Source organism: Pseudomonas sp. M5A4_2d (assembly GCF_053345295.1).
Window position 1 is genome coordinate 568,326 of sequence record NZ_JBKEZW010000002.1, and the last position, 56,190, is coordinate 624,515.

54 protein-coding genes (2 of these 54 running past the window's edge) are annotated in these 56,190 nt (G+C 61.0%); 31 read left to right on the forward strand and 23 right to left on the reverse strand.

What is annotated here, in order from left to right:
- From ACLBW8_RS09615 to ACLBW8_RS09630, 4 genes are all read left to right on the forward strand, one after another.
- Positions 1–42, forward strand: the final stretch of a protein-coding gene (locus ACLBW8_RS09615) for an asparaginase (RefSeq protein WP_447805239.1). It extends 936 nt beyond the left edge of the window; only the last 42 of its 978 coding nucleotides appear in the window; the start codon falls outside the window, past its left edge; it ends in the stop codon at positions 40–42.
- 50 nt (positions 43–92) lie between these two features.
- On the forward strand, positions 93–1,085 hold the full coding sequence (locus tag ACLBW8_RS09620; RefSeq protein ID WP_447805240.1) for an AraC family transcriptional regulator: 993 nt from the start codon (positions 93–95) through the stop codon (positions 1,083–1,085).
- 153 nt (positions 1,086–1,238) lie between these two features.
- Positions 1,239–2,273: a histone deacetylase family protein gene (locus ACLBW8_RS09625; protein WP_447805241.1), complete on the forward strand. Its 1,035-nt coding sequence runs from the start codon at positions 1,239–1,241 to the stop codon at positions 2,271–2,273.
- Positions 2,270–3,361 (forward strand): polyamine ABC transporter substrate-binding protein, encoded by a 1,092-nt coding sequence (locus tag ACLBW8_RS09630; RefSeq protein ID WP_064454775.1) that lies wholly within the window; start codon positions 2,270–2,272, stop codon positions 3,359–3,361. Before ACLBW8_RS09625 ends, ACLBW8_RS09630 begins: the two co-directional genes overlap by 4 nt.
- Before the next feature lie 14 nt (positions 3,362–3,375).
- Here the strand turns inward: ACLBW8_RS09630 and pdxR are convergent, their stop codons facing one another.
- The gene (gene pdxR / locus ACLBW8_RS09635) at positions 3,376–4,923 is read right to left on the reverse strand and encodes a MocR-like pyridoxine biosynthesis transcription factor PdxR (protein ID WP_447805242.1); all 1,548 of its coding nucleotides are present in this window, start codon (positions 4,921–4,923) and stop codon (positions 3,376–3,378) included.
- Between the two features lie 86 nt (positions 4,924–5,009).
- Between pdxR and ACLBW8_RS09640 the strand changes: the two genes are divergently transcribed.
- The 4 genes from ACLBW8_RS09640 (at position 5,010) to ACLBW8_RS09655 (ending at position 8,332) form a co-directional block, all read left to right on the forward strand.
- On the forward strand, positions 5,010–5,648 hold the full coding sequence (locus ACLBW8_RS09640) for an FMN-binding negative transcriptional regulator (RefSeq protein ID WP_447805243.1): 639 nt from the start codon (positions 5,010–5,012) through the stop codon (positions 5,646–5,648).
- Entirely contained in the window at positions 5,645–6,091 is a 447-nt protein-coding gene (locus ACLBW8_RS09645; RefSeq protein ID WP_064454778.1) for a GNAT family N-acetyltransferase, read from the forward strand. Before ACLBW8_RS09640 ends, ACLBW8_RS09645 begins: the two co-directional genes overlap by 4 nt.
- A gap of 10 nt (positions 6,092–6,101) precedes the next feature.
- Positions 6,102–6,773, forward strand: a complete 672-nt coding sequence (locus ACLBW8_RS09650; protein WP_447805244.1) for a GNAT family N-acetyltransferase — start codon at positions 6,102–6,104, stop codon at positions 6,771–6,773.
- Between the two features lie 266 nt (positions 6,774–7,039).
- Positions 7,040–8,332, forward strand: coding sequence for an autotransporter outer membrane beta-barrel domain-containing protein (locus tag ACLBW8_RS09655; protein WP_447805245.1), 1,293 nt, complete (start codon positions 7,040–7,042; stop codon positions 8,330–8,332).
- A gap of 82 nt (positions 8,333–8,414) precedes the next feature.
- On the opposite strand, the gene oadA is transcribed toward ACLBW8_RS09655, so the two are convergent.
- Together oadA and ACLBW8_RS09665 are read right to left on the reverse strand one after the other, a co-directional pair.
- On the reverse strand, positions 8,415–10,223 hold the full coding sequence (gene oadA, locus ACLBW8_RS09660) for a sodium-extruding oxaloacetate decarboxylase subunit alpha (protein ID WP_447805246.1): 1,809 nt from the start codon (positions 10,221–10,223) through the stop codon (positions 8,415–8,417).
- A 101-nt stretch (positions 10,224–10,324) separates the two neighbouring features.
- Positions 10,325–11,740, reverse strand: a complete 1,416-nt coding sequence (locus tag ACLBW8_RS09665) for an acetyl-CoA carboxylase biotin carboxylase subunit (RefSeq protein WP_003213442.1) — start codon at positions 11,738–11,740, stop codon at positions 10,325–10,327.
- 196 nt (positions 11,741–11,936) lie between these two features.
- On the opposite strand from ACLBW8_RS09665, the gene ACLBW8_RS09670 reads away from it, so the two are divergent.
- Positions 11,937–12,911 (forward strand): LysR family transcriptional regulator, encoded by a 975-nt coding sequence (locus ACLBW8_RS09670; protein WP_432751353.1) that lies wholly within the window; start codon positions 11,937–11,939, stop codon positions 12,909–12,911.
- On the opposite strand, the gene ACLBW8_RS09675 is transcribed toward ACLBW8_RS09670, so the two are convergent.
- The 3 genes from ACLBW8_RS09675 to ACLBW8_RS09685 form a co-directional block, all read right to left on the reverse strand.
- The gene (locus ACLBW8_RS09675) at positions 12,841–13,035 is read right to left on the reverse strand and encodes a PA3496 family putative envelope integrity protein (protein ID WP_082895969.1); all 195 of its coding nucleotides are present in this window, start codon (positions 13,033–13,035) and stop codon (positions 12,841–12,843) included. The genes ACLBW8_RS09670 and ACLBW8_RS09675 overlap by 71 nt on opposite strands.
- Positions 13,036–13,254: 219 nt before the next feature.
- Positions 13,255–14,121, reverse strand: coding sequence for a transcriptional regulator HexR (gene hexR / locus ACLBW8_RS09680; RefSeq protein WP_010168370.1), 867 nt, complete (start codon positions 14,119–14,121; stop codon positions 13,255–13,257).
- A 162-nt stretch (positions 14,122–14,283) separates the two neighbouring features.
- A complete protein-coding gene (locus ACLBW8_RS09685) occupies positions 14,284–17,157 on the reverse strand; it encodes an EAL domain-containing protein (protein WP_447805247.1) in 2,874 nt (957 codons plus the stop codon).
- Between the two features lie 279 nt (positions 17,158–17,436).
- On the opposite strand from ACLBW8_RS09685, the gene uvrD reads away from it, so the two are divergent.
- From uvrD to ACLBW8_RS09700, 3 genes are all read left to right on the forward strand, one after another.
- Positions 17,437–19,620 (forward strand): DNA helicase II, encoded by a 2,184-nt coding sequence (uvrD, locus tag ACLBW8_RS09690; RefSeq protein WP_447805248.1) that lies wholly within the window; start codon positions 17,437–17,439, stop codon positions 19,618–19,620.
- A 190-nt stretch (positions 19,621–19,810) separates the two neighbouring features.
- Positions 19,811–20,680 (forward strand): Tim44 domain-containing protein, encoded by an 870-nt coding sequence (locus ACLBW8_RS09695; RefSeq protein WP_447805249.1) that lies wholly within the window; start codon positions 19,811–19,813, stop codon positions 20,678–20,680.
- Between the two features lie 136 nt (positions 20,681–20,816).
- Positions 20,817–21,224 carry an SMI1/KNR4 family protein gene (locus ACLBW8_RS09700; protein WP_017739032.1) on the forward strand — a complete coding sequence of 136 codons (408 nt, stop codon included), beginning with the start codon at positions 20,817–20,819 and terminating at the stop codon, positions 21,222–21,224.
- Positions 21,225–21,242: 18 nt separating this feature from the next.
- Here ACLBW8_RS09700 and ACLBW8_RS09705 read toward each other — a convergent pair whose 3' ends face one another.
- A complete protein-coding gene (locus ACLBW8_RS09705; protein WP_221295927.1) occupies positions 21,243–23,006 on the reverse strand; it encodes a cation:proton antiporter in 1,764 nt (587 codons plus the stop codon).
- Between the two features lie 294 nt (positions 23,007–23,300).
- Between ACLBW8_RS09705 and ACLBW8_RS09710 the strand changes: the two genes are divergently transcribed.
- Positions 23,301–23,786 (forward strand): acyl-CoA thioesterase, encoded by a 486-nt coding sequence (locus ACLBW8_RS09710; RefSeq protein WP_053258732.1) that lies wholly within the window; start codon positions 23,301–23,303, stop codon positions 23,784–23,786.
- Positions 23,787–23,916: 130 nt separating this feature from the next.
- On the opposite strand, the gene pdxY is transcribed toward ACLBW8_RS09710, so the two are convergent.
- Entirely contained in the window at positions 23,917–24,789 is an 873-nt protein-coding gene (gene pdxY, locus ACLBW8_RS09715) for a pyridoxal kinase PdxY (protein WP_447805250.1), read from the reverse strand.
- Positions 24,790–24,906: 117 nt separating this feature from the next.
- On the opposite strand from pdxY, the gene ACLBW8_RS09720 reads away from it, so the two are divergent.
- Complete coding sequence (locus ACLBW8_RS09720; RefSeq protein ID WP_064454788.1) at positions 24,907–25,302, forward strand: DUF3301 domain-containing protein; 396 nt, start codon at positions 24,907–24,909, stop codon at positions 25,300–25,302.
- Here ACLBW8_RS09720 and ACLBW8_RS09725 read toward each other — a convergent pair.
- The 4 genes from ACLBW8_RS09725 to dksA are packed head-to-tail and all read right to left on the reverse strand — an operon-like array spanning position 25,296 to position 28,584.
- Positions 25,296–26,258, reverse strand: a complete 963-nt coding sequence (locus ACLBW8_RS09725; protein WP_447805251.1) for a CobW family GTP-binding protein — start codon at positions 26,256–26,258, stop codon at positions 25,296–25,298. The genes ACLBW8_RS09720 and ACLBW8_RS09725 overlap by 7 nt on opposite strands.
- Positions 26,259–26,302: 44 nt before the next feature.
- Positions 26,303–26,947: a DUF1826 domain-containing protein gene (locus ACLBW8_RS09730; RefSeq protein WP_447805252.1), complete on the reverse strand. Its 645-nt coding sequence runs from the start codon at positions 26,945–26,947 to the stop codon at positions 26,303–26,305.
- Entirely contained in the window at positions 26,947–28,152 is a 1,206-nt protein-coding gene (zigA, locus tag ACLBW8_RS09735; protein WP_064454791.1) for a zinc metallochaperone GTPase ZigA, read from the reverse strand. Before zigA ends, ACLBW8_RS09730 begins: the two co-directional genes overlap by 1 nt.
- 27 nt (positions 28,153–28,179) lie before the next feature.
- Positions 28,180–28,584 carry an RNA polymerase-binding protein DksA gene (gene dksA / locus ACLBW8_RS09740; protein WP_128591072.1) on the reverse strand — a complete coding sequence of 135 codons (405 nt, stop codon included), beginning with the start codon at positions 28,582–28,584 and terminating at the stop codon, positions 28,180–28,182.
- 128 nt (positions 28,585–28,712) lie between these two features.
- Here dksA and ACLBW8_RS09745 point away from each other — a divergent pair, with 128 nt between their 5' ends.
- Entirely contained in the window at positions 28,713–29,081 is a 369-nt protein-coding gene (locus ACLBW8_RS09745) for a glutamine synthetase (RefSeq protein ID WP_447805253.1), read from the forward strand.
- Here the strand turns inward: ACLBW8_RS09745 and ACLBW8_RS09750 are convergent.
- Entirely contained in the window at positions 29,078–30,289 is a 1,212-nt protein-coding gene (locus tag ACLBW8_RS09750; RefSeq protein ID WP_447805254.1) for an N-acetylmuramoyl-L-alanine amidase, read from the reverse strand. The genes ACLBW8_RS09745 and ACLBW8_RS09750 overlap by 4 nt on opposite strands.
- 128 nt (positions 30,290–30,417) lie before the next feature.
- Here ACLBW8_RS09750 and folE2 point away from each other — a divergent pair, with 128 nt between their 5' ends.
- The 7 genes from folE2 to ACLBW8_RS09785 are packed head-to-tail and all read left to right on the forward strand — an operon-like array spanning position 30,418 to position 36,043.
- Positions 30,418–31,314 (forward strand): GTP cyclohydrolase FolE2, encoded by an 897-nt coding sequence (gene folE2 / locus ACLBW8_RS09755; protein WP_447805255.1) that lies wholly within the window; start codon positions 30,418–30,420, stop codon positions 31,312–31,314.
- Complete coding sequence (locus ACLBW8_RS09760) at positions 31,311–31,979, forward strand: metal ABC transporter ATP-binding protein (protein WP_262666605.1); 669 nt, start codon at positions 31,311–31,313, stop codon at positions 31,977–31,979. The genes folE2 and ACLBW8_RS09760 overlap by 4 nt, the downstream gene beginning before the upstream one ends.
- Positions 31,979–32,845 carry a metal ABC transporter permease gene (locus ACLBW8_RS09765; protein ID WP_447805256.1) on the forward strand — a complete coding sequence of 289 codons (867 nt, stop codon included), beginning with the start codon at positions 31,979–31,981 and terminating at the stop codon, positions 32,843–32,845. Before ACLBW8_RS09760 ends, ACLBW8_RS09765 begins: the two co-directional genes overlap by 1 nt.
- 11 nt (positions 32,846–32,856) lie before the next feature.
- Positions 32,857–33,735, forward strand: a complete 879-nt coding sequence (locus tag ACLBW8_RS09770; RefSeq protein WP_064454797.1) for a metal ABC transporter substrate-binding protein — start codon at positions 32,857–32,859, stop codon at positions 33,733–33,735.
- A complete protein-coding gene (gene hisI / locus ACLBW8_RS09775; RefSeq protein WP_447805257.1) occupies positions 33,732–34,145 on the forward strand; it encodes a phosphoribosyl-AMP cyclohydrolase in 414 nt (137 codons plus the stop codon). Before ACLBW8_RS09770 ends, hisI begins: the two co-directional genes overlap by 4 nt.
- Positions 34,142–34,702, forward strand: coding sequence for a gamma carbonic anhydrase family protein (locus ACLBW8_RS09780; protein ID WP_048721911.1), 561 nt, complete (start codon positions 34,142–34,144; stop codon positions 34,700–34,702). Before hisI ends, ACLBW8_RS09780 begins: the two co-directional genes overlap by 4 nt.
- A gap of 3 nt (positions 34,703–34,705) precedes the next feature.
- Positions 34,706–36,043, forward strand: a complete 1,338-nt coding sequence (locus tag ACLBW8_RS09785) for a dihydroorotase (RefSeq protein ID WP_447805258.1) — start codon at positions 34,706–34,708, stop codon at positions 36,041–36,043.
- Here the strand turns inward: ACLBW8_RS09785 and ACLBW8_RS09790 are convergent.
- The gene (locus ACLBW8_RS09790; protein WP_053258748.1) at positions 36,040–36,561 is read right to left on the reverse strand and encodes a DUF3617 domain-containing protein; all 522 of its coding nucleotides are present in this window, start codon (positions 36,559–36,561) and stop codon (positions 36,040–36,042) included. The genes ACLBW8_RS09785 and ACLBW8_RS09790 overlap by 4 nt on opposite strands.
- A gap of 130 nt (positions 36,562–36,691) precedes the next feature.
- Here ACLBW8_RS09790 and cls point away from each other — a divergent pair, with 130 nt between their 5' ends.
- Positions 36,692–38,131, forward strand: a complete 1,440-nt coding sequence (gene cls / locus ACLBW8_RS09795; protein WP_064454800.1) for a cardiolipin synthase — start codon at positions 36,692–36,694, stop codon at positions 38,129–38,131.
- A gap of 138 nt (positions 38,132–38,269) precedes the next feature.
- Here the strand turns inward: cls and cfaB are convergent, their stop codons facing one another.
- The 8 genes from cfaB to hflK (ACLBW8_RS09835) form a co-directional block, all read right to left on the reverse strand.
- Positions 38,270–39,454 (reverse strand): C17 cyclopropane fatty acid synthase CfaB, encoded by a 1,185-nt coding sequence (gene cfaB / locus ACLBW8_RS09800; protein ID WP_262666607.1) that lies wholly within the window; start codon positions 39,452–39,454, stop codon positions 38,270–38,272.
- Positions 39,455–39,541: 87 nt separating this feature from the next.
- Positions 39,542–40,330, reverse strand: a complete 789-nt coding sequence (locus ACLBW8_RS09805; RefSeq protein WP_447805259.1) for an HvfC/BufC family peptide modification chaperone — start codon at positions 40,328–40,330, stop codon at positions 39,542–39,544.
- Entirely contained in the window at positions 40,321–41,166 is an 846-nt protein-coding gene (gene bufB, locus ACLBW8_RS09810) for an MNIO family bufferin maturase (RefSeq protein ID WP_447805260.1), read from the reverse strand. Before bufB ends, ACLBW8_RS09805 begins: the two co-directional genes overlap by 10 nt.
- 67 nt (positions 41,167–41,233) lie before the next feature.
- Positions 41,234–41,485 (reverse strand): BufA2 family periplasmic bufferin-type metallophore, encoded by a 252-nt coding sequence (gene bufA2, locus ACLBW8_RS09815; protein ID WP_064454804.1) that lies wholly within the window; start codon positions 41,483–41,485, stop codon positions 41,234–41,236.
- 117 nt (positions 41,486–41,602) lie between these two features.
- The gene (locus ACLBW8_RS09820) at positions 41,603–43,489 is read right to left on the reverse strand and encodes a cation-translocating P-type ATPase (protein ID WP_447805261.1); all 1,887 of its coding nucleotides are present in this window, start codon (positions 43,487–43,489) and stop codon (positions 41,603–41,605) included.
- Positions 43,486–44,520, reverse strand: a complete 1,035-nt coding sequence (gene hflK / locus ACLBW8_RS09825) for a protease modulator HflK (protein WP_447805262.1) — start codon at positions 44,518–44,520, stop codon at positions 43,486–43,488. Before hflK (ACLBW8_RS09825) ends, ACLBW8_RS09820 begins: the two co-directional genes overlap by 4 nt.
- Positions 44,517–45,506 (reverse strand): protease modulator HflC, encoded by a 990-nt coding sequence (hflC, locus tag ACLBW8_RS09830; RefSeq protein ID WP_064454807.1) that lies wholly within the window; start codon positions 45,504–45,506, stop codon positions 44,517–44,519. Before hflC ends, hflK (ACLBW8_RS09825) begins: the two co-directional genes overlap by 4 nt.
- Positions 45,507–45,518: 12 nt before the next feature.
- Entirely contained in the window at positions 45,519–47,444 is a 1,926-nt protein-coding gene (gene hflK, locus ACLBW8_RS09835) for a protease modulator HflK (protein ID WP_447805263.1), read from the reverse strand.
- 319 nt (positions 47,445–47,763) lie between these two features.
- On the opposite strand from hflK (ACLBW8_RS09835), the gene ACLBW8_RS09840 reads away from it, so the two are divergent.
- Genes ACLBW8_RS09840 through ACLBW8_RS09865 form a run of 6 tightly spaced genes read left to right on the forward strand, consistent with a single transcriptional unit; the run spans position 47,764 to position 53,444 of the window.
- On the forward strand, positions 47,764–48,381 hold the full coding sequence (locus ACLBW8_RS09840) for a CDP-alcohol phosphatidyltransferase family protein (RefSeq protein ID WP_447805264.1): 618 nt from the start codon (positions 47,764–47,766) through the stop codon (positions 48,379–48,381).
- Between the two features lie 10 nt (positions 48,382–48,391).
- Positions 48,392–50,146: a bifunctional alpha/beta hydrolase/class I SAM-dependent methyltransferase gene (locus ACLBW8_RS09845; RefSeq protein ID WP_447805265.1), complete on the forward strand. Its 1,755-nt coding sequence runs from the start codon at positions 48,392–48,394 to the stop codon at positions 50,144–50,146.
- A 2-nt stretch (positions 50,147–50,148) separates the two neighbouring features.
- The gene (locus ACLBW8_RS09850) at positions 50,149–51,447 is read left to right on the forward strand and encodes a phosphatase PAP2/dual specificity phosphatase family protein (protein WP_447805266.1); all 1,299 of its coding nucleotides are present in this window, start codon (positions 50,149–50,151) and stop codon (positions 51,445–51,447) included.
- A complete protein-coding gene (locus ACLBW8_RS09855) occupies positions 51,437–51,880 on the forward strand; it encodes a hypothetical protein (protein WP_447805267.1) in 444 nt (147 codons plus the stop codon). Before ACLBW8_RS09850 ends, ACLBW8_RS09855 begins: the two co-directional genes overlap by 11 nt.
- A 9-nt stretch (positions 51,881–51,889) precedes the next feature.
- The gene (locus ACLBW8_RS09860) at positions 51,890–52,510 is read left to right on the forward strand and encodes a lysophospholipid acyltransferase family protein (protein ID WP_064454813.1); all 621 of its coding nucleotides are present in this window, start codon (positions 51,890–51,892) and stop codon (positions 52,508–52,510) included.
- Between the two features lies 1 nt (position 52,511).
- Complete coding sequence (locus ACLBW8_RS09865) at positions 52,512–53,444, forward strand: phosphatidate cytidylyltransferase (RefSeq protein ID WP_064454814.1); 933 nt, start codon at positions 52,512–52,514, stop codon at positions 53,442–53,444.
- 85 nt (positions 53,445–53,529) lie between these two features.
- Here the strand turns inward: ACLBW8_RS09865 and ACLBW8_RS09870 are convergent, their stop codons facing one another.
- A complete protein-coding gene (locus ACLBW8_RS09870; protein ID WP_447805320.1) occupies positions 53,530–54,003 on the reverse strand; it encodes an Lrp/AsnC family transcriptional regulator in 474 nt (157 codons plus the stop codon).
- 137 nt (positions 54,004–54,140) lie between these two features.
- On the opposite strand from ACLBW8_RS09870, the gene ACLBW8_RS09875 reads away from it, so the two are divergent.
- Positions 54,141–54,770 carry a LysE family translocator gene (locus tag ACLBW8_RS09875; protein WP_064454815.1) on the forward strand — a complete coding sequence of 210 codons (630 nt, stop codon included), beginning with the start codon at positions 54,141–54,143 and terminating at the stop codon, positions 54,768–54,770.
- A gap of 78 nt (positions 54,771–54,848) precedes the next feature.
- Positions 54,849–56,190, forward strand: partial view of an alpha-2-macroglobulin gene (locus ACLBW8_RS09880; protein ID WP_447805268.1) — the 5' portion only. 4,466 nt of this gene lie beyond the right edge of the window; the window shows 1,342 of its 5,808 coding nt (coding positions 1–1,342); its start codon is at positions 54,849–54,851; its stop codon lies beyond the right edge, outside the window.

The following is a 56,190-nucleotide window of genomic DNA, read 5'->3' on the forward strand; positions in this document are numbered from 1 at the left end:
CGCCGCCTGGTAGAACTGGACCTGTGCGGCGAACTGAGCTGACCGGCATGTAACTTGCTCCACTTCCAGCCATCCCCTGGCTGGAAGTTCCCATGCTGCACTCCCACCTCACCACCCTCAATGCCGTTTCCCTGGTCCTCAGCACGTTCAAGGCCGAAGGCTTGCCCTTTGAAGCGCTGCTGGCCGGCAGTGGCATCTGTACGGCGGACTTGAGCCGCGCGGACACGCGCATCACCACCAATCAGGAAATGCGCGTATGCGCCAACGCCGTGGCCCTGCGTCGGGATGTGGGCCTGGAGTTGGGCCGGCAGATGCATGTCTCGGCCTACGGCATGCTCGGTTACGCCCTGCTCACCAGTGCCACCTTCGGTGACGCTTTGCGCCTGGCGTTGCGTTATCCGGCGCTGCTGGGAACACTTTTCGAGCTCAGCCTTGAAGAAGACGCTGAGCGCATCTGGTTCACCGCCAGCGACTACCGGGAAAACCCGAGCCTTGCGATGTTCAACGTCGAACTGTGCCTGGCGTCGCTGAAGGTCATCTGCGACGACTTGCTCGGCCAACCGCTGCCGCTGCTCGCCGCGCGCTTTGAACACAGCGCACCGGATTATCACGCACGCTACAGCGAGTGCTTTGCATGCTCGCTGCATTTTGAAACCACCACCAACGCGTTCGCCTTCGACAAACGCTGGTTGGACCACCCCCTGCCTCTGGCCGACGCGGTCACTCACCAGGCCATGGCCGAGCGTTGCCGCAAGCAGAACCTGGAATTCACCGGTCGCCAGGCCTGGCTCGGCAGAATCCGCCAACTGCTCGCCAGCCAACTCGGCGCGGCACCGGGGATCGAAGGCCTGGCCGAACAGATGAACTGCTCGGCCCGTACCTTGCGTCGACACCTGCATGACCTGGGCTGCAGCTACCAGGAACTGCTCGACGAGCTGCGCTTCGAGCGAGCCAAGCAATGGCTGGCCGAAGATGAACTGCCCATCTACCGGATCGCCGAGCAACTCGGCTTCAGTGAAACCGCCAGTTTTCGGCACGCCTTCGTGCGCTGGAGCGGCGTGGCGCCCAGCCAGTTCCGGCCCTGATGCCTGCTGAGGGAGCATGGCCGCGCCATTTCGGGGCGAATTGAGGACAGATAATTTGGCCAGATTTATCCCCTTTTGGCCGCTCCTGCCATTCTCATAAAACCCGCCCGCCGCAAGACTGCATCCACCGATACAGCCTGCGGAGAACAATAAATGCTGACGATCTACTCGGACGATCACCACCTGCATCACGGCCGTTGCGAATTGATGGACGGGCAACTGATGCCCTGCTTCGAAATGCCATCACGCGCCGATCATGTGTTGCAACGGGTCAAGGACCGCGAGCTGGGCCCGGTTCAGGCACCGCAGGACTTTGGCCTGGCACCGCTGCAACGCATTCACAGCCGCGACTACCTCGACTTCTTCAAAGGTGCCTGGGCGCGCTGGACCGAGTTCGGCCAGGACGGCGACTTGCTGCCCTACACTTGGCCTGCCCGCACCCTGCGCCGGGTACTGCCTGCCAGCCTGCACGGCCAACTGGGTTATTACAGTTTTGACGGCGGCGCACCGATTACCGCCGGCACTTGGCAAGCGGCCTACAGCGCCGCGCAAGTCGCCCTGACGGCGCAACAGGCAATCGCACAAGGTGCAAACGCCGCCTTTGCCCTGTGTCGCCCGCCGGGGCACCACGCCGCCAGCGACTTGATGGGCGGTTATTGCTACCTCAACAACGCGGCCATTGCCGCTCAGGCATTCCTCGACCAAGGCCAAAAAAAGGTCGCGATTCTCGACGTGGATTACCACCACGGTAATGGCACGCAGTCGATTTTTTATGCCCGCAGCGACGTGCTCTTCACCTCGATCCATGGGCACCCAGAAGCGGAGTTTCCGTTTTTCCTGGGGTATGCCGACGAACTGGGAGAAGACGCCGGCGAAGGCTTCAACTTCAACTACCCGTTGCCGGCAGGTTCCGGCTGGGATCGCTGGAGCGCGGCACTCGAAGAAGCCTGCACTGAGATTGAGCGCTACGGCGCCGACATCATCGTCGTTTCCCTGGGTGTGGATACATTCAAAGACGACCCCATCTCGCAATTCAAACTCGACAGCCCGGACTACCTGGCGATGGGCGCGCGCATCGCCCGCTTGGGCAAACCCACGCTGTTTGTGATGGAAGGCGGCTACGCCGTGGAAGAAATCGGCATCAACGCCGTCAACGTGCTCGAAGGTTTTGAGGAGTCCACCCAATGAACATGCTCAAGTCACTCGTCCTCTGTGCAGCCGTTCTCGGCGGCGCGGCCCACGCCGAAGAGAAAACCCTCAAGGTCTACAACTGGTTCGACTACATCACCCCCAAGGCGCTTGAAGATTTCAAGGCACAGCACCCGCAGGTCAAGCTGGTGTACGACATCTTCGACACCAACGAAGCCCTTGAGGCCAAGTTGCTCACCGGCAACTCGGGCTATGACGTAGTGGTGCCGTCCAACGTGTTCCTGGCCAAGCAGATCGAAGCCGGCGTGTTCCAGCCGCTGGACCGGAGCCAGTTGCCCAACTGGAACCACCTCGACCCCAAGCTGATGAAGCTGATCGAAGCCAACGACCCCGGCAATAAATTCGCCGTGCCCTATATGTACGGCACCATCCTGATCGGCTTCAACCCGGCCAAGGTCAAAGCGGTGTTGGGCGATAACGCGCCGGTGGACAGTTGGGACCTGATCTTCAAGGAAGAGAACATCAGCAAACTCAAACAATGCGGGGTCGCCCTGCTGGATTCGCCCTCGGAAATCCTGCCCCTGGCCTTGCAACACCTGGGCCTGGACCCCAACAGCAGCAACCCCAAGGATTACGTCAAGGCTGAGGCGCTGTTGATGAAAATCCGCCCCTACATCACCTACTTTCACTCGTCCAAATACATGGCTGATATCGCCAACGGCGACATCTGTGTGGCCGTGGGTTATTCCGGTAGCTTTTCCCAGGCCGCCAACCGCGCCAAAGAGGCCAAAAATGGCGTAACCGTGGACATGCGCCTGCCCAAAGAAGGCGCGCCGATCTGGTTCGACATGCTCGCCATTCCCAAGGGCGCGCAAAACCCGCAGGACGCCTACACCTTTATCAACTACCTGCTGCAACCCCAGGTGATCGCGCCGATCAGTGATTTTGTCGGCTACCCCAACCCGAACAAGGACGCCACCGAGTTAGTCGACCCGGCAATTCGCAATAATCCCAATCTGTACCCAACCGAGGCGGCCATGGCCACGCTGTATACCTTGAAGCCATTGGGGCGTGATGCGGAACGGGCCAGAACGCGGGCCTGGACCAAGATCAAGTCGGGGACCTGAACCGACAGGCAAACTCAGCCAGGGCGGGCGCCCCATGCCAGCCTTAAGCGCGACAGCGCCACGGCGATATCCGCTTCGGGCACGGCGGCGAAGCCCAGCACCAGCCCGGCACGCTGATCGACCGGCGTGGTGGACTGGGGCAGCCAATAGCTGCTCAAGCCGTTGACCTCGACGCCTGCCGCGTGGGCCTGGACCAGCAATTGCTGCTCGCGCGCCAGGCTGTCCACGCGCACCGTCAGGTGCAACCCCGCCGCAACGCCGAGCAGTTCGCTGACACCTGGCAACCCATTGGGCCAACCGGCGAGCAAGGCGTTTCGCCGACTCAACGCCGCACGCCGCATGCGGCGGATATGCCGCTGGAAATGCCCGGCGGCCATAAACTCCGCCATCACCGCCTGGGTACTCACTTCGGAATGGCGCATGTCCACGGCGCGGCGCCGGGTAAAAGCGTCCACCAGGCCGGGTGGCAATACCAGATAACCGAGGCGCAGCGCCGGGAACGCCACCTTGCCGAAGGTGCCGACATACAACACTCGCCCACTACGATCCAGCGCCGCCAACGGCGAGAGGGGCGCGCCGCTGTAGCGGTACTCACCGTCATAGTCGTCCTCGATGACCCAGCCGCTCGTACGTTCAGCCCAGGCCAGCAGCTCCAGGCGCCGCGCCAGGCTCATCACCACACCCAGCGGGTACTGATGAGAAGGCGTGACATACGCCACACGACAGTCATCCAGTGTGTTGAGCACTTGGCAATCAATCCCCTCGCCGTCCACCGGTACGCCTTGCAGTCGCCCACCCGCCAGGGCAAATGCATGCCCAGCCGCGCGATAGCCCGGGTTTTCCACCGCCACCCGGTCTCCCGGCTCCACCAGCAACTGTGCACAAAGGCTGATTGCCTGTTGCGCACCACAGGTGATTACAATTTGCTCAGCCGAACACTGCATGCCCCGCGAGCTGCGCAGGTAAGCGGCGATCAAACCGCGCAGACGGCCGTCACCTGCCGGGTCGCCATAGCAAAGCTGTTCCAGGTCCGGCTTGCGCCAGAACGCCCCATTCAGCTTGGCCCATACCTCAAACGGAAACAGATCAAAGGCCGGCACACCCACGCGAAATGCCCGAGGCGGCCCCGAGGGAGGCAGGGAAAGATGGTTATTTTTGACCCGCGCCACGCCCGCACTGTGGATAACTTCATTGTCGAGATCTTCCGGCAAATCCGCCCATTTTGTGGATAAGGCTGTGGGTAAGCCTGTGGAAAACCCTGTGGATACTTTTGTGGATAGTTTTTTTGGCGTGGGCAATTGGGCGACATACGTGCCATCACCCACCCGGCTCTCAATAAACCCCTCCGCATACAACTGATCGTAGGCGCGCACCACACTGTTGCGGGAGATCGACAGTGCTGCCGCCAAGTCGCGGGTGGCGGGCAACCGCGTGCCACTGACCAGCCGCCCGTCCAGCACCCGCTGGCGCAACGCGCCGTAGAGTTGGCGAGTCAGGCCCTGACGGCGATCCAGCTCAATGCCTGCGGGGTTGAATAACAGCGGCGGCGAAATAGGCGGCATATTGGACCCATGAAATTGGTGCTAGATGGCTCTTACAACGAACCATTAGCCTGCCTAGGATGCAGGCATTCGCCAAGGAAAATTTCATGTACACACCGCGCGCCTTTGCCCTCGAAGATTTGCCTGAACTGCAGCAACTGATCCAGCACACCCGCCTGGCGCAGTTGGTCACCTTCGGTGAGCAAGGCTTGCAAGCCAGCCACTTGCCGCTGCTGCTTAACCCCGACGAAGGCCCGAATGGCACGCTCTACGGGCACCTCGCCAAGGCTAATCCGCAGTGGCGCGAGCTGCAAAATGGCAACGAAGCCCTGGTGATCTTTGCCGGTGCCGAAGGCTATGTCAGCCCGGCGTTTTACCCGTCCAAGGCCGAGCACGGCAAAGTGGTGCCTACCTGGAATTACCTCGCTGTACATGCCTATGGCAAAGCCGAGGTGTTTACCGACGCCGAGCGCCTGCTGACCGTGGTCAGCGCCCTCACCGACCGTCACGAAGGCCGGCGCGCCCAGCCCTGGAAAGTCAGCGACGCGCCGGCCGACTACATCGACGGCATGCTCAAGGCCATCGTCGGCTTCGCCCTGCCGATCGAGCGCCTGCTCGGCAAGCGCAAACTCAGCCAGAACCGCAGCCAGGCCGACATCGCCGGTGTGCGCGAGGGCCTGGCCGCCAGCGTGGATATGCGCGACCAGACCCTCGCCCGCTTTATTCCCCAAGGAGTTTCAGAATGAGCCAGATCGACATCCGCCAGGTGACTGCCGCCGACCACGGCGCCTGGTTACCGCTGTGGCAAGCGTATTTGACGTTTTACAACACCGAACTGCCGGACGCTGTCAGCCAAAGCACCTGGCAACGCCTGATCGACGCCAACGAGCCGACTCACTCGGCCCTCGCCTGGCAGGACGGCAAGGCGGTGGGCATGGTCAACTTTATCTACCACCGCTCCAACTGGAGCATCGAAAACGCCTGCTACTTGCAGGACTTGCTGGTGGACCCGGCGCAACGCGGCACCGGCGTGGGGCGTAAGCTCATCGAATTCGTCTACGCCACCGCCAAGGACGATGGCTGCTGCAAGGTGCATTGGCTGACTCACGAGACCAATGCCACGGCGATTCAACTGTATGAACGCATTGCCGAACGCCCCGGTTTCATTCAATTTCGCAAAGGTCTTTAAGGAGCGCAGCATGCCTATCTCACCCGCCGACTGGAAAGGCGTCCCCGCGCCCACGGTTCAATTGCTGGAAGGGCGCTACATCCGCCTGGAAAAACTCGACCCGGCCCGCCATGGCGACGAACTGTTTCAAGCCCTTCATGGCCCCGGCGCCGACCCTAAGCTGTGGGACTATTTGCCCTACGGCCCGTTTGCCGAACGCGCCGCGTTTGATACCTGGCTCAACAACCATGCCCAGCACAACGAACCGTATTTTTTCAGCGTAATCGACCGCGCCAGCGGCGACGTCCAAGGCATCCTCAGCCTGATGTCCATCGTCCCGGCCCAGGGCCGTATCGAAATCGGCCACGTCACCTTCGGCGCGCCGATGCAGCGCTCACCGAAAAGCACCGAGGCCGTGTACTTGCTGGCCAAGTACGCTTTCGAACAGGGCTACCGTCGCCTGGAATGGAAGTGCAACAACGGCAATGCTCGCTCCAAATACGCGGCCGAGCGCTTGGGGTTCAGTTTTGAAGGCGTATTCCGCCAGCACATGGTCGTGAAGGGGCAGAACCGCGATACGGCGTGGTATTCAATCCTGGATTCGGAATGGCCAAAGGTCGCGGCTGGGTTTGAAGCATGGTTGTCCGAGGCGAACCAGAGTGGTGCCGGCCAACTGAAAACACTGGCCGAGTGCCGAGCCTGACGCTCACTGACAACACAGCACCACACTTTAGATCGTCAGCGATTTCAAACGATGGGTTCAGCCGCCTTTGCCCACCTTGCAGTCCAACGCCTTCAAGGCATCACACCCATCCGCAACAACAGATGCGCTGACAGGCCAATGGCAGATGAGTTTTTAATCGCGCCGGACTAGAGAAAGCTCCCGCAAACCAAGGGTCGATTACCTGACAGTTATCACCCCGCTATCTCGCTAAATTCCCGGCCTCATTCATCAGAGGTCGGGATTACATGCCCTTTACACATCACAGACTTGCCCTTCTCATGGCCCTCGCGATCAGTGCCGCCAGCCTTCAATCCGCACAGGCGCAAGGTGATATCGCCTTCACACCCTACGTATTTGATCCCCTCCCCGCTCTTAACGATGCGAGGTTTTACACCCCACCAGTGCAAGCACCCTCCATCGACGGTTACCTCACTCGCCAGGTCACCACGCATAACGGCCTGCAGGTCGCCAAGGTCCTGGAGCCCGCGCTGAGTCGCCTGCTGGAATCCGGTGAGTTGACCAGAAGACAGATCAACGCACTGGAACGGTTCGGTGACGATCTTGCTGCCCAACCCGGAGGAATCGGTGCAGTTCTCGAACAATTGGCGGGCAGCCAAAATGCCAATCTGGCTGGCGCAACCCAGGCCATCACCGGAAAAATCAGCAACCAATTGCTCTCAACCCTGCGCACGCTGCCCACCAATGGCGATGGCCACTTTTGGGTGCAAGGCCTGGGCAACGACGGCAAGCTCGAAAAACAGGGCGGCAGCGACGGGCTCAAACATGACACCAAAGGCCTGATGCTGGGCGCCGATTGGGCGGTGGCTGACGCCTGGCGAGTCGGTGTGATGGGCGCAAAATCCTCCAGTGAGCTTCAAGCTCAACGCTTTCGGGCCGAACTCGACAGCTTGCACCTGGGCGGTTACGCCGTGCGCCAGGACGGCCCTTTGGCCCTGCGCCTGGGGGCGATCTACAGTGCCCATACCGGGGAGAACAAACGCAGCGTCAACCTGCTTGATTACAAAGAGCAGCTCAAAGGCCGTTACAACGCCCAAAGCCAAAGCGTATTTTCCGAACTGGGCTATCAACTGGGCAGTGCAGACTTACGCGTGGAACCCTTCGCAGGCCTCGGCTATCAGCGCTATCACCGCGGCAGTTTCAAAGAAAGCGGTGGCCTGACCGCGCTGAACGCAGGCTCACAAACCCAACAGAACCTGAGCAGTACCTTCGGCCTTCGTCTGGCCACGGTGTATCGGTTCGACAACCGGATGAGCCTCACACCCCACGTGAGTACGAGCTGGAAACACCTCTACGGCGAAGTCGATAGCCAGGTGCGCCAATCGTATCGCTACACGCCCGGACTCATTGATGGTTTCACCCTCAACGGCACCTCGCTGGACCGTAATAGCCTGGATATGCAGGCGGGCCTGGACCTCGCCTTATCCAGCCAACACACCGTCGGCCTGACCTATAACGCACAAACCGGCAGCCAAAGCCAAAGCCAGGGCCTGATGGGGCAATGGAAGATGAATTTTTAACGGCGCCCAGCGATAAATTCGAGGCAAAAAAAAGGGGAGCACCTGCCCCCCCGAGGATTAAGCGATAGTGTCGAAGGCTGAATCAGCCTTCGATTTCAATCAGGATTTCGCCAGGATTGACCCGGTCGCCCTTGGCCACATGAACGGCGGTCACCTTGCCGGCAATCGCGGCCTGCACTTCGGTTTCCATCTTCATGGCTTCGGTAATCAGCACAGCCTGGCCGGCCTTGACCACGTCGCCTTCCTTGACCAGAACGTCGACGATATTGCCCGGCATCGCGGTGCTGACATGGCCCGGCTCAGTGGCGTGCTTGCGCTTGCTGCCGCCGCTGCTGACAAACTCGTTGAGCGGTTCGAACACCACTTCTTCCGGCATGCCGTCGATGGACAGGTAGAAGTGACGCTTGCCTTCGGCCTTCACGCCAACACCCGTAATGTCGACGCGGTAGCTTTCGCCGTGCACGTCGATAACGAATTCGGTCGGTACGCCTTCGCCACCGGCACGGGCCACACCGCCGGCCTCAGGGATCGGCAACAGCACTTCTGGCGCCAGGGTGCCGGCGTCGCGTTCTTCGAGGAACTTGCGACCGATGTCGGGGAACATGGCGTAGGTCAGCACGTCCTCTTCGGACTTGGCCAACGCACCGATTTCGCTGCGCAGCTTGGTCATTTCCGGCTTGAGCAAATCAGCCGGGCGATGGTCGATCACTTCTTCGCTGCCGATGGCCTGGCGACGCAGTTTTTCGTTCACGGTGCCCGGCGCTTTGCCGTAGCCGCCTTGCAGGTAGAGCTTCACTTCGTTGGTGATGGTCTTGTAGCGCTCGCCGGCCAGTACGTTGAAGAACGCCTGGGTACCGACGATCTGCGAAGTCGGCGTCACCAATGGCGGGAAGCCGAGGTCTTCACGCACCCGTGGGATTTCGGCCAGTACTTCGCTCATGCGGTTGAGTGCGCCCTGCTCTTTCAACTGGTTGGCCAGGTTGGAAATCATCCCGCCCGGCACCTGGTTGACTTGCACACGGGTGTCGACAGCGGTGAACTCGCTTTCAAACTGGTGGTACTTCTTACGCACCGCGTAGAAGTACAGGCCGATTTCCTGCAGCAGTTCCAGGTCGAGACCGGTGTCGAACTCGCTGCCTTTGAGGGCGGCGACCATCGACTCGGTGCCAGGGTGGCTGGTGCCCCAGGCGAAGCTGGAAATGGCGGTGTCGATGTGGTCGGCGCCGTTTTCGATGGCCTTGAGTTGGCACATCGCAGCCAGACCCGCCGTGTCATGCGAGTGAATAAAGATCGGCAGGCTTTGCTCGGCCTTCAACGCTTTGACCAGCTCGCCAGTGGCGTAAGGGGTCAACAGCCCGGCCATGTCCTTGATCGCCACCGAGTCGCAACCCATGGCTTCCATTTGCTTGGCCTGCGCCACAAACGCGCCGATGGTGTGCACCGGGCTGGTGGTGTAGGCGATGGTGCCCTGGGCATGTTTGCCGGCGGCTTTGACCGCTTCGATGGCCACGCGCAGGTTACGCACATCGTTCATCGCGTCGAAGATGCGGAACACGTCGATGCCATTCACGGCGGCCTTGGCGACGAAGGCTCTGACCACGTCGTCGCTGTAGTGGCGGTAGCCCAGCAGGTTCTGGCCGCGCAGCAGCATTTGCAGACGCGTGTTAGGCAATGCGGCGCGCAGTTTGCGCAGGCGCTCCCACGGGTCTTCTTTCAAAAAGCGTACGCAGGCGTCGAAGGTCGCGCCGCCCCAGACTTCCAGCGACCAGTAGCCGACTTTGTCGAGCTTGTCGCAGATCGGCAGCATGTCGTCGGTGCGCATGCGGGTGGCCAGCAACGATTGGTGGGCGTCGCGCAGGATGGTGTCGGTTACGAAGATCTTTTTAGTCATTGGTATCTCCTCATAGCGGCAAGTCTCAAGCTACAAGCTGCAAGAAAAAGCCAATCTGCTTTTACTTGCCGCTTGTAGCTAAAGGCTCGCAGCTGTTTCATTCATAGGCCTGCGTGGGCGGCGATGGCGGCGGCGATGGCCAGGGCCAGCTCTTCGGGTTTGCGCTTGATCGAGTAGTTGGTCAGCTCAGGATGGCTTTCCACAAAGCTGGTGTTGAACTGGCCGCTGCGGAATTCCGGGTTGCGCAGGATTTCCTGGTAGTAGGCGGCCGTGGTCTTCACGCCTTGCAGGCGCATGTCGTCCAGGGCACGCAGGCCGCGGTCCATGGCTTCTTCCCAGGTCAACGCCCATACCACCAGTTTCAGGCACATGGAGTCGTAGAACGGCGGGATGGTGTAGCCGGTATAAATCGCCGTGTCGGTGCGCACGCCGGGGCCGCCGGGCGCGTAGTAACGGGTGATCTTGCCGAAGCTTGGGAGGAAGTTGTTCTTCGGGTCTTCGGCGTTGATGCGGAACTGCAACGCGAAGCCACGGTGCTGAATGTCTTCCTGCTTCACCGACAACGGCAGGCCCGACGCGATGCGGATCTGCTCACGCACGATGTCGATGCCGGTGATTTCTTCGGTGATGGTGTGTTCCACCTGCACCCGGGTGTTCATCTCCATGAAGTACACCTCGCCCTCGGCGAGCAGGAACTCCACGGTGCCGGCGTTCTCGTAGCCCACGGCCTTGGCGGCGCGCACCGACAGGTCGCCGATGTAGGCGCGCTGTTCAGGGGTCAGCTGCGGGCTGGGGGCGATTTCGATGAGCTTCTGGTTACGGCGCTGGATCGAGCAATCACGCTCGAACAGGTGCACCACGTTGCCAAAGCTGTCACCGAGGATCTGCGCCTCAATATGCTTGGGGTTGACGATGCATTTTTCCAGGAACACTTCCGCCGAGCCGAACGCCTTGGTGGCTTCGGATATAACGCGGGGGAACGCTTGTTCAAGTTCTTCGCGGCTGTTGCAACGACGGATACCGCGACCGCCACCACCGGAGGTGGCCTTGAGCATTACCGGGTAACCAATGCGGTCGCCTTCGGTCAGGGCTTCGGCGATGTCCGCAACGTTGCCTTCGGTGCCCGGCGTGACCGGCACACCGGCCTTGATCATGCTGCGGCGCGCTTCGGTCTTGTCGCCCATGCGGCGAATGACTTCTGCCGACGGGCCAATGAATTTGATGCCGCGTTCGGCGCAGATGTCCGCCAGCTCGGCGTTTTCCGACAGGAAACCATAGCCGGGGTGCAACGCATCACAACCGGTTTCCACCGCCAGGTTCACCAGCTTGCGCGGGTTGAGGTAACCGGCCAGGGGCTCGGCACCAATGCTGTGGGCTTCGTCGGCACGTTTGACGTGCAACGCATGGCGGTCGGCGTCGGAATAGACCGCGACCGAGCGAATGCCCATCTCGGCGCAAGCACGCACGATTCGTACGGCAATTTCACCACGGTTGGCGATCAGGATCTTTTTTATCACTTGGAAATTCCCTTGAGCCGATTGCTGCGTTCTTCAACCCTTTGGATCCGGGTCGGCGCGTGACCAAATGTTTCATGACAGTCGCGAGACACACACTATGCGCACCGGAGGATTAACAAAAATCAATAATTATTGGGTCGTGCATAAGTAAAGACTTATAGTTGGCCGAACGGCCCCAGGCGAGAGCACTTAGATAATGCGTAAGTCATTGATGCGTATGACATTACGCCAATTGCAGATTTTTAATGAAGTCTGTGATTTGCGTTCCTACAGCCGCGCAGCCGAAGAAATGTCCCTCACACAACCGGCCGTTAGCCTACAAATTCGCCAGCTGGAAGAACTGATCGGCCAGCCGCTGTTCGATTATGTCGGCAAAAAGCTCTACATGACCGAGGCTGCCGAAGCCTTGCAACGGGCCAGCCGCGATATTTTCGGGCGCCTGGAAAACCTCGATATGCAGCTGTCGGACATGCAGGGCTCGCTGCAGGGGCAGTTGAAACTGGCCGTGGAATCCAGCGCCAAGTACTTCGTGCCGCACCTGTTTGCCGCCTTCAAGCGCCAGCATCCGGAGGTGCAGCTGCACCTGACGGTGGTCAACCGGGCCCAGGTGATTCGCCGGCTTTCAGATAACCGGGATGACCTGGTGATCATGTCCATGGTGCCTCAGGACATGGGCCTGGAATTCCTGCCGTTTCTCAACAATCCGATCGTTGCCGTGGCGCCGCCTGATCATCCGTTGAGCCTGCAAGGACCGCTGCGCCTTCAGGACCTGGAGCCTTACACGCTGCTGATACGCGAACCGGGTTCCGGCACGCGACTGGCCTGCGAGGAGTACTTCAAGGAAAAACGCGTGCACTTCACCCAAACGGTGGAGGTGGCTTCGGCCGAGGCGCAGCGTGAGTGTGTGAGCGCAGGGTTGGGCGTGGCGCTGCTGACGCGCCACGCGGTCAACCTGGAACTGGCCACCGGCGGGCTCAATGAGCTGCCGGTGGAGGAACTGCCGCTGTACCGCAGTTGGTGCCTGGTGCAAGCCAAAGCCAAGCGCCTGTCACCGGTGGCCCATGCGTTCCTGGGCTTTATCCGCAGCGAACGGGTGCAGATCAGCGCGTTGGCTGAACGCTTCGCTGGGCAGCCGCGGGTGCCTGCCAGTGGAGTTCCGGGTAGTCACTGATGCTCTGGAGCAATTGACGCTCCTCGCAACGGTCTTCGATTGCGCGACGGAACGCCATGCGGCGCTGGTCTTCCTGCTGACGACGGGTTTTGACGGTGCTGCTGTCTTCGTATTGCCGGGCCATTTTGAGTCTCCCAATGCGAGTACGGGGAGGTCAGGATGGGCGCGGGGGATGACGGTTTGGCGGCGCGGGGGTTACAGGACGATGAATCTTCGGAAACTGGCGCAAAGCCAATGTGGGCTGGCTTGCGATAGCGGTGCATCAGCCACCCAATATGGCAACTGGCAGACCGTAATCGCAGGCAGGCCAGCTCCCACATGTTTGACCGCGTTCAGCCGCTGATCAGTCGTCGAGGGCTTTGACGGATTTAGGCGAGAGACGAAGGCTGCGCAAGCTGCGCTTCACGCTCTTGAGGTGGTTGACCAGGCTCGGCCCGCGCGCCATGGCCACGCCCATCGCCAGCACGTCGATCACCACCAAGTGGGCGATGCGCGAGGTCAACGGCGTGTAGATTTCGGTGTCTTCGTGCACATCGATCGCCAGGTTGACCGTGGACAGTTCCGCCAACGGCGTCTGGCTCGGGCACAGGGTGATCAGCGTCGCACCGCTTTCACGCACCAGGTTGGCGGTAATCAGCAAGTCTTTGGAGCGACCGGACTGGGAAATGCAGATGGCCACGTCAGTCGGTTTCAGCGTGACCGCCGACATCGCCTGCATGTGCGGGTCGCTATAGGCCGCTGCGGTGAGCAGCAGGCGGAAGAATTTGTGCTGGGCATCCGCAGCAACGGCACCCGACGCACCGAAGCCATAAAACTCCACGCGCTGCGCCTGGGACATCGCCGTCACGGCCTTCTGCAGCTCCACAGGGTCGAGCTTCTCGCGCACTTCCATGAGGGTGTGCAAGGTGGTGTCGAAGATTTTCAGGCTGTAGTCGGCGACGGAATCGTCTTCGTGAATCGCAAACTGCCCGAAGCTCGCACCGGCAGCCAGGCTCTGGGCCAGTTTGAGTTTCAAGTCCTGGAACCCGGAGCAACCGATGGCGCGGCAGAAGCGCACGATGGTCGGCTCACTGATGCCCACGCTGTGGGCCAGGTCGGCCATGGAACTGTGCATCACAGCCGCAGGATCAAGCAGCACGTGATCGGCAACCTTGAGTTCCGATTTGCGTAACAGGTGGCGCGACTGGGCGATATGTTGCAACAGGTTCAAAGGACAGGACTCTTGTTATTGGCGGGTGCCAGGGATGTAGCAAGCTTGTAGTTATACTACAAGAATTGCCGTTTTGCCCGTCCGATGCATCACTAAATCGCCCTGCTGCCCTCTGATTCAAAGGGCAGAGGCTTTGTAGCCACACGGGCAGCCTTGGCGTCATTAAGAAAAATCTGCATTTTTCCGTAACAAATCTGCCAACCCCTCGGCCTGCATCGGCCGGCTGATCAGGTAGCCCTGCACCTCATCGCATCGCTCCCCTCGCAGGAAATCCAGCTGCTGCTGATCTTCCACTCCTTCGGCCACCACCTTGAGTGCCAGGCCATGGGCCATCGCGATGATCGCCCGGGTGATGGCCGCGTCTTCACGGCCTTGGCCAAGCCCGCGAATAAACGTCTGGTCGATCTTCACGTAGTCCACGGGGATACGCTTGAGGTAACTGAGGGACGAATAGCCCGTGCCGAAGTCATCAATGGCCAGCTTCACGCCCAAATCGCGCAGTTGCTGGAAGGTGGCGATAATGTGTTCAACGTTGTCGAGCAGCTGGCTTTCGGTCAGCTCCAGCTCCAGGTAGTGCGGGGCCAGGCCGGTTTCTTCAAGTACCTGACGCACCAGGCTGACCAACTTGCCCTGGCGCAACTGATGCACTGACAGGTTCACCGACACCCGGATCGGTGCAAGCCCCTGGCGCTGCCACTCGCACGCTTGCCAACACGCCTGGCGCAGCACGAACTCGCCCAGCGGTACGATCAAGCCGGTCTCTTCGGCCAGGCCGATAAAGTCCCCCGGCGGCACCATGCCCCATTGCGGATGCTCCCAACGCACCAGTGCTTCGGCAGCGTTCAATTTGCCCGTGGCCAGGCACAGTTTCGGCTGGTAGAACACCGTGAGCTGGCGCTCGTCGATGGCCTTGCGCAAGTGGTTCTCCAGCTGCAAACGCTCCAGGGTGCTGGCTTGCAGGCTATCGGTGTAGAACTGGAAATTATTGCCGCCCAAGTGCTTGGCGTGCTGCATGGCCATGTTCGATTGGCTGACCAGCGCGGAAATCTCCCGCGCATTATCCGGCAGCAGGCTTACGCCCATTGAGGCGCTGACCACCAGCTCATGCCCTTCTACCGTCACCGGCACGCGCAGTTTGGCCAAGAGCCGCGTGGCCACACGCGCCAGGCTCGACAAGTTGCCGTAGCCGTCGAACAGGACGGCGAATTCATCACCGGACAGCCGCGCAATGGTGTCGGCTTCGGGCAAGGCATTGATCAATCGCCGCGCCATTTTCTGCAACAGCTGATCCGCGACTTCATGGCCGAGGCTGTCATTAAGCAGCTTGAAGCGGTCCAGGTTGATATGCAGCAGTGCCAGGCTGCGCCCGCCCTGACGCACGCGTTGGTGAGCTTCGCGCAGCCGTTCGCGAAACAGCGAGCGGTTGGCCAGGCCCGTCAACTCGTCATAGTGAGTGAGGTAGCGCATGCGCTCTTCGGATTCACGCCGCGCGGATAAATCGGCGAAGAAGCCGACAATATGACTGACTTTTCCGCGAGCATCGCTCACTACGTTCAGTTGCAGCCATTGCGGGTACAGCTCGCCGTTTTTGCGCGTTTCCACCAACTCGCCCTGCCAGGTGCCACGGCTGAGCAGTGCCTGGCGGATCACCGGAAAATGCCGGCGGGCGTCACGACTGCTGGGCAGTTCCACGACATTGCGGCCAATCATGTCGTCCATTTCAAAACCGGTGACACGGCTGAAGGCCTGGTTGACCGCAATCAGCACGTACTCCGGGTCGAGAATCACAATGCCTTCGCTGGCGGCTTCGAAGACGGTCGACGCGAGGCGCTGCTGCTCTTCCAGGACCTTGCCGGCGCTGATGTCGCGACGGGTACCGAGCATGCGCGTGACGCGTCCGCTGGGCGTTCGCTCCACGGCGCGACCACGGTCTTCGATCCACACCCAATGGCCAGCGCCATGGCGCACACGGTATTCGACCTGATAATCCTCGCTGCGGCCCTTGAGGTGCTCCACCAGGGCGCGTTTGAGCAGCGGCAGGTCGTCGGGGTGCAGGCGTGGCTTGAGATGACTGAGCATTGCAGTAACGTACTCAGGCTCCAGGCCGAACAGTTCCTTGAGTTGGGTGTGGTGCACTTCATCGGTTTGCAGGTTCCAGTCCCACAAGCCCAGTTCGCTGGCTTGCAGGGCCATGGCCAGGCGCGCTTCGCTTTTGTTCAGGGCAAGGCTGGCCGCGTCCAGTTCCTGGCTGCGTTGCGCCACACGGTCTTGCAGACCGGTTTGCGCCTCGCGCAATTCCTGTTCGACCTGCCGACGCTGGCCAACTTCACGCACCAGTTCCTGATTCAATTGCTCGCTGCGTTGCTGCGCCTGCTGGAGATGCTCGATCAACGCCTGGTTCTGGAAGCGCCGCAACAACCCGCGCTGGATCAGGCGGTTGACCTGCCACGCCACCAGGCTCAAAGAGGCCAGCAGAATCAGGCCGAGTACCCCCCAACCTTGCTGCTGCGGGGCACCATTCCAGAACAGATAGACAATGGCCGGCACCAGGCACGGCACAGCAAATGACAGGAAGGCGGGCAGGCTCACGGCATAGGCCACGCTGGCCGACAGCGTCGCTGCGCCGATCAGGCCGAACACCCAGGCTTGCTGCATAAAACTGTCGACAGGCACCAGGGCGATGGCGGCAGTCGCCAGTGTCAGGCCGCTGACCGCCGAGCCCAACATGAACATGCCTCGCCAGATCGGCCGGGCCTGGCGACTGGGCATCGCCGAATCAAAAGCCGCCACCTGGATCACACGCAGGGCCACCAGCGCGAGCAGCCAGACCAGCCAGATGCTGTCCAACACATATTGCTTGGGGTTCCACAGCAACCAGGCACACACCAGGCCGTTGACCAACATCAATAACGTCGGCAGCAATGAACCCTGATACAAGAGGCGAGTGCGTTCGACCGCCATCTCGGTTGCGTAATGTTTACGGATGACCTGCGCGGGCGCCGCCGAGGGGCCGAACAGATCGGGACTGAGGGTCATAGGCAGTATTCTTATAATGGTGAGCCCGAAACGTCGACGGAGCATACACAAGCAAGCGCTTGGGCCAAACTGCTCCACGTCATAAAAACCGCACTGGAATCGGCCGCAAACCTTCGAGCCAGACTGCTTGAGCGAGAGCCCGTGCGGGCTGTGGCCCATGACCAACCAGTCATCAGCCCCGGCAGAATGTTTGCCCGGCCACTGTCACGCTGGATGTTTTCCATTGACCACCCGGCATTGGGATTTGCCCCACTCCCGTTAGGCCCATAGAATGCGCCGATGCGCGATGATCTCTCTCTTTTGCTGAACTCCCTCAACGATGCCCAACGCCAGGCCGTAGCAGCCCCCGTTGGCCGTCAGTTGGTCCTGGCCGGTGCTGGCTCCGGTAAAACCCGAGTGCTGGTGCACCGTATCGCCTGGTTGATCCAGGTCGAAAACGCGTCCCCGCATTCGATCCTGTCGGTAACCTTCACCAACAAGGCCGCTGCCGAGATGCGTCACCGCATCGAGCAGTTGATGGGCATCAGCCCCGCCGGCATGTGGGTGGGCACGTTCCACGGCCTGGCACACCGCCTGTTGCGAGCGCACTGGCAGGAAGCGGGCTTGAGCCAGACGTTCCAGATCCTCGACAGCGACGACCAGCAACGCTTGGTCAAGCGCGTGATCCGCGAACTGGGCCTCGACGAACAACGCTGGCCTGCGCGTCAGGCGCAGTGGTTTATCAACGGCCAGAAAGACGAAGGCTTGCGCCCGCAACATATCCAGGCCAGCGGCGATTTGTTCCTCGCCACCATGCGCAGCATCTATGAAGCGTACGAGGCGGCCTGCGTACGCGCCGGCGTGATCGACTTCTCCGAGCTGCTGCTGCGCGCCCTCGACCTGTGGCGCGACAACCCCGGCTTGCTGGCGCATTACCAGAAGCGCTTCCGGCACATTCTGGTGGACGAGTTCCAGGACACCAACGCCGTGCAGTACGCCTGGTTGCGCTTGCTGGCCAAGGGCGGTGACAGCCTGATGGTGGTGGGCGACGACGACCAGTCGATCTACGGCTGGCGCGGCGCGAAAATCGAGAACATCTACCAGTATTCCGACGACTTCCCGGACGCAATCACCATCCGCCTGGAGCAGAACTACCGCTCCACCGCCGGCATCCTCAAGGCTGCCAACGCGCTGATCGCCAATAACACCGGGCGCATGGGCAAAGAGCTGTGGACCGACGGCGGCGAAGGCGACGCGATCAACCTGTACGCCGCGTTCAACGAACACGATGAAGCGCGCTATGTGGTGGAAACCATCGAAAGCGCGCTGAAAACCGGTTTGGCGCGCAGCGATATCGCCATCCTGTATCGCTCCAACGCCCAATCGCGGGTGTTGGAGGAAGCCTTGCTGCGCGAACGCATCCCGTACCGCATCTATGGCGGCCAGCGCTTCTTCGAGCGGGCGGAAATCAAGAACGCCATGGCCTACCTGCGTTTGCTGGAAGGTCGTGGCAACGATGCGGCGCTGGAGCGGGTGATCAATATCCCGGCGCGTGGCATCGGCGAAAAAACCGTCGAAGCTATTCGCGACCACGCGCGCCACGCCGATGTGTCGATGTGGGAAGCCATGCGCTTGCTGATCGCCAATAAAGGCCTGACCGGCCGCGCCGCCGGTGCTTTGGGTGTGTTTGTCGAACTGATCGAGAGCCTGGCGGCCAAGTGCGCAGAAATGCCGCTGCACTTGATGACCCAGACCGTGATCGAGCAGTCCGGGCTGATCGCCTATCACGAAGCGGAAAAAGGCGAGAAAGGCCAGGCCCGGGTAGAAAACCTTGAGGAATTGGTCAGCGCCGCCCGCGCGTTCGAAAACACTGACGAAGATGAGGAGCTGACCCCGCTCGCCGCGTTTCTGGGTCATGCCTCGCTGGAAGCCGGCGATACCCAGGCCGATGAGCATGAAGACAGCATCCAGCTGATGACCTTGCATAGCGCCAAGGGCCTGGAATTTCCGTATGTGTTCCTGGTGGGCATGGAAGAAGGCCTGTTCCCGCACAAGATGAGCCTGGAAGAGCCCGGCCGCCTTGAGGAAGAACGCCGCCTGGCCTACGTGGGCATCACGCGTGCCATGCAGAACCTGGTGATGACCTATGCTGAGACCCGGCGCCTGTACGGCAGCGAAACCTACAACAAGGTGTCGCGCTTCGTACGTGAAGTGCCGAAGGGGCTGATTCAGGAAGTGCGCCTGTCCAACAGCGTCAGCCGCCCGTTCGGCGGCGGCCAGCAGCAGAACTCCAGCAACCTGTTTGCTGGTTCCGAGATTCCGGAAACACCGTTCAGCCTTGGCCAGCAGGTCAAGCATGCGATCTTTGGGGAAGGCGTGATTCTCAACTTCGAAGGCGCTGGCGCCCAGGCACGGGTGCAGGTGAATTTCGCCGAAGGCAGCAAGTGGCTGATGATGGGCTACGCGAAGCTCGAAGCAATCTGATACATCTTCTCTACATGAAGGTTGTTGGCCCGCCCTTGTTTTTAACAAGCGCGGGCCAATATCAGTAATAAGTCCTACAGGCCATTCTGATTCGGGCCTACGCAAAAGCCCGAAACATTATGTCGCTAGCCACTGCCACAACACCTGTGCAACATGGCGCGCGTGCAATCCACAAATGGGAATTCCCTTTATGAAACGTTTTCTTAGCATCGCCATGGCGTTGTGCATCGGCTTGACGATGAGCCTCGACGCCAACGCCAAGCGCTTCGGTGGCGGCAAAAGCATGGGCTCGGCGCCGACTCACCAGACCAGCCAAATGGCTCCATCCGCCGGTGCCGGCGGTGCAGCGGCTACCGCTGGCGCGGCCGGTGCGGCTGGCGCGGCTGCCAAGGCCGGCGGTGCTTCGCGCTGGTTGGGCCCTCTGGCCGGTATCGCAGCCGGTGGCCTGCTCGCGTCCATGTTCATGGGCGGCGGCTTCCAGGGCATGCAGATCTTCGACATCCTGATCATGGCCGTCATCGCCTTCCTGATCTTCCGCTTTATCGCCGCCCGTCGCCGCAAGCAGCAGGAGCACATGGCTCCAGCCGGCGCGCCGATGCAGCGTGAAGTGTTCGAGCAAAAACCAGCCGTGGGCTCGATCTTCGGTGGTTCGGCTGCACCTGCTGCCGCCCGTCCGGTAATCAATGCGCCGGCGTGGTTCAACGAAGAGCGTTTCGTCGAAGCGGCCCGCAGCCACTTCCAGTCCCTGCAGCAGCACTGGGACGCCAACGAGATGGACAAGATCTCCGAGTTCGTGACCCCGCAACTGCTGGAGTTCCTCAAGCGCGAACGCGCCGACCTGGGCGACGGCTTCCAGTCGACCTACATCGACGACCTGCGCGTCCAGCTGGAAGGTGTGGATGATCGCGCCGACAAGACCATCGCCACCCTGACCTTCATCGGCGTGTCGAAGACCTCGCGTTTCGACCAGGGCGAAGTATTCAGCGAAAGCTGGAATATGGAACGCGCCCAAGGCGACAACCAGCCTTGGCTGGTCGCCGGTATCCGTCAGAACGGCTGATAGCTGCGCGTTTGAGCACTTGGTCATAAAAACCCCGGACATGTTCCGGGGTTTTCTATTTCACGGTTGCACTTATAGCGAGCTACTGTATAAAACGCCCCTATAAACCGCGCCATCTAGCAAGAGGATCCCGGCCGTGGAAGAAATCATCGAACAATTGCGTGAAGCCAACGAACCGGTCCCGGTTCCTCTGGAGCTGCCTGACGAAGACCAACTGGTGGAAATCGAAGAACAACTGTTCATCGACATCCCCTTTGTCTTCCGCGAATTCCTGCTGACCGTCAGCGACGTGGTGTATGGCAGCCTGGAGCCGGTGACCGTCACCGACCCGCAATCCCACACCTACCTGCCGGACGTTGCCGCCAACGCCTGGGATGCCGGTGTTGACCGCAGCATGATCCCGATCTGCCAGGACGGCGACGACTACTACTGCGTTGAAGAAGACGGCACCGTGGTGCTGTGGTCCGGCGAAGAAGAACTCGTCACCGAAGAAACCTGGGAATCGGTATGGCACTGGGCGCGGGACGTCTGGCTGGAAAGCTGAGTCGCACTACGCGGGCCTCTAGTGCTCCGGCGTATCCTTGTGGTTATCCAGCGTCTCCAGCAAGGCGACCTGCATCCGCGTATGCACGCGGATGAACCACCGCCAGAGCACAGCCGCGACTGCTGCCGTGACTATGGCAATCAGCACCAGCAACTTGTTGGTCGGCAGAATACTGGCCGACAAGGCTGCCAGTAGCAGGAAGATCACCAGCAGCGAGAGGATAGGGATCAGTTCGGCAATCACCCGCCGCACACGCTGGGTATGCCGCCCGGCCATTTCCGGCTTTACGCTCATCTCCGCCAGCAACATCGACAGCGCCTTGAGTTTGCGATACGCCGCAATCAGGAACGGCAGCGACAACAGCAGCGCCGCGCCCCAGATCAATGCTTTCTGCCAACTCGGATCACTGATCCAGCCTTCCAGATACCCACCGATGCGCGCTGCGAAAAAGCTGCCGGTGAAGAATATCGCCACCACCAGCGCCAGGTTGACCCCCACTTGCAGGATGATTTTGCGGATCATCGACGCCAGCATTGCCCCTTCACCCTGAGGCTGGATGCTGCGTAGCCATTCGCCATACATCCCAAATACCCGGCTCATGCGCTTAGGCATCACCGAGGCAATCTTTAACGACAACGGGTCGGCACCGCGTATCAGGTAAGGCGTCAGCAAGGTGGTAATTGCCGAAACCGCCACCGCCACCGGATAGAGGAAGTCACTGGTGACCTGCAAGGTCATGCCCAGCGCGGCGATGATGAATGAAAACTCGCCAATCTGTGACAGCCCCATGCCAACCCGCAGTGAGGTGCGGCCGTCGTTACCGGCAATAAAAGCCCCCAGGCCGCAGGACAACATCTTGCCCAGCACCACCGCAACGGTAATCACCGCGATCGGCCACGCGTACTGCAGCAGGATTTGCGGGTCGATCATCAAACCGATGGCGACAAAGAAGATCGCGCTGAACATGTCTCGCACAGGCTCGATAAGGCGCTCGATCTTAATCAACTGGCGGGACTCGGCCATGATCGCGCCGATCAGGAACGCGCCCAGCACCATGCTGTATTCCAGCTTGACCACCAGCAGGCAGAAGCCGAAACACAGGCCCAATACGGTGATCAGCAGCATCTCGTTGCTTTCGAACTTGGCCACGTAGGCCAGCAGGCGTGGCACCAGCAAAATGCCGATGACCAGCGCGACGATCATGAACAGCGAGAGCTTGCCGACCGTGGAGAACACCTCGCCGGAGCTGACCGTACCACTGACGGCGATACTCGACAGCAAGGCGATAATGCCGATGCCGAGGATGTCCTCAACGATCAACACGCCAAAAATCAGCTGGGCAAAACGCTGGTTTTTCATCTTCAGGTCATTCAGTGCCTTGACGATGATGGTGGTCGAGGAGATCGCCAGGATCGCGCCGAGGAACAGCGAGTCCATAGTGTTCCAGTCGAACCATCGGCCGATCTCGTAGCCGATCCAGATCATCAGGATGATTTCGAGGAACGCCGCTATAAACGCGGTGGCGCCGACCTTGAACAACTTGCGCAGGCTGAACTCAAGGCCCAGACAGAACATCAGGAAGATCACCCCCAGCTCGGCGAGGGTCTTGATGGTGTCTTCGTCATGGATCAGGCCGAATGGCGGGGTGTGAGGGCCGATGATGAACCCGGCGACGATATACCCCAGCACCACCGGCTGCTTGAGGCGGTGAAACAGGACAGTGACAACCCCTGCCACCAGCATGATCACGGCCAAGTCCTGGATAAAGCTGATGGCGTGCATGGCGAGGGGCTCCTTGAGGGTACTGGCGCTTTTCCCACTTCCACTCGCGCCTTTGAACAATCGCAAAGAGCGGAAGGAAAAGTCTGCCTTGATCGTAAGAAATGCCCTGAGATGGGTGTTTGAAGGTTAACACCGCGACTTCCGGCAGAAAGCCGGTGCAATATATGGAAACAGATCGGTGCACGCGTGACGGCAAGCCGCCCACCGGCGTCCCGTTAGGGAGAGCGCTGCAAAGAGTTCAGCACCCGTAGAGGTGCCGCCCCCCAACCAATGCCTACAACCCGTGAGTGTGCTATGGAACCCGGAAACGCCCAGCTGTCGATGACGGTATTGATGACCCCTGACATGGCCAACTTCTCAGGTAATGTCCACGGCGGCACCCTGCTCAAGTACCTCGACGAAGTGGCCTACGCCTGCGCGAGCCGTTACGCGGGCCGCTATGTCGTCACGTTGTCGGTCGACCAGGTGATCTTTCGCGAGCCGATCCATGTCGGCGAGTTGGTGACCTTCCTTGCCTCGGTCAACTACACCGGCAACACCTCAATGGAAGTGGGCATTAAGGTGGTGACCGAGAACATCCGTGAGCGCTCGGTGCGCCATACCAACAGCTGCTTTTTCACCATGGTGGCCGTGGACGACCAGCGCAAACCCGCCGCCGTACCGCCGCTGCAGCCGCAGAACAGCGAAGACAAGCGCCGGTTTGTGCAGGCCCAGCAGCGTCGGCAGATTCGCCAGGAGCTGGAAAAGCGCTATCAGGAAATCAAAGCCGACGCGCCGTAAGCCTCAGGCTGTAAACCCAATCAAAATGTGGGAGCGGGCTTGCTCGCGAATACGGTGGGTCAGTCATTGGTAGGTCGACTGACACTCCGCTTTCGCGAGCAAGCCCGCTCCCACATTGGGTTCCGGGTACTTACAGACTGATCGGCGTGGCCTCGAAGCGTACCCGGGGGTGGGCGATACGGTCCTGGGCGCGTACCAGTTCCAACTCGTAACTGGCGCAGGCCTGGGTTTCCAGCAGCACTTCATGCACCGCAGCCGCCGTAAACTCGAAGGCCGCCAGCAAGCTGTCACCCAACAGCACCCGCGCCAGGAACAGCCCTGACGTCAGGTCGCCCACGCCCACCGGCTGGCGCGGGAACGCCAGCAACGGCCGACGCAAGTGCCAGCTGCCGTCGGCAGTCACCAGCAGCATCTCGAAACCCTCCGGCAATTTGCCCGGGTAATCCAGGTGCTTGACCAGGACCGCCTTCGGCCCGCGTGCCAGCAATGCCTTGGCCATGCCCAGGCAGTCGAACAGCGATTGCGGCTTGCGCCCGGCAAAGCTGTCGAGCTCCAACTGATTGGGGCACAGGAAATCCGCCATGGCGGCCGCCTCGTCCAGCAGGAAATCGCTGACTTCCTGGGGCACGATACAACCCTTTTCCGGGTGACCCATCACCGGGTCGCACAGGTACAGGGCCTTGGGGTTGATGGCTTTGATCCGCGCCACACCAGTCAGAATCGCACGGCCCTGGTCCGCACTGCCGAGGTAGCCGGACAGCACCGCATCGCAGTTGCCGAGCTCGCCAATCGCGGCAATGCCTTCCACCAGTGCCGGAATTTGCTGCGGCGCCAACACTTCGCCCGCCCACTGGCCATACTGAGTGTGATTGGAGAATTGCACGGTATTCAGCGGCCAGACGTTCACCCCGACCCGCTGCATGGGGAACACGGCGGCGCTGTTTCCGGCGTGGCCAAAGACCACATGAGACTGGATCGCAAGCAGATGAGGTGTGCGTTTCATGCGGGGGATTTCCGTAAAGCCGTTGAAATTCTGGCCGCGCAGTATGCGACTAAACACAGCCTATACGACAGACCAGAGACACAGTTAAGCTGCTCTCACTTTGTTGGAGTTCATCGCATGCTGACCCTGGGAAACATCTTTGTGTTGATGCTGCTGGCGACTGGCGCCGCTTGGGTGTGGCACAACCACGGCCTGCGCGAGCGGGCGCTGGAGCGGGTCAAGCAACACTGCGCCAAGCTCGACATCGAACTGCTCGACGGCGCGGTGGCGTTAAAACGCATCGGTTTTGTGAAGGATGCCAAGGGTCGGCGGCGCTTGGCACGTATCTATAACTTTGAGTTCACCGTGACCGGCGAAACCCGCCATCCCGGGACTATCACCCAGTTCGGCGCCCACAGCGCGCAGATTGAACTGGCGCCCTACCCGTTCGAGATCAAGACGCCGCTGCCCAGCGCGGAAGTGATCGAACTAAGCCAGTGGCGCCAGGACCACGCCACCAAAACGCGTCACTGACGACAGGCGGCCAGCGCGCTCTGCAATGCGACTACGTCCTGTGGCTCGCTGAAAATCAATTCAATGCGCGAATCGCGGCGCCACTCGCTGGGTTGCCAGACGAGTGGGCTGTTATCCACAGCGTTGGCGCTGACCCACCCATGGCGGCTGTGGATAACCAGTTTGGCGCGGCGCCATGCAAGGCTTGTCAGCCAATGGGCCAGGCGCCCGGTGTCGAATTGCTGGCTCGGGTGCCAACGCCAACCGATGCTCCAGCCACCCTCTTGAGCCTGGCCCAGGCAGATGGGCAGTGTGGGATCGCTCCAGATGGCTGGCATCTGCGCCAAGCCTTTGGGCACATCGAAGTTATCCACAGGGGCGCCGGCTTTGGTCTGGAGGCCCGGCAACTGCGCGAGCGGCAAGTGCGCCTGGCGGGTCCAGTAAAGCGGGCAGTCGGGTAATTGTCTTTCGACGGCTTGGCGCTGCGCGGTATCCAGCGTTTCGTCCTTGTTCAATACCAGCAGCCCGGCGCTGGCCAAGGTCTCGCGCTGCGCTTGTGGCAAGGGTTTGCCCGCCGCCAATGCCTGGGCATCCAGCACCAGTACACAGGGCTGGACCGCCAGCACGTTTTGCCAGGGTGCTTCGCGCAATTGCTTGAGCAATTGTGCGGGATGACCCAAACCCGAGGGCTCGATAAACAACCGATCCGGTTTAGCCTTGCGCAATAAGCGGCCCAAGCCTACCTGGAACGGTGCACCATTCACACAGCACAAACAGCCACCGGCGACTTCGCCCAGGGCAATGCCATCGTCGTCCTGGGTGAGTAACGCCGCATCCAGGCCAATCTGCCCGAACTCATTGATCAGTACCGCCCAGCGCTCGTTGGCCGGGCGTTGGGCCAGCAGGTGTTTGATCAGGCTGGTCTTGCCGGCGCCCAAAGGCCCGGCAATCACGTGAGTGGGAATGTTCTGCAGCATGATAGGCATCATTCAGACCGTGTAGAGAGCTTGATCCTACCCGGTTATGCCAGCCAATCCAGCGTCAGGATCAACCGTCGCTCATCGGCCTTGAGCGCCGGCGAGCGGTGAATCAGGCCATGGGCTTCGTTGCCGTGCCACTTGGTGCCCTTGAGCAAGGCCACCTCGCCACAGTCGATTTGCTCAATGCGATCGGTGGGTTCGGCATCCGGTTGGCTCAGTTTTCGGCGGTCCATCACCCCTTCGCGCAACCACTGGCTACCGATTCCGGCGTAGGTGGTAATCAACCGAACGGGTACATGGTCAACGTGAAAACGTGGGCACATGGCCTTGTCCAACAGGCGCAAACGCACGCCAATACGCTTGGCACCGAGCAGACAGGCGAACGCGCTGACCAGCCACGACACATCGGCGATAAACCCTTCGTAGCCTTCAAGATCACGGCAACTTGACGCCAAACCCTGCAAATTCGGCTCGGCGTCTTCGTTGTTGAGTTCGATCACCAGGGATTCGGCCAAAGGCTCATTCAGCGCCACCAGCAAGGCGCCGAATTCGGCAATATGATGGGGCAATTGGCGCCGCCATGTCGCCAGGTTTACGCCTTCTTCCAGGATATCGGACAGTGCCAGCGGGGTTTCCCCGCGGGTCTGACGTATCACGGGACGCAGGGGGATAACCGGTGCCAACATCACGCGACCTCTTCATACCAAGGGCCAAAGGGGTCGGCCAGCAAGCGCCAACTTTCGACACCCAGAGCCATTTCGTCATCCGTGAGCAAACAGGCGTCCAGCTCGGCGCGCATCTGGCTGAAGTCGATGTTTTGCCCGATAAACACCAGCTCCTGGCGGCAATCGCCGGTGCTCAGCTGCCAGTTGCCCATGATCGCCGCCACGCTTTCTTCGTCCTGAGGCCATTGGCTTTTCGGCACAAAACGCCACCAGCGCCCAGCAAAGCCATGGCGCATCAACCCTCCGGCCTGGGACCAACTGCCCGCATCCTGATGCTTGCTGGCCAGCCAGAAAAAGCCTTTGGAGCGCAGCAGTTTGCCGTTTACCCACGGACGGTCGATGAAGTTGAAAAAGCGCTGCGGATGAAATGGCCGGCGCGCGCGATAAGCCGTGGAAGCGATGCCGTATTCTTGCGTTTCCGGCACATGTTCACCGCGCAATTCCTGCAACCAGCCCGGGGCCTGGGCGGCGCGTTCGAAGTCGAAGCGGCCGGTGTTCAGGATCTTGTTAAGCGGCACCTCACCCATGACCATCGGAATGATTTCTGCTTGGGCGTTGAGGCGCTCGAGGATGGCCATCAGTTCTTCGCGTTCGCGGCTGCTGATCAGGTCGATCTTGCTGATCAGGATCACGTCGGCGAATTCGATTTGCTCGATCAGCAGGTCGGTGATCGAGCGTTCATCTTCTTCGCCGAGGGTTTCGCCGCGTGAGGCCAGGCTTTCAGCGGCCTGGTAGTCGAGCAGGAAGTTCATGCCATCCACCACGGTGACCATGGTGTCCAGGCGCGCAATATCGGCCAGGCTCTGCTCGTTTTCATCACGAAAGGTGAACGTTTCTGCCACGGGCAATGGCTCGGAAATGCCGGTGGATTCGATCAGCAGGTAATCGAACCGACCTTCCTTGGCGAGTTTTCCGACCTCTTCCAGCAAGTCTTCACGCAAAGTGCAGCAGATGCAGCCGTTGCTCATTTCTACCAGTTTTTCTTCGGAGCGGTTCAGGGTGACATCACGCTGAACCTCGCTGCCGTCAATGTTGATTTCGCTCATGTCGTTGACGATCACCGCCACCCGCAGGTTTTCGCGGTTGCGCAGGACGTAGTTGAGCAGCGTGCTTTTACCGGCGCCGAGAAAACCGGACAACACGGTAACGGGGAGACGATCTGGCATCAGGTATTCCTCATCAGGGTTGGCCGGTCAAATCGCTCGTTTATGGCGTTCGCGCAGCTCTTCACGTTCTTTGGCTTCGATACTCAAGGTGGCGGTGGGGCGCAGTAGCAAGCGTTGCAGGCCAATGGATTCGCCAGTGTCACGGCACCAGCCGTATTCGCCGCGGGCCAGCAATTCGAGGGCGTCGTCGATCTTGTCCAACAGCTTCTTTTCCCGCTCAAGCAGGCGTAGTTGCCATTGGCGCTGTTCTTCGGCGCTGCCCATATCGGCGGGGTCGCTATTGGTTTCCTGCTCACGCAGCACCAGGAACTGGCCCTCAATGCGCGCTTGCAGCTCAGTACGCTGGGCAAGCAGCAATTCACGGAAGAACCTTTGCTGGGCTTCATTCATGTAGTCGGCGGGCGGTTGGGCCAGCAGGTCTTGTTCAGTCATAGGAAGCGGGTCACGGGTCAGGCTGCGGCTTTATGTTATAGTATAACAACACAAATAAGCTAACCCCGACTTGCTCACCACGACGAAGGGCGCAATGCTTGAGCACTTCCCTTGCCCCGAGAAACGCTATGAAACGCCTGTTGTGCGCCCTGTTATTGGCAGCGGCGGGACCTGCCTGCGCCCAAATGCCAAGCCTGTTAGCGAACTGCACGCGCAGCGCCAACCTGCTGGCCTGCGTGGATCCGTTGGGGAATGCCTATAGCGTGGCGACTGTCGGCAGCACCACGTACTTGCGCGGTTTCGAGGTGATCGGCAAACGCTACTGGGCACAAACCAACAGCCGCTATGGGCAACTGACGTTCTTTACTGGGTTAGCGTCCGACGGAGAGGCGTGGGTCGGCTACACGCGGCGCGTGGGCTGGACCACCCTCAACCGGTTTTCCAGCTCAGGTGGCGCCAGTGCCAAGTTCACGTGCAGCCGTATGACCGGCTGTTAGACCTGGCCGTTCTTCTGCTCTTGAACCCAGGCCATGTAGCTGTTCATCGGTGGGTTCTTCTCGAAGTATTTTTTCAATCCCTCAAACAGGCCATCCGCCACCGCCTGTTGATGACGCGCAGTCACCAACCGCTGGGCGTCCTGGGTATTAGAGATAAACCCGGTCTCGACCAGAATAGAGGGGACGTCCGGTGATTTAAGTACCGCAAACCCAGCCTGCTCCACGCGCTTCTGGTGCAGCGTGGTGATGCTTTGCAGGCTGCCCAACACCGAGCTGCCCAGTTGCAGGCTGGAGGCGATGGTGGCGTTCATCGACATATCGAGAATCACCCCGGCCAACATCGGGTCCTTGTCCTTGAGATTGAGCAAGGTCGTGGCGCCCAACAGGTCCGCGCCGTTTTCGCGCTGCGCCATAAAGCGAGCCGTAGCGGAAGTTGCGCCCCCTTCAGACAACGCATACACCGAGGCCCCGGATGCCGTGAGACGTGGCGCAGCGTCGGCATGTACCGAGATGAACATATCGGCCTTGTGCTGGCGGGCAATGTCCACACGCTTGCGCAGCGGCACGAAGAAGTCATCGTTGCGCACCAGTTTCACGTCAAAGCCCTTCTCACGCTTCAAGCGTTTGGCCAGCAACTGAGCGATCGACAGCACCACGTCTTTTTCGCGCTGGCCCCTGGAGCCGATGGCGCCAGGGTCTTTACCGCCGTGGCCGGGGTCCACCACCACGATGATGTCGCGCTTGGGATGCGCTTTGTCTACCGGCGCGACCAGAGGAGGCGGTTCAGCGGCTATTTGGCGCGGGGCATGAGTGGCGTTGGTCAGGTCGAGCACCAGGCGATGACCTTGGCCATCCTGGGGCGGCAATAAAAAGCTGTTGAGCTGCATCGGCGCGACCAGGTCCAGCACGATGCGTGTGTCGCCTTTGCCGAAATGCCCGGAGCGGATCGAAGTAATACCGCTGTTCTTCAATGCCAGCTGAGAAAAATCCCCCGACAGCCCGGCGCCGCTCAGGTCGATGATCAAACGTTCCGGTGAGGTCAGGGAAAAGGTCTTGTATTGCACCGGGCCGCTAAGGTCGAACACCAGCCGCAGTTTATCGTCCGAGCGCCACAGGCGCGCATTGCGGATCTGCGTGGCGTAGGCCCCCAAAGGCAATGTGAACAGGGGACTGACCAGCAGCAGGTTGAGGAGCTGACGTCTGTGCATGACATATACCGCAAATAGAGGAGCGTCCCTGCTCGACATGACTGAAGAAAGGCTGGAGCAGAAAAATCATCGTCGATTCAATAGTTATAATATAACATGTCTTTTTATTTCCAACGATGGACCTGCCCATGAATGCGCTGACTCTGCCGGATATTGCCGCGCAGGCTTCACGCCAAGCCGTGCCGCTCGACTGGGTAGGCATGTGCGGCATTGCCCTGCCGATCCTCATCGACGGCCAACGCTTGACCGCCACTGCCGATGCGGGCGTCAGCCTGGACGATGGCGAGGCCCGTGGCATTCATATGTCACGCCTGTACCTGGCCCTGGAAATGCTCGACCAACAGCCTCTTACGCCTGCGCTTCTGCGTACTCTACTTGAGCGCTTTCTTGAGAGTCATGAAGGTTTATCTAAGAACGCCTACCTGCGTATCCACACGGATTTGTTGCTCAAACGACCTGCGCTGGTCAGCCCTTTAGCCGGCTGGAAAGGCTACCCGGTGAGCATCGAAGCGCGCCTGGAAAACCAGATGTTCCACGTGGAACTAAAAATTGACGTTACTTACTCTTCCACCTGCCCTTGCTCGGCCGCGCTCGCCAGGCAGTTGATTCAGCAGCAATTTCTCGAAGATTTCGCCAACACGCCGCTGCAGCACGAGGATGTTCTGACGTGGCTCGGCAGCGCCAACGGCATCGTCGCCACGCCCCACAGCCAACGAAGCAGCGCAGAACTGTCCATCCAGCTGGACGCCAACCAGTCCACCTTGCCCCTAACCGACCTGATCAACGACGTTGAAACCGCCCTCGGCACTGCCGTGCAAACTGCTGTGAAACGTGCGGACGAACAAGCCTTCGCCCTGGCCAACGGGCAGAACCTGATGTTCTGCGAAGACGCCGCCCGCCGCCTGAACCTCGCCTTGAAACGCTCGGATGCCGTCAAAGCCTTCCACTTGAAAGTGATCCACGCCGAAAGCCTGCACGCGCACGATGCCGTGGCTGAAAGCCGCTGGACGAGAGACTCTGCATGATCACCTGTAACGCTTTGCGCTGGGGCGCCCCCGGGCAACCGCTCACACCGGCGCTGGATTTGAAGCTGGAAAAAGGCAGCCTCACCGGCATCATCGGCGCGAATGGCACAGGCAAGAGCAGCCTGCTCAAGGTCATTGCCGGCCTGCAAAAGCCGCTGACGGGTAACGTCAGCGTGGATGTTCCACGCCGCGGCGGCCTGTCATTCCTGCCCCAGCAACAACATTTGGATCGCCAGTTCCCGATCAGCCTGCAAGAGTTGGTCGCCGCCGGTTTCTGGGGCACCCAGCTCACCCCGCAACACCGTAGCCAACGGCTGCAAGCGGTGCTGGAAGACTGGTGCCTCAGTGGTCTGGAACACCGTCCGTTGATGGCGCTGTCCGGCGGCGAACTGCAACGCGCCCTGCTCGCTCGCATGAGCCTGGCCGAAGCGCCAGTCCTGCTTCTCGACGAACCTCACGCCGCCCTCGACGAAGAAGGCCAGGCGCTCTGCTGGAAACACATTCACGCCTGGCACGATGAAGGCCGCACACTGATCGTCGTCTGTCATGACTTGGCGTCGGTGCGTCACCACACCCAGCAAGTGGTGCAGATCAAAAGCACCGGCTGCCTTTTCGGCCCCAGTAAAGAGCTGATCCGCCCGCAACCGCACATGCAGGTGGCCTGATGCACTTCGCCGCCCATCTGTGGATGCCATTCCTCGACTTTGTCTTTATGCGCCGCGCGCTCATCGGCGGGCTGGTCCTCGCTTGCAGCACCGCGCCGCTGGGCGTGTTTCTGATCCTGCGCCGCATGAGCCTCATCGGTGACGCCGTTGCCCATGGCATCCTGCCCGGCGCCGCGCTGGGCTTCTGGTTTGCCGGCCTCAGCCTGCCCGCCCTGACCATTGGTGGCCTCGGCGCAGGCCTGGGCATGGCCGGCGTGTCAGCCTGGATAACCCGCCGCACCGGCCTGCGCGAAGACGCCAGCCTCGCCGCCATCTACCCCATCTCTCTCGCCGCAGGTGTATTGATTCTCGGCATCGCCGGCAAACGCCTGGACCTTTTGCACCTGCTGTTCGGCTCAGCACTGGCTGTCGATGAAACCACCCTGACCGGCATGCTCTGGGTGTCCGGCTTCAGCCTGATCGCCATGGCGCTGATCTACAAACCGCTGCTGCTGGACACCCTTGACCCACTGTTCCTGCAAACCGTCAGCCGCCTCGGCCCACTCGCCCACGGGTTATTCCTGACCCTGGTGGTGCTGAACCTGGTGATCGGTTTCCAGGCCATCGGCGCGTTAATGGTGGTGGGTTTGATGATGTTGCCAGCCATTGCTTCACGCTTCTGGAGCCGGCGCCTGCCGGTGTTGATCGCGGTATCGGCGGTGCTGGGATGCCTGTCGGTGTGGTTGGGTTTGTTGCTGTCGTTCTACTACTCGCTGCCCAGCGGCCCGGCCATCGTGCTGGTGGCTGGCGGTGGGTATCTGCTGTCCGTGGTCTTCGGTCCGGTGCACGGCTTGCTGCGCCGCCCGCCCTTGCTTACATCCCAATGAGGTGTTTCCCGATGCGCGCTCTACTCGTGCTGTTCAGCATTCTGCTGCCATTGTCGATGGCTCAGGCCGCCGACAAACTTCAAGTGGTTACCAGCTTCAGTATTCTCGATGACATCACCCACCAGATCGGTGGCGATCACATCCAGATCAGCAACATGGTGGGCCCGGACGCCGACGCCCACACCTACGAACCGACACCGGATGATGCCAAGGCGCTGCTCAAGGCCAAGGTCATCATCAAGAACGGCCTCGGCTTCGAACCCTGGCTGGACCGCCTGGTCACCAGCACCGAAACCAAAGCCACGGTAGTCACCGCCAGCAAAGGCGTGATCTCCCACACCATGGAAGAAGACGGCGAAACCATTCCCGATCCGCACGCCTGGCATAACCTGGCCAACGCCGAAATCTATGTGAACAACATCACCAAGGCGCTGGTGGCCGCTGACCCGGCGAACAAGGCCGACTACCTGCGCAACAGCCAGGCGTACCTGAAAGAGATCTACCGCCTGCTGGCCGAAGCCAAAACAAAATTCGGTGCATTGCCACCTGGCAACCGCCGCATCGTCACCTCCCATGACGCGTTCGGTTACCTGGGCCAGGCCTACGGCATTCAGTTCCTGGCACCTCAAGGGCTGTCGACTGAGCGTGAACCATCGGCCGCCGAAGTCGCTGCGCTGATCACCCAGATCCGCAAGGACAAGGTCAAAGCCGTGTTCATGGAAAACATCAAGGACTCGCGCCTGCTCAAGCAAATCGCGGATGAAAGCGGCGCGCAGATCGGCGGCACGCTGTACTCCGACGCCCTCGCCGCTGAAGGCCCGGCCAGCACCTTTACCGGTCTGTTCGAGTACAACCTCAACACCCTGTGCGCCGCCCTGAGCAAGCCATGACCTTGAGCATGCTCGACCTGGAAGGGGCTGCCATTGGCAGCCGCTTTCCACTCGAACAGGTACTGAACGCCCTGCCGTGGAACAGCGATGGCTTGATTGCCGCCATCGTCCAGCAACACGGCAGCGGCCAGGTGTTGATGCTGGCCTGGATGAACCGCCAGGCCCTCGATGAAACCCTGGCCACAAGGCGGGCCAGCTACTGGTCGCGCTCGCGCCAGCAACTATGGCGCAAAGGCGAAAGCTCCGGCCACTGGCAGCAGTTGGTCGAAGCGCGTCTGGATTGCGACGGCGACGCAGTGCTCATGATTGTCGACCAGCACGGCCCGGCCTGCCACACCGGCCGACCCACCTGCTTCTACAACGCCATCGACGGCGCCTACGTTCACATCATTACGGAGCCCGCTGCATGATCCGCAAGAACCCCTCCGGCGATCTGCCGGTGATTGCCGAATCAGCCTACGTCGACAAAACCGCCATCATTTGCGGCAAGGTCATCATCGGCGAGAACGTGTTCGTCGGTCCCTACGCCGTCATCCGCGCCGACGAAGTCGACGCCAGCGGTGCCATGGACCCCATCACCATCGGTGCCAACTCCAATATTCAGGATGGCGTGGTCATCCACTCCAAATCCGGGGCGGCGGTGACCATCGGCGAGTTCACCTCCATTGCCCACCGTTCCATTGTCCACGGCCCCTGTTCCGTCGGCGACCGCGTCTTCATTGGATTCAACAGCGTGCTGTTCAACTGTGCCGTCGGTGATGGCTGCGTGGTGCGTCATAACTCGGTGGTCGACGGCCGTGACTTGCCCGCCGCCTTCTACGTGCCCTCCACCACCCGCATCGGCCCGAACACCGACCTGTCGCAATTCCCGCCGGTGAGTGTCAGCGCCTCGGAGTTTTCCGAAGACGTGGCGCGCACCAACGTCGACCTGGTGCGCGGTTACAAAGCCCTGCAAAACGAGTTCTGAACCATGAGCCGCCTGCTGATTCGCAATGCCCGCCTGGTGAATGAAGGCCAGTTATTCGACGCTGATGTACTGGTCGCCAATGGCCGTATCGAGAAGATCGCCACCAGCATTGAAGGCTATAACGAACCCGTAGAAATCGACGCCCAAGGCCAATGGCTGCTGCCGGGAATGATCGATGACCAGGTACACTTTCGCGAACCCGGCGCGCCCGAAAAAGGCAGTTTCTACAGTGAATCCCGCGCTGCAGTGGCGGGTGGCATCACCAGCTTCATGGACATGCCCAACACCCACCCCGCCACACTTAACCTGGAAGCCCTGGCCGATAAAAAGCGCCGGGCCGCGTTGCACTCGGTGGCCAACTACGGCTTTCACTTTGGAGTCAGCAACGACAACCTCGACACGGTTGCCGCCCTGGACCCGCGCGAAGTGGCCGGGGTGAAAGTGTTCATGGGCGCCTCCACCGGCAACATGCTGGTGGACGACCCACGGATTCTGGAGCGACTGTTTGCCGAAGTACCCACCATCCTGCTCGCTCACTGCGAACACACGCCGAGCATCCTGGCCAACGAGCAACGCCTGCGCGAGCGCTTCGGCGAGCATATTCCCGCCGTCGCCCACCCGCTGATTCGGGATGCCGAAGCCTGCTATCGCTCATCATCGTTTGCAGTGGAACTGGCCAAGCGTCATGGCACGCGCCTGCATGTGCTGCACCTGACCAGCGCCATCGAGTTGGCGCTGTTCGAAGATAAACCCCTGGCCGAAAAGCGCATCACCGCCGAAGTCTGCCTGCACCATCTGCTGTTCGATGACCACGACTATCACCGCCTCGGCCACCAGATCAAATGCAACCCGGCGATCAAGACGCGCGCCGACCGCGACGCCCTCCGCCAGGCCTTGCTGACTGACCGACTGGATGTGATTGGCAGTGACCATGCGCCGCATACCTGGGCGCAAAAACAATTGAGCTATCGCGAAGCGCCGTCCGGGCTGCCGTTGGTGCAGCACGCGTTGCCGGCGTTGTTGGAGTTGGTCGCGGACGGGCTCTTGCCCCTGCCGACCCTGGTGGCCAAAACCAGTCACCGGGTGGCCGACCTGTTCGCCATTCCCGATCGTGGCTACTTGCGCGAAGGCTATTGGGCCGACCTAGTGCTGATCAAACCCGAGCCCGAAGGCAAACCCGTCAGCAGCCAGCCGATACTCGCTCGCTGCGGCTGGACGCCCTTCGCCGAGCGCAGCTTTCGCCACAGCGTCAGCACCACGCTGGTGTCAGGCCACCTGGCGTGGCACAACGGCCAGGTGGTCGACAGTTGCCAGGGCTTACCCCTGCACTTTCTGCGTTAAGCGCGGGGTTTGACCGTACCGCAATCGTTGCCCAGCCACTGTGCGTGGGTGTCCAGGCTGCCCTTCTGCTGAACGCCGGTCGCATTGAAAGTGCCATTAACCGTCGTGGTGAATTCCTGCTGGCTCTGGAACGTCGCTACACCGGTGCCCTGGGCTTTCGGGCAGCTGAAACGAAACTTCCACTGGTTGCCGGTCTTGTCGGTCACTTGCTGTTTACAGCCCGATTGCGGGTCAGTCAGCGGGATTGAATCAGAGGCGACCTGGGCCGGGGTGAGGCACACCTGCACGCCTTTGCCGGCCATGGTGATGCCCTGTTTTTCCAGCATCGCGCGCTGTTCAGGGGTCATCTGTTGTTTGAGCTGACCGAGGATCAGCGACAGGTCCGGCAAGTCCTGGTTATCAACTTTCATATTACTGGTGGTCAATTCCCACAAGCCCGGCGCCAGCATCTGCGCCTGAGCCGCCACGGGCAGCGACAATCCAACAACCATGGCCAAACCAAGCAGACGAGCATTCATCGGGTAACTCCTGGATAATTGTGGGCGTTAGACGCCGCAAAGCTGCCAGTGTTGCACGGCAAATAAAATAGCGACATTCACCGTCGAACATGGTCTGTTAGGCACTTGGTTGCCTGGAGTTACGTCGTTCATGGATTTTTTTGGCCCGCACTTGCTCGCCTACTTCATTGCCACGCTGCACTTTCTCGGGACTCTGGCCGCGATTCACGCGGTGCTGACCGTCAGGACCGCCCAAGGCTCAATCGCCTGGGCCTTGTCGCTGATGTTCATGCCTTACCTGACGCTGATTCCGTACCTGATCTTTGGTCGCAGCACTTTCGACGCCTATATCCAGGCGCGTCGCCAGGCCAACCAGGAAATGCACACCGCCATCACCGCGCTGAACTGGCGCCCATGGGTCGATGAGGCGCTGGCCGCACGCAACTCCAATGCCTACGCATCCCTGCGCGCCATGCCCAAATTGGGCCGCATGCCGTGCCTGGCCAACAACGAAGTACGCTTGCTGATCAATGGCGACGCTACTTTCAGCGCAATCTTCGACGCTATCCGCACGGCCAAAACGGCGGTGCTGTTCCAGTTTTTTATCATTCATGACGACGAACTCGGCCGCCAACTGCACACCTTGCTCAAGGAAAAGGCCGCCGAAGGCGTAGACATCCACGTGCTCTATGACCGCATCGGCAGCCACGCCCTGCCCTATCGTTACGTGCAATCCCTGCGCGACGCCGGAGTAAAGGTCAAAGCATTTGCCACCCGCAGCGGCTGGCTCAACCGCTTCCAGGTCAACTTCCGCAACCATCGCAAGATCGTCGTAGTGGACGGCATCACCGGGTTTGTCGGCGGGCATAACGTCGGCGATGAGTACCTGGGCAAAAAGCCGCCATTGGCGCCATGGCGCGATACCCATGTGCAGGTCACTGGCCCGGTCGTGGCATGCCTGCAGGAGTCGTTTGCCGAAGACTGGTTCTGGGCCGCGCGCGAGTTGCCGCCACTGATCCTGCCGGACACTTACCCCGAAGACGGCGTGCTCTGCCAACTGCTCGCCAGCGGCCCGGCTGACCCGTATGAAACCTGCTCGCTGTTTTTCGTCGAAGCGATCCATGCCGCGACAGAGCGAGTGTGGATCACCAGCCCCTATTTCGTGCCCGACGAAGCTGTATTCGCCGCCCTGCGCCTGGCGGTTTTACGCGGGGTGGATGTGCGCCTGCTGCTGCCATCGCGGCCCGACCACCGCATTGTGTATGCCGCCTCCAGCCTCTACGCCATCGAAGCGGTGCGCGCCGGCGTGCGGGTGTTCCGCTATAAGCCGGGCTTCCTGCATCAAAAAGTGGTGTTGGTGGACAGCGAAATCAGCGCCATCGGCAGTGCGAACATGGACAACCGTTCGTTCCGGCTTAATTTCGAAGTGATGCTGCTGACCGTGGACGAGGCGTTTGCCAGCGAAGTGGAACAGATGCTGCTGGACGACTTCGCCCTCGCCCATGAAGTCAGCCAGGAAGAAAGCCGCGAAACCCGCCGCCTGCAACAACTGGGCATGCGGGTCGCGCGTTTGATCTCACCGATTCTTTAACAGCCAACACAGAATGAATGTGGGAGCGGGCTTGCTCGCGAAGGCGGTATGCCAGTGCCAAATAAGCTGGCTGATCTACCGCTTTCGCGAGCAAGCCCGCTCCCACATTTACATCTTCAGCGTCTTCGTAACACTGCTTCAGCGGTAGATATCTTCCCGCGTCCACGGCAGTTCATGGCTGCCATCGGCATGAGGTTTCACTGCCAGGATCTGATGCAGGTTGATCCAGCCCCGTGCGAACGCATAGGCACAACCGGCCAGGTACAGCCGCCAAATACGCAACGCTTGCTCCGGCACCATCTTCGCCGCCGCTTCAAGGTTGTCCTCAAGCCGCTCGCTCCAATGGTCCAGCGTGCGCGCGTAATGCAGGCGCAGGCTTTCGACGTCCACCACTTCAAGCCCGACTTCACTGATCTCGGCAGTCATCATCGCCAGATGGGGCAACTCACCATTGGGGAACACGTAACGCTCGATAAAGTCCCCGGCGCCACGGCCGACAGGACGACCATCCGTGTGCTTGGCGGTAATGCCGTGGTTCATCACCAGGCCGCCTTCACGCACCGCGCCAAACAGGGTTTGGCAGTATTGCGCCAGGTTGGCATGGCCAACGTGTTCGAACATGCCCACGCTCACCACTTTGTCGAAGCGACCGTCTTGGGGCAGGTCGCGATAGTCGAGCAGTTGCAGGTCCACCTGGTCTTCCAGGCCATCCGCTTTGACACGTTCCCGGGCCAGTGCCAACTGCTCCTTGCTCAGGGTGATACCAAACACTTTGACCCCGAATTCCCGCGCCGCAAAACGCGCCAAACCGCCCCAGCCACAGCCCACATCAAGCAAATATTCACCCGGTTGCAAACGCAGTTTGCGGCACAGGTGGCGAAATTTGTCTTGTTGAGCCTGGTCGATGGATTCGCTACCGGTTTCAAAGTAGCCGCAGGAGTACGCCATGTCCTGGTCCAGCCAAAGCTGGTAGAACTCGTTGGACAGATCGTAATGGTAGGAAATGGCGGCAGCGTCAGTGGCCTTGTCGTGGATCGAGCGCACCGGATGACTTTCCTCGTCATCTTCGATCAGGGCGTGACTCAACTCGTCACATACCCGAATGACCTCGGCGATGGAACCTTCCAGCTCCAATTTGCCCTCGACGAACGCTTCGCCCAATGAGTCGAGCGTTGGATGGGTCAGCATGGAGACCGCCGTGGGGTCCTTCACCACGATGGTCACACTGGGCTCAGGGCCCAAGTTGAATTCATGGCCGTCCCAGAGTCGAAGACGAAGCGGTAGCTTGAGATTCTGTAAGGCCGGTGGAAGTGGCGCGAGCATGAGTAGTCCCCCCTTGTTTCAGACGTCTGGAATGAGGGTAGACCATCCGAAGACAAAGTAGGTGGCTATCGAATTGATAGCGCTTTTCTACGAGGCCCGAAACTCGAGCAAACCGTCTTGGATCCACTGTTTCAGCCACGTCACCGCTTGCAGCGGTGCACCCTCCTTATAAGTGACTGCTAACTCTGCGCACAGTTCTGAAAAGCTCCAGCCGGTGGCGACCATTCCTGCCAGTGCGCAGGCTTCAGAGGGTTCCAGGCTGCGGTAGTGGCACACGTTCTGGTGGCGCCACACCAGGCAAACCTGCGCTAATTCCAGCGCGTGGCTGTCGGGGAAGTCCGACTCATCCTTGCTGGCCCGCCAAATCGCCACGGTATTGAACTGGCAAAGCATCTGCTGCACAGAAGGCGCCAGGGCTACCCGCAAACCTGGCCAGGCTTCGGGTGGCAGTTGCGCCATATCATTCAGGGTCAGCAGCTCACCCTGCGGCGCATCAAATGCCAGGGTAAAGGCCCACTCCAACCGTGCCAGTTCGGCCAGCGGCGCGCTCTGCTCAGCCACCAGGTGCTCAACGATAAATGCCGGGAACCGCTCACCCAGCCAACGCAGGCTGTAATGGGCGGACGGATAACGCCGCACATAGGCCTGTGTCAATAACGCGAACTCATCATCCCCCAGCCAATACCAGATGGCGCCGAAATCATGGCGCAACACTTCCTGCAACCGCGACACGTAGGCGTTGTGATAAATCGCCAACCCCGTGTCTACGTCCAGGGTCGGGCCACCGAGCAAGGTGGCGGTGAAACCACTGTTAGCCACCGCCGTTTCGGATAATAGATGCTGTTCAAAGGCCAACTGCCAATCGGTCAGGCGCATAACGACCTCCGGGCCAACGCGGTAGCCCCCAGTTCACGGGCCTTGCTCAGCTCGGTCAGCAGCTCTTCGAACGGCGGGAAATGGTCGTCGCGCTCCAAGAGCGTCGACACCGGCCCCAAATGCTCAAGTGTCTGTTGATAGAGCGCCCACACCGGATCGCATACCGGATGGTCATGGGTGTCGACGACATAATCGCCGTAGTCCATATGCCCGGCCAAATGCAGTTGGCGGATACTCTCGGGCGGCAGGCTGCGGATAAACGTCCACGCATCAAACCCGTGATTGCGCGAGCTGACATATACATTGTTGACGTCCAGCAGCAACTGGCACCCCGTGAGGTGAGCCAAGGCATTGAGGAATTCCCACTCAGTGAATTCGTCCGCCCTGGAGCGTACATAGCTGGAGACATTTTCCAGCACCAACGGACGCTGCAACACGTCCTGCACTTGGCGCACACGGCCGGCCACGTGGTAGAGGCTTTCTTCGGTGTACGGCAGTGGCAGCAAATCGTGCAGCTGATGCGCGCTGCCGCGGCTCCAGCACAGGTGATCGGAAACCCACGCAGGTTGAATACGCTCGGCGAGCTGTTTGATTTGTTTAAGGTAATCGGTATCGAGGGCATGGGGCCCACCGATGGACAGGGACACACCGTGCATCACCAGGGGATAGCGCTCGGCTATAGCGTCCAGGTAGTACAAGGCTTTACCGCCCTGGACCAGATAATTCTCGGAGATCACTTCGAACCAATCCACGGCCGGCGACTGTTCAAGGATCTGCTGGTAATACTCACTGCGTAAACCCAGGCCGTAACCCAGACTGTTAAGGGAAGTGGACATCAGACACTCCTGGACAAAGTGTCCGCAGCGGCGGGGGGCGTCCGCTGCGGTTGCACTGGTTTGCCGGTTATTCGCCGACTTTGCCGCCTTTTTCGTCGCACATGGCTTTGCTCATAGAGAGGAAGCCCTGGCCTTTGCAGGAACCTTGACCTTTGCAGGCGTGGTCTTTGGTTTTGCAGTCGTTCTGGCCTTTGCAGGCGTTGACGCCATAGCAATGCACAGCGGTATCAGCGGCTTGAGCCTGAGTGACAACACCAGCAAACATAGTAGCGGCGGCCATTGCGAGGGCGGCACCGGCAGCAGCGGATTTAATGTTCATTCTCGTATTCCTCATGAGCAGTAGTGGAGCCGGTCTGAACGGATTGTTCAGTCTCGACATACCACTAGAGTGAGGTCCCGCATTGGCGTTACAGCCGTGTGCAAATATTTCTGAAAATTATTCGTCGAGCTTCAAAAGCGGCTCCTGAAAGCGCAGCAAACGCCCGGCGTTGCCCAGTACCAGCAAGGTGCTGAGGTTATGTAACACTGCCGCAATCATTGCGCCTGCTGCGCCCAGCCAGCCAAACGCCGCGAACACCACGATGGCCAAGGTCCAGCCCAGGCCGATAACCACATTGACCTGCAACGTGTGTCGGCACTGACGGCTCAGGCGCACACAAGTGCCCAGGCGGCGCAGGTCGCTGCCGATCAACACCACGTCCGCCGACGCGAGGGCGATGTCCGCCCCGCCCGCGCCCATCGCCACGCCAACCACACCCGCCTTGAGCGCCAGTGAGTCGTTGATGCCGTCGCCCACCACCATCGGCCGGAAACCACTGCTGATTTCTCCCAGCACGCGGTTGAGCTTGTCTTCCGGCAAGGCCTGCGCTTCGACGTCGCTGATGCCTACGTCCAGCGCGAGGCTGTCGGCCACGCTTTGACGGTCGCCGGTCAGCAGCAATTGGCGGCCAAGGCCTAAATCCCGCAACTCTTGCAGTGCCTGACGTGCCTCCGGCTTGACGCTGTCGGCCAGCAACAGCCACGCGAGGAACTGCCCATTCAGCGCCAACCCGGCAATCGGGCCGTCGTGATTGGGGACAGGGGTGCTGACGATGCCCAATTGCTCAAACAACTCCGGTCGCCCAAGGGCCGCCTCGCCCTGCTCGGTCTGCGCCACTACGCCAAGGCCCTGGCGTTCGCGAATGTCCGTAAGCGCCAGCATTTGTTCCTGAGTCGCCAAACCTGCCAATGCACGGCTGACCGGGTGGCTGCTGGCCGAACCGAGGCTGGCCGCCAGGTTCAACACCACCTGCCGATCCGGCGCCGTGGTTTCGATGGACTGCAAGCGCAAGGTGCCAAAGGTCAGCGTGCCGGTCTTGTCGACCACCAACGAGGTCAGGTCCGCCAGTTCCTCCAGAAACGCGGAGCTGCGAATCAAAATCCCATGGCGCGCCGCCACCGCAATCCCGGCAATCGCCGTGGCCGGTGCCGACAGCACCAAGGCACACGGGCACGCCGCCACCAGCACGGCGAGCATCGCCTGGGCGTCATTGGTAACAAACCAGGTCACCGCCGCCAGCAGCAACACCAGCACCATATAGCTGCCGGCATAGCGCTCCAGCAGCCGCGTGATCGGCGGTTTGGAGCGCTCGGCGTTCTGCATCAGCGCAATGACTTTGCCCAAGGTCGACTCATCACCGGTGCGCGTCACTTGCAGGCGCAACACGCCATCAAGGTTGATCGCCCCACCAAACACCTGCACGCCGACGCCGGCTTCCAACGGCACCGACTCCCCGGTGATAGGCGCCGTGTCCAGGCTGGCCTGGCCGGACAGCACCACGCCATCGGCGGGTACCCGGTCGCCGGCGCGCACTTCGACGATATCGCCGGTGTTCAGCGTGCCGTTATCCACTTCAACAATGCTGCCGTCAGCCTGCACCAACCGCGCGTGGCTGCGGGTGAGTTTGCCCAGTGCGTGAATTGCTTCCTGGGAGCCGATCACGCTGCGTTCTTCCAGCACATGGCCGAAGATCATGATGATCGGCAGCAAGGCGGCGGTCAGCAGGTCGCCCGTGGCCCACGCCCCCATCATCGCCAGCGCGATCAATTGGTCGGTGATGCCATGCAGGCTCGGGTAGCGCAGGCTGTACCAGGCCGAACGCATCACCGGCACGGCCACCAGCAAGGAAGCGACGCCGAGCAGTAATTGGCTGACACCGTTTTGATCCGGCGCCAGCCAGCGCCACACCAGGCCCAATACCAGCAACCCAAAGGCCAACATGGCCAGGGTCAATTGCCGGGCAGCACTGCGCTGCTCGGCGGACGTCAACATAGGCGCGCTCATTGCTCGGCTCCCTGGATGATCAAGCGGGAGTCGTCTTTAGGATCGACCGTCGTCACTGAACCGGCCTGGCCAAGAATTTTCGGCACGCGCTCGCGGTAAAGGCGCAGCAGCAAGCCTGGGTCTTTGACCTGCGCCAGGCTGGCAACAGTGGCGGTTTGCGCCTGGGCATTGGCCAGGCGCTCACTGGCCTGGGCGTGGGCAACTTGCACCAGGCGGTCAGCCTCCTGGTTCGCGCTCTGGGTGAGTTTTTCCACTTCGGTGCGCGCGTTGGCCACGGCTTTATCGGCTTGCTGGCTGGCCGTCAGCACCGCGTTGAACGCATTCACCGCCGGGCCCGGCAGGCTCGATTGCACGTCGACACGGGTGACTTCAATGCCCAGCCCCAAACCCGTCGCGGCCAGCTCCGCCAGGCACTTATTAATAGCTTGCACCAGATCTGCGCGAAGCCGCTCACGGCGCTCGGCCGCGCCGTTGTCAGTGCCGATCAGTTCCGGGCGCGCCACCAGAATCGTGTCCAGATCGCGCGCAGCCGTCAGCGCCACGGCGCTGCGCGTCACCAGTCGATCCAACGCCGGCAGCACATGCTCGCCCTGCAGCACAAACGCGTAGGGTTCGGTGACCTTGTAAAACACCCGCACATCCAGCTGCACCACACCGGCATCGCCGGTCAGCAGATAACCGGAACCCGCCAGCGCATCACTCAATGGCGTGGCGAAACTGGCGACGCGGTCGGCCTGGGTTGCCGCATCGGAGCGCAGCAGGTTCTCCACCCGACGTTCGATCACGCGGTCCGCTGCGGGTAACAGCACGACTTGCTCGAACGGCTGTGGCCACGCCAGCAGGAGCCCGGCGTTCTGAATCCGATCCAGCGCGCCGAAGTGCAATACCACAGCGCGGTTTTGCGGGTCGATCTGCCGCACATTGGAAAACGCCCAAGCCAACGCCGCCAGCACCGTCACCGCGTACAACGCCAGGAACGTCAGGCGCCCGGCCTGGATCCACGGGCTGTCCGGGCCGTCACGCTCGGTCATGGTTGAACGTCCTTCGGCCCGTCCACCAGTGCACGGAACGGCGCGGCGTCGGTGCGCAGGATGATCCGGGTGCTCGGCGTGACCACCGTGCCCAAGGTGTCGAGCGAACGCAGCAGGTTGTACAGCTGCGGATTGCCCGCGTAGGCCCGACCATAAATTTGCGCTGCTTCAACCCGCGACTGGGCTTCGATATCGGCGGCTTTCACCGTGGCATCGGCCTGCACAATTCGCGCATCACGCTCGGCGGCAGAGCGGATCTGCGCCGCTTCACGCTTACCGACAGCGGTGCGTTCAGTGGCAATGGTTTCACGCTCGGCACGCATGCGGTCGACGGTGGCCGTGAGGGTGACCGACGGCAGGGTCAGGCGCTCGATACCGACTTGCGCCACGCGCACGCCGTAGGTGGTGAGCAATTGTTGATCAATCTGCTGACGCAATTGCGCCTCGAAATCGGCAATGCGCACCTGGCTGGCGTCGGTGTTAATCAAGCTGGACAGGTCGAAGCTGGCCGCCGTGGTTTCCAGCGCCGAGCCGACGAACGTGCGAATCTGCCGCGCCGCTTCGTCCGGCTGGTTCTGCACCGCGCGCATAAAGCGCTGCACATTGTCGGCATCGCCCTGCACCTGCCACGCCACATAGGCCTGCACGATGATCCGCAGGCCGTCGCGGGTACCCACATCCTGCAAACCGCTGGAGGTAGTGCGCAAGCGCAGGTCCACCGGGATCGCGGCTTCGAAAGGTGCCGGCCAGCGCCAGCCCAGGCCCGGTTCCAGCAGCACCCGCGACGGGTTGCCGAACCGCGTAATCACCGTGGCCTCGCCGGAACGCACTTGCACCAGGCTGGCGGCCGCCACCGCAAACAGCACCAGCAACACCGCCCAGGCCATGCGCCGCCAAGGGAAAGGCCCGGCCGCCTGCTCATCGCCGTGATGGTGATGATGATGGCCGTGGTGGTGATGGCCGTGATCGTGAGAATGAGCGCTCAACAGACAGACTCCTTATTGAACGGCTTTACGCGGCACCGAAGGATCGGCCGGCAAAGTAAAAGAACGCAGATCGATCGTTGGCGCGCCATCGGCGCCCAGGCGGTGATCCAGAATAAGCAGCTTGGCGTGCGCCAGCCCTTGGCTCAGTTGAGCGAGATACTGCTCCAGCACGAAGGCACGGCCTGCGGTGGCGTAAGCCTTTTGTTCGGCGCTAAAGCGCAGGTCTGCCGCTTGGGCGCCCGCGTTCACTTCACGGGCGGTGGCCATCGCCTGGTCGCGCGCGGTGCTGGCCAGCAGCAAAGCCTGGTTGGTTTGTTCGCTGGCGGCGCCGCGCTCACGGGAAATCAGCGCCTGGGCACCAATTTGTGCCGCCTGCACGCCGTGGTAGGCGTTGGCGGCGCCGGCCGGTGGGTGAATGGCTTCCACCACCGTGGCCAGAATTTCCACGCCGCTGTCGAGTTTTTGCAGGTCCGCCTGTACGGCGCGCCCGACCTCGTCGGCGAGGCTGGTGCGTTGTTCGCCAAGAAGTTCGTCGAGGGTGCGCGAGGCAAAGTCATGCACGAGGATGCGGCTGGCGGTACTGCGAATCAGCGTCGGCACATCGGCGCTGTTATAGGTGGCGGCCAGTGCGGCCTGATCGGTGAGGCCGATGCGGTAGACGAAACGTACGTCCATATTGACGATCTGGAAGCTCTGCTTGTCGCCGCTGCTGCTGGCGATCACCTGGGACTTGTCATTCACATGGCTGGCATCCCACAACCGGTTGGCGATCAGCGGCGCCGGGCCTTCGGCAGGGGCCAACGGCAGTGCTGCGGCGTCGCTGGCGCTGGTGGCCAGCTCATGCACAACGCCGTTTTCCACACTCAGGACGCGACCCAGTGGCCACGGCAACCCGGCATGCAGACCCGGGCCGAAGACTTCCACCGGTTTGCCGAACCGCTCATAAATCCCACGGCCTTGCAGGGGCACTTCGTGCACGCCGGTCAGTGACCAGCCTACCGCCAGCACCACCAGCAGCACCGGCAAGAACGCCCGGCGCATGTAGGTAAACGCCCAGATCTGGCGCAGGTCGATGCCGAAGCGGTTATGCAGTTCGTGCTGCAAAGCGAGCAAGGGTTGTGGCGGCCAGCGCAGCAGCCCGGCGATAAAGCTTTGCGCCATCAAGCGCGGTTCGAGCCGTGGCTGGCGCGGGCTGAACAGCGACAGCGTGCCCCTTAACAGGAACTCCAGCGCCACCAGCGCTGGCAACAGGCCAACAATCGTCGCCAAGCGCAGCGGCCAGACGGATTGCGCGCCGGCAAACAACAAACAGATCGCACTGACCACCAGGACAAGAATCGCCACCCGGATCAACTGCGCCAGCTGCGAAGCTTCAGGCCATTGCGCAGCGGTTTCCTGAGCCAGACGGCGCTCGAACACCAACAAGCCAAAGGCCAGCGCCAGCGCCAACGCAGCGCCGATGCTCGCGGATTGCCCCACGGGCGATGCGGGCAGGGCCAGGTTCCAGAATTCGATGATGCTGACCAACGCCAACAACGACCAACCACAGAGCCACAACACGGGCGCGCCGATCTGGGCCAGCAAGCCGCTGCCAAAGCGCTCGAGCAGGCGCGCGTACCCGCCCAGCTCTTCGACGGGCCGTTCGATCAGTTCAGCCGCAGGCTCTTCCAGCGCCTGGGCGCGCCAATCGGCGACCCACCACGCCGATTGCAACCCGGCCACCAGCACCAGCAGAGCGCTCGCGCAATTGATCAGCACCACCGGCCAGATCGACAGCGGCGCAAACAAGGCGACGAACAACGCCAGCACCCAACCGGCGACAGCCAGGGCGGTCAGGCTGATGCCGGCCTGCCTCAATCGACGGGCATGGAACAACCCTTGTTGAAAACGCGCGAGGCCTTCAACCGAAGCGCCGTCAGCTTCTAAATCCACTTGCATCCACTCAACGCCCGCTTACACACAGTTCGTTACGATATAACACGCGGCGTGAAATTTTTGTTCGCTAAAGACCGTTTTTGAGCCCTGCGCAACGCCCCTGTGGACAGGGCTTACTCGCGATGGCGATGGGTCAGTGGATGCCTGTACTGGCTGGCCCACCGCTATCAGGCGCAAGCCCCCTGCCACAAATACCCTCCGGCACCGGCGAGACCGTGACTAACCCCCCATAAACACGCGCCATCACTGGTGCAGGCACGGATTAATCGGCACACTCCAAAACAGTTTTCGCGGGTTCACGGACAAGGAAGCGCCACTCCCCATGATTTCGATCTATCAGCTCAAGCCGCGTTTTCAAAACCTGCTGCGCCCCCTCGTGCAGCGTCTCTATGACAACGGCACCACCGCCAACCAGATCACCGTGTTGGCTGGCGTGGTTTCCCTGCTGGTCGGCCTGTTGATCGCCAGCTTCGCCCAACACCTCTGGCTGTTTGCGCTGATCCCGCTGTGGATGATCCTGCGCATGGCACTCAATGCCATCGACGGCATGCTCGCCCGGGACTTTGGCCAGCAATCGCGCCTCGGTGCCTACCTCAATGAACTGTGCGACGTCATCGCCGACAGCGCGCTGATCCTGCCTTTTGCCCTGATCCCCGATGCCAGCCTGGTGCCGGTGCTGCTGGTGGCGCTGCTCGCCGTGTTCAGCGAGTACGCCGGTGTGCTCGGGCCGATGGTGGGCGCTTCGCGCCGCTACGACGGCCCAATGGGCAAGAGTGATCGCGCGTTTGTACTCGGGGTGCTCGCCACCGGCGTGGCACTGGGTTGGCTCAACGCAGGCTGGGTCGATACGGTGATGTGGCTGGTCGCCGCCCTGCTCGCCTACACCTTGGTCAACCGTGTGCGCCAAGGCCTCAAAGAAACGATTTCCCCTTCTGCATAAGGAATTTGCGATGCGCGAACAGCAAGAGCACACCTTCAGTACCCATGATGGCGTCGAGCTTTTCTATCGGCACTGGCCGGCCACGGCGCCTGCGGGCGATGAGCCGCGCAAGGCGATCCTGCTGTTTCATCGCGGCCACGAACATTCGGGGCGCATTGCTCACCTGGTCGACGAACTCGACCTGCCGCAATTCGATTTCTTCGCCTGGGACGCACGCGGCCACGGCCAATCCCCCGGCGCACGCGGTGACAGCCCCAGCTTCGCCACCAGCGCGCGCGACGTGCAGACCTTCTGCGACCATATCGGCGCTACTTACGGCATCGAAGAAGAGAACGTCGCCGTCATCGCCCAAAGCGTGGGCGCCGTGATCGCCGCCACCTGGGTGCACGATTACGCACCCAAAATCCGCGCCCTGGTGCTGGCTTCCCCGGCGTTCAAGGTCAAGCTCTACGTACCTTTTGCGCGACCGGGCCTGGCGCTGATGCGCACGTTGCGCGGCAACTTTTTCGTCAACAGTTACGTCAAGGCCAAGTTCCTCAGCCACGACCCGGAGCGGGTCGCGTCCTACGACAGCGACCCATTGATCACCAAAGCCATTTCAGTGAATGTGCTGCTCGGGCTGTACGAAGCTGCCGATCGCGTTGTAGCCGATGCCCAGGCGATTCAAGTGCCCACACAACTGCTGATCTCCGGCTCCGACTTTGTGGTGCACCGTAAACCCCAGCAGCAATTTTTCGACCGCCTCGGCAGCCTGAAAAAAGAGCTGCATATTCTTCCCGGTTTTTTCCACGACACCCTCGGCGAACGCGACCGAGCGATAGCCGTGAGCAGCGCCAAGCGCTTTATCCTGCAGAACTTCACCCACCCGCTGGACCGCGCCTCTTTACTCGACGCCGACAAATTGGGCGCCACCTGCGCCGAGTCGGAATCCCTCGCCGCGCCGCTGCCACGTCATTCATTGCGCGACCTGTACTGGCGCATGACCCGCGCCAGCATGGGCTTGGGCAAGAACTTGTCGGCCGGCGTGAAATTGGGCTTCGACACCGGCTTCGACTCCGGTAGCACGCTGGACTACGTGTACCGCAACACGCCCACCGGTAAGGGCGGGCTGGGGCGGATGATCGACACCAACTACCTCAACTCCATCGGCTGGCGCGGCATTCGCCAGCGCAAGCTGAATGTCGAAGAACTGCTGCGCCTGGCCATGGCCAAGTTGCGCGCAGATGATCGTGAGGTGCGAATTGTCGATATCGCCGCCGGCCACGGCCGCTATATTCTCGAAGCCTTGCAGGGCGTTTCGCCGCTGCCGGAATCAATCCTGCTGCGCGACTACAGTGACATCAACGTGCGCGACGGTGGCGCGCTGATCCGCGAAAAAGGCCTTGGGGATATCGCCCAGTTCGTCAAAGGTGATGCGTTTGACCGGGCTGATCTGGCGGCACTGGACCCCAAGCCGACTTTGGCGGTGGTGTCCGGGCTGTATGAATTGTTTGCCGATAACCGCATGGTCGGCGGTTCATTGGCAGGGCTGGCCGAAGCGGTGGAGCCTGGCGGTTATCTGGTTTACACCGGCCAACCGTGGCATCCGCAGCTGGAACTGATCGCCCGCGCGCTCACCAGCCATCGCCAGGGCCAGGCCTGGGTGATGCGCCGGCGCAGCCAGGCGGAGATGGATCAGTTGGTCGAGGCCGCAGGCTTTCGCAAGATCACCCAGCGTGTCGACGAATGGGGCATTTTCACCGTGTCCCTGGCACAGAAGATCTGAGCATGCGCGAACCCGGCTTATTGAAACCGGCAGTCCTGTGGCTGCTGTTGCTGGCGCCGTTGTTTTTCAGTACCTACGGCTTTGCCACCTGGGTCACCAGCCAGCGCAGCGACGTCGGCACACTGGTGTTCGGCTGGGAAACCCATATGCCGTTCTGGGCCTGGACCATCGTGCCCTATTGGTCCATTGACCTGCTCTACGGGTTCTCGTTGCTGCTGCCCAACACTCGCCATGAGTTGAAACAACACGCATTGCGCCTGCTCAGTGCGCAAGTCATTGCTGTGAGCTGCTTCCTCATCTGGCCACTGCGTTTCACCTTTGAACGGCCGGAACTGGACGGTGTGTTTGGCTGGCTGTTTGCGGTACTGGCCGGCTTCGACAAACCGTTCAACCAGGCGCCCTCACTGCACATCGCGCTGCTGGTGATCCTGTGGGTCATGTACCAGCGCCACACGCAAGGGTTCTGGCGTTGGGTGGTGCATGGCTGGTTCGCGTTAATCGGTATTTCGGTGCTGTCCACTTATCAACATCACTTTATTGACTTACCCACAGGCGCCCTCGCCGGCTGGTTATGCGTGTGGTTGTGGCCCGTGGAGCACCCGAGCCCGCTGTTGAATGCAAGGCTTACGCGGGATTCGCAGCAGTGGCGGCTCGGCTTGCGTTACGGCGCGGGGTCGGTGGTGCTGTTGATTGTGGCGCTGAGCTTGGGGGGCGGGTGGCTCTGGCTGATCTGGCCGGCGGTTTCCCTTGGCCTGATAAAGGCAAACTACCTGGCACTGGGCGCTGCGGGCTTTCAGAAACGCACCGATGGCCGTCTGACGCCCGCCGCACGCTGGTTGTATGCGCCCTACCTGGCGGCGGCGTGGATTAACTCGCGGTTGTGGACGCGTAAACATCCACAACCCGACCAGGTTGTGGATAACGTCTGGCTTGGTCGAATTCCTACCGCTAGTGAACAGGGGTCATTCAAGGCCATCGTCGATCTCTGCGCCGAATTGCCGATTAATCCACAGAGCTGCGCTTATCAATGCATCCCTGTGCTCGACTTGATCGCCCCGACCCCCGCCGAATGCCTGCAAGCCGCGCAAGCCATCGAACGCCTGCGCCTGGGCGGGCCCGTGCTGGTGTGCTGCGCCCTGGGTTATTCGCGCAGCGCCACGGCGGTCGCCGCATGGTTGCTGCACAGTGGCCGCGCGGCCAGTGTCGAGGAAGCGCTGGCTATTATTCGTACAGCCAGGCCCAGCGTGGTCCTGCATCCCGCTCACCGTGAAGCACTGGAGGGTTTACCCCATGCCTGCTGATATGGAACTCCAAGTGGTCGCCAGCCTTCTGCGCCGGGGCCGATCGCTCGATCAGTTATCCACAGGCCTGACCGTGGTCGGTGTGCTGTTCGGCCTGGCTCAATTGCTGATGGCGAGTATTTCGACAATCTGCCTGCTGCTCAGCCTGTGGATGATTATTCTCGGCCTGCTGCAAAAGTACTGGGCGCTACGCGTGGCTTTCGATGCCGACCTGTTCGCTCTGCTGGCCTGCGACCCCCAGCGCACACCCGATCTCGACCAGGCCTTGCAAACCCTCGGCCTGCAATCGCCCAAACGCGCTGGCAGGCCCTGGACCGAACGCCGTCGCGGCGCCCTTAAATTGTTGCGCAAGCAGGCTTGGCTGCTGGGTGCGCAAGTGCTGTTGACCTTGCTGGTGATACTCGCCAGCCCTTGGCTACCTTTTGCCGGATAAGGAATTCCCATGTTCGAACCTGTGGTCGCCACACTGATTACCTCGATGGCCCGCACCGTCACAGGCGCCCGTAGCCTGTGGCTGGGTTGCGCGCCGGTTCCGGTGCAACGCATTTACTTCGCCAACCACAGCAGCCACGGCGACTTTGTGCTGCTGTGGGCATCACTGCCGCAGAACCTGCGCAAATTCACGCGCCCGGTGGCCGGTAGCGATTACTGGAACAAAAGTGCCTTGCGCCGCTACATCATCAACCGTGTATTCAATGGTGTGCTGATCGACCGCGAGCGCAAAGATCCTGTGGATAACCCCTTGCAGCCCATGCTGGCTGCGCTTGAAGGCGGCGACTCGCTGATCATCTTCCCCGAAGGCACGCGCAACCTGGAGGACGGCCTGCTGCCGTTCAAAAGCGGCCTGTATCACCTGGCAAAAAGTTACCCACAGGCGGAATTGGTCCCCGTGTGGATAGCCAACCTCAACCGGGTCATGCCCAAGGGCCGCGTGCTGCCGCTGCCGTTGTTGTGTACCACCAGCTTCGGCGCGCCGTTGCAATTGGAAGAAGGCGAAGACAAAGCCGCGTTCCTTGCCCGTACCCGCGACGCCCTGCTTGCCCTCGCCCCGGAGCATGTCTGACATGGATAGCCAAACCTTGATGTTGTTCGGCGGGATCGGCGCGATCCTGGTGCTCGCCTCACTGATCGGACTGATCCTCAAACTGCGCACCCGTGGTACACCGAATGCGGTGATCGACAACCTCAACGCCCGCATTAACGCCTGGTGGGTAATGGTGGTGGTGATCGGCATTGCTTTCTGGCTCGGTACCGGCGCGGTGATCCTGCTGTTCTACGCGGTGTCGTTCTATGCCCTGCGCGAATTCCTCACCCTCACCCCCACGCGCCGCAGCGACTACCCGGCGCTGGTGGCCGCGTTTTACGTGGCCCTGCCCTTGCAATACGTGCTGATCTACTCGGACTGGTACGGGCTGTTCTCGATCTTTATCCCGGTGTATGTGTTCCTGCTGCTGCCGATCCTCGCGTCCCTCGGTGGCGACAGCACGCACTTCCTCGAACGTGCATCGAAAGTGCAATGGGGCCTGATGATCGCGGTCTTCTGCGTGTCATTCGTGCCGGCCTTGTTGACCCTCGACATCCCCGGTTATGAAGGCCGTAACCTCTTGCTGATCGCCTACCTGGTGATTGTGGTGCAACTGTCGGACGTACTGCAGTACGTGTGCGGCAAGCTGTTCGGCAAGCACAAGATCGCGCCCAACCTGTCGCCCTCCAAAACCGTCGAAGGCTTTATTGGCGGGATTCTGCTGTCGTCCCTGATCGGTGCGGCGCTGTGGTGGACTACGCCGTTTAATCCGTGGCAGTCGTTTTTGATCGCGTTGTTGATCAACCTGTTGGGTTTTGCCGGCGGCATTGTGATGTCGGCGATCAAGCGCGACCGGGGCGTTAAGGATTGGGGGCATATGATCGAAGGACATGGCGGGATGCTGGATCGTCTGGATTCGGTGTGTTTTGCCGCGCCGATTTTCTTTCACCTCGTTCGCTACTGGTGGACCTGAGCCATACAGCCTCAAGCCCAATGCGGATCAAATGTGGGAGCTGGCTTGCCTGCTCCCACACTGGTTTTGCAGTGTTTTCCAGTCCTCAGCCCGGCAAATGTCCCAGGGGCAAGGCGCCTGGGGTTTTCACGGTCTGGATCGCGAAGTTACTGCGAATATCCCTCACCCCCGGCAGCTTCAACAGGCTGCCGGTGACGAACCGCTCATACCCACGTAAGTCCGGCACCATCACCTGCAACAAAAAGTCCGACTCCCCCGACACCAGAAACGCCGAGATCACTTCGGGCAATGCCGTCACCGCCTCGCGAAAGGCATTGGCTTCGGTGTCGTTGTGCCGCTCCACCTTCACGCCGACGAACACCATCATGCCCAGCCCCACTTCGTCGCGGTCCAGCGTGGCCTGATAACCGCGAATCACCCCGGCTTCTTCCAACAGACGCACGCGGCGCAAACAGGGGGAGGCGGACAGACCGATCGCATCAGCCAGTTGCACATTACTCAGGCGGCCGTCCCGTTGCAGCGCTTCGAGAATCTTGCGGTCGAACGCATCAAGTTTGATATTTGGCATAAGTGGATGGCCGCTGGCTGTATTGGTGGCAGATAGTGCCAAGACTAGACGCTTATCTGGCTGACTTCGCAAGCACCTGCCCCGCCTTTCAACTCTAGAATTGGCCGACAAATGGTGGGAGGTGAAACATGGCGCAGCTCTGGTTATTTCTGTTGGCCTTATCGGTGGCTTTCCTGTTGCCGGGGCCGGACATGATCCTGCTGCTGCAAACCGGCGCGCGCCAGGGCAAGGCCTTGGCGCTGACCACGACAATCGGCTTGGGGCTGGCCCGGGCATGCCATGTGGCGTTGGCCGGTATGGGTTTGGCGACGTTGTTCAAAGTGGCGCCGTGGACGTTTGACGTGGTGCGCCTCGGTGGCGCCGCCTACCTGTTATGGCTGGGCGTGCAATGCCTGCGTGCCAATGGGCTGACATCGTTCAACGAGAGCCAGGGCGCACCGTCGGTCCACGCCTGGCGCACGGCCTTTCAGCGCGGCCTGCTCACCAATCTGCTCAACCCCAAGGCCCTGCTGTTCTGCTCAGTGCTGCTGCCGCAATTCATCAACCCACAAGCAGGCCCGGTGGCGGCGCAGTTTGCGTTGCTCGGTGTAATCCTGGTGAGCGTCGGTTTCGCATTCGACTGCTGCTATGCCCTGGCCGGCGCGCGCATCGGCCACTGGCTGGCGCGCAATCGCTCGGCGCAGCGTGTGCAGCAGTGGTTATTTGGCAGTCTTTTGATTGGTTTTGCGGTGCGTCTTACGTTTGTGCAGCAGGCCTGAGCACGTCGGCAATTTCACGTCATCTTTTGTATCAAAGACGCGTGTAATATAGGCCGCACTTAGCCAGGGATGCTCACCATGCTCGATTCGTTGAAAGCGACCAGCCGCCGGATTCTCGGCGCTTTACTGACTGTGGTGAGTGCTCTCTTCGGCCAATGGCAACCGCCGCCCTGGCTGCGCACCCTCGGGCATGGCCTGACAAATGTGGGCCATAAAGCACGCGCCTACCCGCGTCAGGCCGGTGCCGGGGTGTTGGGTCTGGTGTTACTGGCCGCCGCCGGCTTCTATGGCTGGCAGTGGTACTCGCATCTGCCGCAACCGCACACCGTCGGTTATTCGCTGCACAAACCGAACCTGACTGATTACACCCAGCAACCACCGGTTGTGGATAACTTGCAGGTCCGTTTCGCCGAGTCCGTGGCTCCATTGGCAGCCATTGGCAAGCCAGTCACCGAAGGCATCACCCTAAAACCTGAAGTGGCCGGCGCCTGGCGTTGGTCCGACGACCACACTTTGTTGTTCGTGCCGGAAAAAGACTGGCCCGTCGACGCCCATTACACCCTCGACCTGGCCAAGAAAAAGCTGCTGGCCGACGGTGTACTGCTCAACCAGTACAGCAGTCAGTTTTCCACTCAACCCTTCCGCGCCACCCTGGCGCAAAACGAGCTGTATCAAGACCCGTCCAACCCGACGTTGAAACAGCTGGTGGCGACTTTTCATTTTTCCCACCCGGTCGATGAAGACAGCCTGCGCAAGCGTGTATCGGTAACCCTCGGCAAAGGCCTGGCCTACCGCGATGCCCAGTTACCCAACCGCCCGGAAATCACCTTCGACGACACCAGGCTCAACGCCTACGTACGCTCCGCCGCCCTGGCCACGCCACTGGAAAGCACGCCCGTCAGCGCCAAGCTCGATGAAGGGATCAAGGCCCGCGACGGCGGCAATGCCAGCACCGCACCGCTGGTTTCTGAAGTCACCGTGCCCGGCCGCTATCGCCTGACCTTTACCGGCGCGGAAGTGAGCTTTGTCGACAACGCGCGCGCTGAACCGGAACCCGTGCTGATGTTCAGCAGTTCCAGCGCCGTGGCCGATGACACCATCGCAGGTAAGGTCCAGGCCTGGCTGCTGCCGGAAAAAGCCCAGGACGATACCCGCCCCTATTACAGCAACGAGATCGACGATGCTCTGCTGGCCCGTAGTTCAAAGGTCACCCTGACCCACGTGCCCAGCGTCGAACCACTGAATACGCTTCACGCCTTCAAATTCAAGGCTCCGGCAGGCCGCGCGCTGTATGTGCGCGTTCCCGCGAACCTGGAAGCCATCGGCGGCTACCTGGCGAAAGACCCTACGGCGTCGCTGATCAGCATGCCGGCGTACCCACGCACTTTGCAGTTCCTGTCTGACGGCGCCTTGCTCAGCC

Excerpts from the sequence above, each read along its gene's own strand:
- ACLBW8_RS09620 (WP_447805240.1), top strand. The coding sequence starts at position 93 with ATGCTGCACTCCCACCTCACCACCCTCAATGCCGTTTCCCTGGTCCTC.
- ACLBW8_RS09625 (WP_447805241.1), top strand. The coding sequence starts at position 1,239 with ATGCTGACGATCTACTCGGACGATCACCACCTGCATCACGGCCGTTGC.
- ACLBW8_RS09630 (WP_064454775.1), top strand. The coding sequence starts at position 2,270 with ATGAACATGCTCAAGTCACTCGTCCTCTGTGCAGCCGTTCTCGGCGGC.
- pdxR (WP_447805242.1), bottom strand. The coding sequence starts at position 4,923 with ATGCCGCCTATTTCGCCGCCGCTGTTATTCAACCCCGCAGGCATTGAG.
- ACLBW8_RS09640 (WP_447805243.1), top strand. The coding sequence starts at position 5,010 with ATGTACACACCGCGCGCCTTTGCCCTCGAAGATTTGCCTGAACTGCAG.
- ACLBW8_RS09645 (WP_064454778.1), top strand. The coding sequence starts at position 5,645 with ATGAGCCAGATCGACATCCGCCAGGTGACTGCCGCCGACCACGGCGCC.
- ACLBW8_RS09650 (WP_447805244.1), top strand. The coding sequence starts at position 6,102 with ATGCCTATCTCACCCGCCGACTGGAAAGGCGTCCCCGCGCCCACGGTT.
- ACLBW8_RS09655 (WP_447805245.1), top strand. The coding sequence starts at position 7,040 with ATGCCCTTTACACATCACAGACTTGCCCTTCTCATGGCCCTCGCGATC.
- oadA (WP_447805246.1), bottom strand. The coding sequence starts at position 10,223 with ATGACTAAAAAGATCTTCGTAACCGACACCATCCTGCGCGACGCCCAC.
- ACLBW8_RS09670 (WP_432751353.1), top strand. The coding sequence starts at position 11,937 with ATGCGTAAGTCATTGATGCGTATGACATTACGCCAATTGCAGATTTTT.
- ACLBW8_RS09675 (WP_082895969.1), bottom strand. The coding sequence starts at position 13,035 with ATGGCCCGGCAATACGAAGACAGCAGCACCGTCAAAACCCGTCGTCAG.
- ACLBW8_RS09685 (WP_447805247.1), bottom strand. The coding sequence starts at position 17,157 with ATGACCCTCAGTCCCGATCTGTTCGGCCCCTCGGCGGCGCCCGCGCAG.
- uvrD (WP_447805248.1), top strand. The coding sequence starts at position 17,437 with ATGCGCGATGATCTCTCTCTTTTGCTGAACTCCCTCAACGATGCCCAA.
- ACLBW8_RS09695 (WP_447805249.1), top strand. The coding sequence starts at position 19,811 with ATGAAACGTTTTCTTAGCATCGCCATGGCGTTGTGCATCGGCTTGACG.
- ACLBW8_RS09705 (WP_221295927.1), bottom strand. The coding sequence starts at position 23,006 with ATGCACGCCATCAGCTTTATCCAGGACTTGGCCGTGATCATGCTGGTG.
- ACLBW8_RS09710 (WP_053258732.1), top strand. The coding sequence starts at position 23,301 with ATGGAACCCGGAAACGCCCAGCTGTCGATGACGGTATTGATGACCCCT.
- pdxY (WP_447805250.1), bottom strand. The coding sequence starts at position 24,789 with ATGAAACGCACACCTCATCTGCTTGCGATCCAGTCTCATGTGGTCTTT.
- ACLBW8_RS09720 (WP_064454788.1), top strand. The coding sequence starts at position 24,907 with ATGCTGACCCTGGGAAACATCTTTGTGTTGATGCTGCTGGCGACTGGC.
- ACLBW8_RS09725 (WP_447805251.1), bottom strand. The coding sequence starts at position 26,258 with ATGCTGCAGAACATTCCCACTCACGTGATTGCCGGGCCTTTGGGCGCC.
- ACLBW8_RS09730 (WP_447805252.1), bottom strand. The coding sequence starts at position 26,947 with ATGTTGGCACCGGTTATCCCCCTGCGTCCCGTGATACGTCAGACCCGC.
- zigA (WP_064454791.1), bottom strand. The coding sequence starts at position 28,152 with ATGCCAGATCGTCTCCCCGTTACCGTGTTGTCCGGTTTTCTCGGCGCC.
- dksA (WP_128591072.1), bottom strand. The coding sequence starts at position 28,584 with ATGACTGAACAAGACCTGCTGGCCCAACCGCCCGCCGACTACATGAAT.
- ACLBW8_RS09745 (WP_447805253.1), top strand. The coding sequence starts at position 28,713 with ATGAAACGCCTGTTGTGCGCCCTGTTATTGGCAGCGGCGGGACCTGCC.
- ACLBW8_RS09750 (WP_447805254.1), bottom strand. The coding sequence starts at position 30,289 with ATGCACAGACGTCAGCTCCTCAACCTGCTGCTGGTCAGTCCCCTGTTC.
- folE2 (WP_447805255.1), top strand. The coding sequence starts at position 30,418 with ATGAATGCGCTGACTCTGCCGGATATTGCCGCGCAGGCTTCACGCCAA.
- ACLBW8_RS09760 (WP_262666605.1), top strand. The coding sequence starts at position 31,311 with ATGATCACCTGTAACGCTTTGCGCTGGGGCGCCCCCGGGCAACCGCTC.
- ACLBW8_RS09765 (WP_447805256.1), top strand. The coding sequence starts at position 31,979 with ATGCACTTCGCCGCCCATCTGTGGATGCCATTCCTCGACTTTGTCTTT.
- ACLBW8_RS09770 (WP_064454797.1), top strand. The coding sequence starts at position 32,857 with ATGCGCGCTCTACTCGTGCTGTTCAGCATTCTGCTGCCATTGTCGATG.
- hisI (WP_447805257.1), top strand. The coding sequence starts at position 33,732 with ATGACCTTGAGCATGCTCGACCTGGAAGGGGCTGCCATTGGCAGCCGC.
- ACLBW8_RS09780 (WP_048721911.1), top strand. The coding sequence starts at position 34,142 with ATGATCCGCAAGAACCCCTCCGGCGATCTGCCGGTGATTGCCGAATCA.
- ACLBW8_RS09785 (WP_447805258.1), top strand. The coding sequence starts at position 34,706 with ATGAGCCGCCTGCTGATTCGCAATGCCCGCCTGGTGAATGAAGGCCAG.
- ACLBW8_RS09790 (WP_053258748.1), bottom strand. The coding sequence starts at position 36,561 with ATGAATGCTCGTCTGCTTGGTTTGGCCATGGTTGTTGGATTGTCGCTG.
- cls (WP_064454800.1), top strand. The coding sequence starts at position 36,692 with ATGGATTTTTTTGGCCCGCACTTGCTCGCCTACTTCATTGCCACGCTG.
- cfaB (WP_262666607.1), bottom strand. The coding sequence starts at position 39,454 with ATGCTCGCGCCACTTCCACCGGCCTTACAGAATCTCAAGCTACCGCTT.
- ACLBW8_RS09805 (WP_447805259.1), bottom strand. The coding sequence starts at position 40,330 with ATGCGCCTGACCGATTGGCAGTTGGCCTTTGAACAGCATCTATTATCC.
- bufB (WP_447805260.1), bottom strand. The coding sequence starts at position 41,166 with ATGTCCACTTCCCTTAACAGTCTGGGTTACGGCCTGGGTTTACGCAGT.
- bufA2 (WP_064454804.1), bottom strand. The coding sequence starts at position 41,485 with ATGAACATTAAATCCGCTGCTGCCGGTGCCGCCCTCGCAATGGCCGCC.
- ACLBW8_RS09820 (WP_447805261.1), bottom strand. The coding sequence starts at position 43,489 with ATGAGCGCGCCTATGTTGACGTCCGCCGAGCAGCGCAGTGCTGCCCGG.
- hflK (WP_447805262.1), bottom strand. The coding sequence starts at position 44,520 with ATGACCGAGCGTGACGGCCCGGACAGCCCGTGGATCCAGGCCGGGCGC.
- hflK (WP_447805263.1), bottom strand. The coding sequence starts at position 47,444 with ATGCAAGTGGATTTAGAAGCTGACGGCGCTTCGGTTGAAGGCCTCGCG.
- ACLBW8_RS09840 (WP_447805264.1), top strand. The coding sequence starts at position 47,764 with ATGATTTCGATCTATCAGCTCAAGCCGCGTTTTCAAAACCTGCTGCGC.
- ACLBW8_RS09845 (WP_447805265.1), top strand. The coding sequence starts at position 48,392 with ATGCGCGAACAGCAAGAGCACACCTTCAGTACCCATGATGGCGTCGAG.
- ACLBW8_RS09850 (WP_447805266.1), top strand. The coding sequence starts at position 50,149 with ATGCGCGAACCCGGCTTATTGAAACCGGCAGTCCTGTGGCTGCTGTTG.
- ACLBW8_RS09855 (WP_447805267.1), top strand. The coding sequence starts at position 51,437 with ATGCCTGCTGATATGGAACTCCAAGTGGTCGCCAGCCTTCTGCGCCGG.
- ACLBW8_RS09860 (WP_064454813.1), top strand. The coding sequence starts at position 51,890 with ATGTTCGAACCTGTGGTCGCCACACTGATTACCTCGATGGCCCGCACC.
- ACLBW8_RS09865 (WP_064454814.1), top strand. The coding sequence starts at position 52,512 with ATGGATAGCCAAACCTTGATGTTGTTCGGCGGGATCGGCGCGATCCTG.
- ACLBW8_RS09875 (WP_064454815.1), top strand. The coding sequence starts at position 54,141 with ATGGCGCAGCTCTGGTTATTTCTGTTGGCCTTATCGGTGGCTTTCCTG.